At 72.1% G+C, this 56,226-nt stretch carries 52 protein-coding genes (2 of these 52 running past the window's edge); 25 read left to right on the top strand and 27 right to left on the bottom strand.

What is annotated here, in order from left to right; all coding sequences use genetic code 11:
* The 4 genes from ACWEK3_RS16660 to ACWEK3_RS16645 all read right to left on the bottom strand — a co-directional run.
* A protein-coding gene (locus tag ACWEK3_RS16660; protein WP_450545178.1) for an SIS domain-containing protein crosses the window boundary here: on the bottom strand, positions 1-327 show its start. The gene continues 801 nt to the left of window position 1, outside the view; the window shows 327 of its 1,128 coding nt (coding positions 1-327); the start codon lies at positions 325-327; the stop codon falls past the left edge of the window.
* 102 nt (positions 328-429) lie between these two features.
* Complete coding sequence (locus tag ACWEK3_RS16655; RefSeq protein WP_225074871.1) at positions 430-600, bottom strand: Trm112 family protein; 171 nt, start codon at positions 598-600, stop codon at positions 430-432.
* A 146-nt stretch (positions 601-746) separates the two neighbouring features.
* Entirely contained in the window at positions 747-2,111 is a 1,365-nt protein-coding gene (locus ACWEK3_RS16650; RefSeq protein WP_450545180.1) for a phosphomannomutase/phosphoglucomutase, read from the bottom strand.
* Positions 2,112-2,223: 112 nt separating this feature from the next.
* The gene (locus ACWEK3_RS16645) at positions 2,224-2,646 is read right to left on the bottom strand and encodes a DUF3499 domain-containing protein (RefSeq protein ID WP_141360459.1); all 423 of its coding nucleotides are present in this window, start codon (positions 2,644-2,646) and stop codon (positions 2,224-2,226) included.
* Positions 2,647-2,951: 305 nt separating this feature from the next.
* Between ACWEK3_RS16645 and ACWEK3_RS16640 the strand changes: the two genes are divergently transcribed.
* On the top strand, positions 2,952-3,401 hold the full coding sequence (locus ACWEK3_RS16640) for a metallopeptidase family protein (protein WP_361412064.1): 450 nt from the start codon (positions 2,952-2,954) through the stop codon (positions 3,399-3,401).
* A gap of 61 nt (positions 3,402-3,462) precedes the next feature.
* Here ACWEK3_RS16640 and ACWEK3_RS16635 read toward each other — a convergent pair whose 3' ends face one another.
* The 3 genes from ACWEK3_RS16635 to ACWEK3_RS16625 form a co-directional block, all read right to left on the bottom strand.
* The gene (locus ACWEK3_RS16635; protein ID WP_453249958.1) at positions 3,463-4,995 is read right to left on the bottom strand and encodes a DUF5719 family protein; all 1,533 of its coding nucleotides are present in this window, start codon (positions 4,993-4,995) and stop codon (positions 3,463-3,465) included.
* The gene (locus ACWEK3_RS16630; protein ID WP_453249957.1) at positions 4,992-8,777 is read right to left on the bottom strand and encodes a glycosyltransferase; all 3,786 of its coding nucleotides are present in this window, start codon (positions 8,775-8,777) and stop codon (positions 4,992-4,994) included. The genes ACWEK3_RS16635 and ACWEK3_RS16630 overlap by 4 nt, the downstream gene beginning before the upstream one ends.
* Before the next feature lie 193 nt (positions 8,778-8,970).
* Positions 8,971-9,234, bottom strand: coding sequence for a WhiB family transcriptional regulator (locus ACWEK3_RS16625; RefSeq protein WP_003975777.1), 264 nt, complete (start codon positions 9,232-9,234; stop codon positions 8,971-8,973).
* Between the two features lie 657 nt (positions 9,235-9,891).
* On the opposite strand from ACWEK3_RS16625, the gene ACWEK3_RS16620 reads away from it, so the two are divergent.
* The 4 genes from ACWEK3_RS16620 (at position 9,892) to ACWEK3_RS16605 (ending at position 13,886) form a co-directional block, all read left to right on the top strand.
* On the top strand, positions 9,892-10,431 hold the full coding sequence (locus ACWEK3_RS16620; RefSeq protein WP_450545186.1) for a cysteine dioxygenase: 540 nt from the start codon (positions 9,892-9,894) through the stop codon (positions 10,429-10,431).
* Positions 10,432-10,502: 71 nt separating this feature from the next.
* On the top strand, positions 10,503-11,486 hold the full coding sequence (cofD, locus tag ACWEK3_RS16615) for a 2-phospho-L-lactate transferase (RefSeq protein WP_361411699.1): 984 nt from the start codon (positions 10,503-10,505) through the stop codon (positions 11,484-11,486).
* Positions 11,483-12,838, top strand: a complete 1,356-nt coding sequence (locus tag ACWEK3_RS16610; RefSeq protein ID WP_453249956.1) for a coenzyme F420-0:L-glutamate ligase — start codon at positions 11,483-11,485, stop codon at positions 12,836-12,838. The genes cofD and ACWEK3_RS16610 overlap by 4 nt, the downstream gene beginning before the upstream one ends.
* Before the next feature lie 46 nt (positions 12,839-12,884).
* Positions 12,885-13,886 (top strand): DNA-3-methyladenine glycosylase family protein, encoded by a 1,002-nt coding sequence (locus tag ACWEK3_RS16605; protein ID WP_450545190.1) that lies wholly within the window; start codon positions 12,885-12,887, stop codon positions 13,884-13,886.
* A 114-nt stretch (positions 13,887-14,000) separates the two neighbouring features.
* On the opposite strand, the gene ACWEK3_RS16600 is transcribed toward ACWEK3_RS16605, so the two are convergent.
* Positions 14,001-15,083: a sugar phosphate nucleotidyltransferase gene (locus ACWEK3_RS16600; RefSeq protein ID WP_450545192.1), complete on the bottom strand. Its 1,083-nt coding sequence runs from the start codon at positions 15,081-15,083 to the stop codon at positions 14,001-14,003.
* 47 nt (positions 15,084-15,130) lie between these two features.
* The gene (locus ACWEK3_RS16595; protein ID WP_453249955.1) at positions 15,131-16,441 is read right to left on the bottom strand and encodes a peptidoglycan recognition protein family protein; all 1,311 of its coding nucleotides are present in this window, start codon (positions 16,439-16,441) and stop codon (positions 15,131-15,133) included.
* A gap of 132 nt (positions 16,442-16,573) precedes the next feature.
* Here ACWEK3_RS16595 and ACWEK3_RS16590 point away from each other — a divergent pair, with 132 nt between their 5' ends.
* The 6 genes from ACWEK3_RS16590 (at position 16,574) to ACWEK3_RS16565 (ending at position 22,867) form a co-directional block, all read left to right on the top strand.
* Positions 16,574-17,329, top strand: a complete 756-nt coding sequence (locus ACWEK3_RS16590) for a TIGR03089 family protein (RefSeq protein WP_390728406.1) — start codon at positions 16,574-16,576, stop codon at positions 17,327-17,329.
* A 497-nt stretch (positions 17,330-17,826) separates the two neighbouring features.
* Complete coding sequence (locus ACWEK3_RS16585) at positions 17,827-19,578, top strand: LCP family glycopolymer transferase (protein WP_450545196.1); 1,752 nt, start codon at positions 17,827-17,829, stop codon at positions 19,576-19,578.
* Positions 19,579-19,671: 93 nt separating this feature from the next.
* Positions 19,672-21,318, top strand: a complete 1,647-nt coding sequence (locus ACWEK3_RS16580) for an LCP family protein (protein ID WP_453249954.1) — start codon at positions 19,672-19,674, stop codon at positions 21,316-21,318.
* 124 nt (positions 21,319-21,442) lie between these two features.
* Positions 21,443-21,910 (top strand): serine/threonine protein kinase, encoded by a 468-nt coding sequence (locus tag ACWEK3_RS16575; RefSeq protein ID WP_453249953.1) that lies wholly within the window; start codon positions 21,443-21,445, stop codon positions 21,908-21,910.
* Between the two features lie 27 nt (positions 21,911-21,937).
* Entirely contained in the window at positions 21,938-22,351 is a 414-nt protein-coding gene (locus ACWEK3_RS16570) for a spore-associated protein A (protein ID WP_450545202.1), read from the top strand.
* A gap of 111 nt (positions 22,352-22,462) precedes the next feature.
* Positions 22,463-22,867 (top strand): spore-associated protein A, encoded by a 405-nt coding sequence (locus ACWEK3_RS16565; protein WP_450545204.1) that lies wholly within the window; start codon positions 22,463-22,465, stop codon positions 22,865-22,867.
* Between the two features lie 129 nt (positions 22,868-22,996).
* On the opposite strand, the gene ACWEK3_RS16560 is transcribed toward ACWEK3_RS16565, so the two are convergent.
* Positions 22,997-24,025: a glycosyltransferase family 2 protein gene (locus ACWEK3_RS16560; RefSeq protein ID WP_453249952.1), complete on the bottom strand. Its 1,029-nt coding sequence runs from the start codon at positions 24,023-24,025 to the stop codon at positions 22,997-22,999.
* Between the two features lie 125 nt (positions 24,026-24,150).
* Between ACWEK3_RS16560 and ACWEK3_RS16555 the strand changes: the two genes are divergently transcribed.
* Positions 24,151-25,635: an LCP family protein gene (locus tag ACWEK3_RS16555; RefSeq protein ID WP_453249951.1), complete on the top strand. Its 1,485-nt coding sequence runs from the start codon at positions 24,151-24,153 to the stop codon at positions 25,633-25,635.
* Between the two features lie 21 nt (positions 25,636-25,656).
* Here ACWEK3_RS16555 and ACWEK3_RS16550 read toward each other — a convergent pair whose 3' ends face one another.
* Positions 25,657-26,214 (bottom strand): acyl-CoA thioesterase, encoded by a 558-nt coding sequence (locus ACWEK3_RS16550; RefSeq protein ID WP_361411719.1) that lies wholly within the window; start codon positions 26,212-26,214, stop codon positions 25,657-25,659.
* Positions 26,215-26,333: 119 nt separating this feature from the next.
* On the opposite strand from ACWEK3_RS16550, the gene ACWEK3_RS16545 reads away from it, so the two are divergent.
* Entirely contained in the window at positions 26,334-27,635 is a 1,302-nt protein-coding gene (locus ACWEK3_RS16545; protein WP_450545209.1) for an LCP family protein, read from the top strand.
* A gap of 74 nt (positions 27,636-27,709) precedes the next feature.
* Here the strand turns inward: ACWEK3_RS16545 and ACWEK3_RS16540 are convergent, their stop codons facing one another.
* Together ACWEK3_RS16540 and ACWEK3_RS16535 are read right to left on the bottom strand one after the other, a co-directional pair.
* Positions 27,710-28,072: a four-helix bundle copper-binding protein gene (locus ACWEK3_RS16540; RefSeq protein ID WP_361411723.1), complete on the bottom strand. Its 363-nt coding sequence runs from the start codon at positions 28,070-28,072 to the stop codon at positions 27,710-27,712.
* A 207-nt stretch (positions 28,073-28,279) separates the two neighbouring features.
* Positions 28,280-29,452 (bottom strand): acyl-CoA dehydrogenase, encoded by a 1,173-nt coding sequence (locus tag ACWEK3_RS16535; protein ID WP_450546260.1) that lies wholly within the window; start codon positions 29,450-29,452, stop codon positions 28,280-28,282.
* Between the two features lie 171 nt (positions 29,453-29,623).
* On the opposite strand from ACWEK3_RS16535, the gene ACWEK3_RS16530 reads away from it, so the two are divergent.
* On the top strand, positions 29,624-30,967 hold the full coding sequence (locus tag ACWEK3_RS16530) for a UDP-glucose dehydrogenase family protein (RefSeq protein ID WP_450546262.1): 1,344 nt from the start codon (positions 29,624-29,626) through the stop codon (positions 30,965-30,967).
* 144 nt (positions 30,968-31,111) lie between these two features.
* On the opposite strand, the gene ACWEK3_RS16525 is transcribed toward ACWEK3_RS16530, so the two are convergent.
* Positions 31,112-31,618 carry a CGNR zinc finger domain-containing protein gene (locus ACWEK3_RS16525; protein WP_384083114.1) on the bottom strand — a complete coding sequence of 169 codons (507 nt, stop codon included), beginning with the start codon at positions 31,616-31,618 and terminating at the stop codon, positions 31,112-31,114.
* A 118-nt stretch (positions 31,619-31,736) separates the two neighbouring features.
* Between ACWEK3_RS16525 and ACWEK3_RS16520 the strand changes: the two genes are divergently transcribed.
* A complete protein-coding gene (locus ACWEK3_RS16520) occupies positions 31,737-32,096 on the top strand; it encodes a VOC family protein (RefSeq protein WP_390728397.1) in 360 nt (119 codons plus the stop codon).
* A 72-nt stretch (positions 32,097-32,168) separates the two neighbouring features.
* Here the strand turns inward: ACWEK3_RS16520 and ACWEK3_RS16515 are convergent, their stop codons facing one another.
* From ACWEK3_RS16515 to ACWEK3_RS16505, 3 genes are read right to left on the bottom strand one after another with little or no spacing between them, the layout of a single operon-like run.
* Entirely contained in the window at positions 32,169-33,347 is a 1,179-nt protein-coding gene (locus tag ACWEK3_RS16515) for a dipeptidase (RefSeq protein ID WP_453249950.1), read from the bottom strand.
* Between the two features lie 5 nt (positions 33,348-33,352).
* Complete coding sequence (gene purE / locus ACWEK3_RS16510; RefSeq protein WP_361411735.1) at positions 33,353-33,880, bottom strand: 5-(carboxyamino)imidazole ribonucleotide mutase; 528 nt, start codon at positions 33,878-33,880, stop codon at positions 33,353-33,355.
* A complete protein-coding gene (locus tag ACWEK3_RS16505; protein ID WP_453249949.1) occupies positions 33,877-35,028 on the bottom strand; it encodes a 5-(carboxyamino)imidazole ribonucleotide synthase in 1,152 nt (383 codons plus the stop codon). Before ACWEK3_RS16505 ends, purE begins: the two co-directional genes overlap by 4 nt.
* 283 nt (positions 35,029-35,311) lie before the next feature.
* On the opposite strand from ACWEK3_RS16505, the gene ACWEK3_RS16500 reads away from it, so the two are divergent.
* A complete protein-coding gene (locus ACWEK3_RS16500; protein WP_390877519.1) occupies positions 35,312-35,857 on the top strand; it encodes a GtrA family protein in 546 nt (181 codons plus the stop codon).
* A gap of 50 nt (positions 35,858-35,907) precedes the next feature.
* On the opposite strand, the gene ACWEK3_RS16495 is transcribed toward ACWEK3_RS16500, so the two are convergent.
* Positions 35,908-37,179, bottom strand: coding sequence for an ATP-binding protein (locus ACWEK3_RS16495; RefSeq protein ID WP_390728394.1), 1,272 nt, complete (start codon positions 37,177-37,179; stop codon positions 35,908-35,910).
* A 35-nt stretch (positions 37,180-37,214) separates the two neighbouring features.
* Positions 37,215-37,892, bottom strand: coding sequence for a response regulator transcription factor (locus ACWEK3_RS16490; RefSeq protein ID WP_100571005.1), 678 nt, complete (start codon positions 37,890-37,892; stop codon positions 37,215-37,217).
* 537 nt (positions 37,893-38,429) lie between these two features.
* Between ACWEK3_RS16490 and ACWEK3_RS16485 the strand changes: the two genes are divergently transcribed.
* Complete coding sequence (locus ACWEK3_RS16485) at positions 38,430-39,968, top strand: peptide MFS transporter (protein WP_453249948.1); 1,539 nt, start codon at positions 38,430-38,432, stop codon at positions 39,966-39,968.
* A 136-nt stretch (positions 39,969-40,104) separates the two neighbouring features.
* On the opposite strand, the gene ACWEK3_RS16480 is transcribed toward ACWEK3_RS16485, so the two are convergent.
* The gene (locus ACWEK3_RS16480) at positions 40,105-40,653 is read right to left on the bottom strand and encodes an ATP-binding protein (RefSeq protein WP_390728393.1); all 549 of its coding nucleotides are present in this window, start codon (positions 40,651-40,653) and stop codon (positions 40,105-40,107) included.
* Between the two features lie 253 nt (positions 40,654-40,906).
* On the bottom strand, positions 40,907-41,284 hold the full coding sequence (locus ACWEK3_RS16475; protein WP_450546274.1) for an STAS domain-containing protein: 378 nt from the start codon (positions 41,282-41,284) through the stop codon (positions 40,907-40,909).
* 239 nt (positions 41,285-41,523) lie between these two features.
* Between ACWEK3_RS16475 and ACWEK3_RS16470 the strand changes: the two genes are divergently transcribed.
* Both ACWEK3_RS16470 and ACWEK3_RS16465 read left to right on the top strand, forming a co-directional pair.
* The gene (locus ACWEK3_RS16470) at positions 41,524-42,459 is read left to right on the top strand and encodes an RNA polymerase sigma factor SigF (RefSeq protein WP_172632949.1); all 936 of its coding nucleotides are present in this window, start codon (positions 41,524-41,526) and stop codon (positions 42,457-42,459) included.
* 315 nt (positions 42,460-42,774) lie between these two features.
* Positions 42,775-44,340, top strand: a complete 1,566-nt coding sequence (locus ACWEK3_RS16465; protein WP_453249947.1) for a ricin-type beta-trefoil lectin domain protein — start codon at positions 42,775-42,777, stop codon at positions 44,338-44,340.
* 81 nt (positions 44,341-44,421) lie between these two features.
* On the opposite strand, the gene hutI is transcribed toward ACWEK3_RS16465, so the two are convergent.
* The 4 genes from hutI to hutU form a co-directional block, all read right to left on the bottom strand.
* Positions 44,422-45,594 (bottom strand): imidazolonepropionase, encoded by a 1,173-nt coding sequence (gene hutI / locus ACWEK3_RS16460; protein ID WP_384427447.1) that lies wholly within the window; start codon positions 45,592-45,594, stop codon positions 44,422-44,424.
* 26 nt (positions 45,595-45,620) lie between these two features.
* Positions 45,621-46,970, bottom strand: a complete 1,350-nt coding sequence (locus ACWEK3_RS16455) for a formimidoylglutamate deiminase (protein ID WP_450546279.1) — start codon at positions 46,968-46,970, stop codon at positions 45,621-45,623.
* Positions 46,967-48,169, bottom strand: coding sequence for an allantoate amidohydrolase (locus ACWEK3_RS16450; RefSeq protein WP_361412068.1), 1,203 nt, complete (start codon positions 48,167-48,169; stop codon positions 46,967-46,969). The genes ACWEK3_RS16455 and ACWEK3_RS16450 overlap by 4 nt, the downstream gene beginning before the upstream one ends.
* Positions 48,170-48,252: 83 nt before the next feature.
* Positions 48,253-49,917 carry a urocanate hydratase gene (gene hutU, locus ACWEK3_RS16445; RefSeq protein ID WP_453249946.1) on the bottom strand — a complete coding sequence of 555 codons (1,665 nt, stop codon included), beginning with the start codon at positions 49,915-49,917 and terminating at the stop codon, positions 48,253-48,255.
* A 182-nt stretch (positions 49,918-50,099) separates the two neighbouring features.
* Between hutU and ACWEK3_RS16440 the strand changes: the two genes are divergently transcribed.
* The 5 genes from ACWEK3_RS16440 (at position 50,100) to ACWEK3_RS16420 (ending at position 53,831) form a co-directional block, all read left to right on the top strand.
* Complete coding sequence (locus ACWEK3_RS16440) at positions 50,100-51,497, top strand: diaminopimelate decarboxylase (protein ID WP_453249945.1); 1,398 nt, start codon at positions 50,100-50,102, stop codon at positions 51,495-51,497.
* Between the two features lie 187 nt (positions 51,498-51,684).
* Positions 51,685-52,077 carry a hypothetical protein gene (locus ACWEK3_RS16435; RefSeq protein WP_361411757.1) on the top strand — a complete coding sequence of 131 codons (393 nt, stop codon included), beginning with the start codon at positions 51,685-51,687 and terminating at the stop codon, positions 52,075-52,077.
* Entirely contained in the window at positions 52,074-52,922 is an 849-nt protein-coding gene (locus ACWEK3_RS16430) for a transcriptional regulator (protein WP_450546287.1), read from the top strand. Before ACWEK3_RS16435 ends, ACWEK3_RS16430 begins: the two co-directional genes overlap by 4 nt.
* 13 nt (positions 52,923-52,935) lie before the next feature.
* Complete coding sequence (locus ACWEK3_RS16425; protein WP_450546289.1) at positions 52,936-53,436, top strand: roadblock/LC7 domain-containing protein; 501 nt, start codon at positions 52,936-52,938, stop codon at positions 53,434-53,436.
* Positions 53,437-53,456: 20 nt separating this feature from the next.
* Positions 53,457-53,831, top strand: a complete 375-nt coding sequence (locus tag ACWEK3_RS16420; RefSeq protein ID WP_361411763.1) for a roadblock/LC7 domain-containing protein — start codon at positions 53,457-53,459, stop codon at positions 53,829-53,831.
* Positions 53,832-54,058: 227 nt separating this feature from the next.
* On the opposite strand, the gene ACWEK3_RS16415 is transcribed toward ACWEK3_RS16420, so the two are convergent.
* Together ACWEK3_RS16415 and ACWEK3_RS16410 are read right to left on the bottom strand one after the other, a co-directional pair.
* Positions 54,059-54,661 (bottom strand): hypothetical protein, encoded by a 603-nt coding sequence (locus ACWEK3_RS16415; RefSeq protein WP_450543647.1) that lies wholly within the window; start codon positions 54,659-54,661, stop codon positions 54,059-54,061.
* A 107-nt stretch (positions 54,662-54,768) separates the two neighbouring features.
* Positions 54,769-55,611, bottom strand: coding sequence for a MurR/RpiR family transcriptional regulator (locus ACWEK3_RS16410; RefSeq protein WP_450543645.1), 843 nt, complete (start codon positions 55,609-55,611; stop codon positions 54,769-54,771).
* Between the two features lie 304 nt (positions 55,612-55,915).
* Between ACWEK3_RS16410 and ACWEK3_RS16405 the strand changes: the two genes are divergently transcribed.
* Positions 55,916-56,226 carry the 5' portion of a hypothetical protein gene (locus tag ACWEK3_RS16405; protein ID WP_365775668.1) on the top strand. Its footprint extends 118 nt past the window's final position, so the window shows 311 of its 429 coding nt (coding positions 1-311); its start codon is at positions 55,916-55,918; its stop codon lies beyond the right edge, outside the window.

Genomic DNA, 56,226 nt, shown 5'->3' with positions numbered 1-56,226 from the left:
GTCGACGGAGCCGGCCCAGCCGGGCAGCTCCCAGCGCAAGGCGCCGGCGGCGGAGGCCACGCCCGTGGGTGCCAGCCGGGTCACGGGGCTGCCGGCGCCGGCGAGCGTGCCGAGCAGGTCGGCCGCGTGGGTGGCGGCGGCGCCGGGGCCGGCGATCAGGACGGCGCGAGGGCGGCCATCGGGCCTGAGACCGCCCACGCCGGCCTCAACGGCGTTCCGGGCGGCGGTCCGGACGCGGGCACCGGCCTCGGCCGCGCCGCGGAGCAGTCCGCGGCGGTCGGCCTGGGCGAGCCCCTCCGGGGCGTCGAGCAGCGATTCGTCGAGCATGGGCGGCAGCCTCCCGATCGGGCACCGAGCGCCGGGTCGTCTTCATGCGGACAGCGGAACCCGTCCGGGCGAGGCGGTGGGCCTCTTCCGGACGGGTCTGCGTCACGCTGGGCGGCGGGCCTCGTCGACGAGCAGGACAGGGATGCCGTCGCGGACGGGGTACGCCAGACCGCAGTCCTGCCCGGTACAGACCAGCTCGGCGTCCTGCTCCTTGAGAGGGGCGTGGCAGGCCGGGCAGGCGAGGATCTCCAGAAGGCCGGCTTCGAGCGGCATGGGGTTTCCCTTCGGGCGGGCGGCGTGGGTGCGTCGGTGCGGTCGTACGGACGTCCTGGTCAGGGTACCGCCGGTGGGGGCGGCGTAGCGGGGTCGGGCCGTGGCTCGCATGCCGGGGCGCCGCCCTGATGGGGGTGGACGGCCATTCAGCCCCGGATGATCGCCAGGGCCTCGTCCCGCACCTTGGCCATCGTCGCCTCGTCGCGGGCCTCGGCGTTCAGCCGCAGCAGCGGTTCGGTGTTGGACGGGCGGACGTTGAACCACCAGTCGGCGGCGGTGACGGTGAGGCCGTCGAGTTCGTCGAGGGTGACGTCCTCGCGGCCGGCGTAGGCCGACCTGATGGCGGCGAGGCGGGCGGCCTGGTCGTCGACCGTGGAGTTGATCTCGCCGGAACCGGCATAGCGGTCGTACTGGGCGACGAGGGCCGACAGGGGGCCGTCCTGGCCGCCCAGGGCCGCGAGGACGTGCAGAGCGGCCAGCATGCCGGTGTCGGCGTTCCAGAAGTCCTTGAAGTAGTAGTGCGCGGAGTGCTCGCCGCCGAAGATCGCGCCGGTCCTCGCCATCTCGGCCTTGATGAAGGAGTGGCCCACGCGGGTGCGGGCGGGCGTGCCGCCGTTCTCCTCGACGACCTCCGGGACCGACCAGGAGGTGATGAGGTTGTGGATGATCACGCCCTTGCCGCCGTTCTTCGCCAGCTCGCGGGCGGCGACCAGCGCGGTGATCGCGGACGGGGAGACCGGCTCGCCGCGCTCGTCGACCACGAAGCAGCGGTCGGCGTCGCCGTCGAAGGCGATGCCGAGGTCGGCGCCCTCCGCGCGGACCCGCTTCTGGATGTCGACGAGGTTGGCCGGGTCCAGGGGGTTGGCCTCGTGGTTGGGGAAGGTGCCGTCCAGTTCGAAGTACATCGGGACGAGGTCGACCGGCAGGCCGTCGAAGACGGTCGGGACGGTGTGGCCGCCCATGCCGTTGCCCGCGTCGACGACGACCTTCAAGGGGCGGAGGGAGTCCAGGTCGACGAGGGAGCGCAGGTACGCCGCGTAGTCGTGCAACGTGTCGCGCCGGCTGATCGTCCCCTGCCGGGCGGCCGGCTCGGGGGCGCCCGAGGCGAGCCATCGCTCGACCAGTTCGCGGATCTCCACCAGCCCGGAGTCCTGGCCGACGGGGGCCGCGCCCGCGCGGCACATCTTGATGCCGTTGTACCTGGCCGGGTTGTGCGAGGCCGTGAACATCGCGCCGGGCAGGTCCAGGGCGCCGGAGGCGTAGTACAGCTGGTCCGTCGAGCACAGGCCGATCCCGGTGACGTCGGCGCCGTACCGTGCCGCGCCGCGGGCGAAGGCCCGGGCCAGGCCGGGCGAGGAGGGCCTCATGTCGTGGCCGGTCACGAGGGCATCGGCGCCGGTGACCTGGGCGAAGGCCGCCCCGAAGAGTTCGGCCAGCGGCTCGTCCCACTGGTCCGGGACCACCCCGCGTACGTCGTACGCCTTCACGATCTGCGACAGATCAGCAGCCACGGCCAGCCCTTCTGAGGTCCTATCGGTCACCACAAACTACCGTCGGCATACGAACAGAAGGCGGCGGAGGCGAGGGCCGCGAGTGGCGGAAGGATTTCGCGGCTGCCCGGTGTCAGTTGTCGGGCGAGCGGAGCACGCGCAGATGGCCGCGGCGGGCCACCTCCATCGGGTCCGCGGTACGTGCGCCGCCACCGGCCTCGGCCGCCCGCTCCTGGGGCCTGGCCGCCTCGCGCACGGCGTTGGCAAGCGCTTCCAGATCGTCACCGCTGGGCCGCGCGGGAGCCGAGCCGTCGAGGAGCCGGACGACCTCCCAGCCGCGGGGCGCGGTGAGGCGCTCGGAATGCTCGGCGCACAGGTCGTAGCAGTGGGGTTCGGCGTAGGTGGCGAGCGGGCCGAGGACAGCGGTCGAGTCGGCGTAGACGTACGTCAGCGTCGCTACGGCGGGACGGCCGCAAGCGGTGCGCGAACAGCGACGTACAAGGCTCACGACGATGGACGGTACCGCACTCTTGAGCGGGCCGCGACGACTCTCCACCAGGCCACTCCACCGTGTCGCGGCATGAATCGTCCCAGACACACCTTCTGTCACACTTCGCTGACCTGCATGAACGCCCCCTGTCGGGATCTCGAACAAGTCGGATCCGGTCACGACCGGGTACAAAATCAGTCAATTACCTTGATATCGACGGTCCTGGAGAGATATGGAATCGAGCCCCAGCTTGGCTGAAATGCTCACCGGGCGACCGGCCGTGGCGGGGCGGGGACGGCGTCCGGCTCGAGGTCCGGGGTGATGCGCGGAGCCGGGCACGCGGGGACGCCGGGGACTACCCTTCACCAGTGATGGACAACCGTGTACCGCCCCGTGCCGCCGGCCCCGGGCCCCGCCGACGTGATCGCCACGGCCGGGGCATGCGCGGCCCGATCGCCCCGCCGCAGGTGCCGCTCGCCGCGAGCCGCGCCGAGGCGTTCGCGGATCTCGTGCAGGACTCCGTGGACCGTCTGGAGCGGCGCTGGCCGCAACTGGCCGATGTGGACTTCTTCGTGGTGGAGGTGCCGCGGCTGGACGGGCCGGGGCAGCCGTGGAGCGACGAGGCGGTGCCGCTCGGGGGCACGGTCGCGTCGCGTGAGGGGCGACGCGCCCGCGTGGTCGTCTACCGGCGGCCGGTGGAGATCCGCACCAAGGGCCGCGACGAGCGGGCCGCCCTGGTGCACGAGATCGTCGTCGAGCAGGTGGCCGAGTTGCTGGGGCTGACCCCGGAGACGGTCGACCCCCGGTACGGCGAGGACTGACCGCCCCGGCACGGCGAGGACCGCCCCGGCCCGTCGCCGGGGCGCCCCCGGGCCGGCAGGCTCACTTCTGCAGCACCGACAGGTCCTGCTCAGCGTGCGGCACCGCCACCATCCCCCGGTCGTCCGGCAGCGTCTGGATCGTGAAGCCGGGGTTGCCCTCCCGCGACGCCGTGAGGGTGCGCGCCCCGTAGACCGGGCCGCCGGAGATCCGTTCCACCGTGAGCGCGTACGTCCCCTTCAGGCCGGACGGCACCGGCGGGGCGATGTCCTGGGTCGTGCCTTCCTTGATCGTGTAGGTCTTCGAGACGGCCGTGCCGCCCCCGCTGCCCGCCGACGCGGTGACCTTGACCTGTGCGGTGGCCGTGGGGGCCGTCAGCGACAGCGTCGAGCCCTTGGCGCTGTTGTCGGGCGAGGTCGCCCGGGTCACGAACGGGCCGGCCGCCGGGATGAACGCCGTCTCCTGCCGGTCGCCCTTGCCCCTGAGGACCCGCAGCGCCGCGACCACGGGCACCGACCGCGAGGTCGGGGTCAGCACCAGCGACCCCGCCTCCTCGCGCGTGATCTCGCCGAGGTCGATGGCGGTCGTCATGCCGCCCTTGAGGTGGACCGTCTCGTGCCCCGCGGGCGTGATCAGCCCGGACGGGGAGGCGAGACGCACCTTCAGGTCGGCGTCGGAGTCGGCGGGCGTGAAGGCGACCAGCCGTACGTCCGTGGCGTCCTTGGGGATGCCCGGGAGCACCAGGCTGCCCGCCGGGTCCGCGGACGCCGCCAGCCAGTCCCCGCCCAGGCTGTTGTCGAGGGCCTGCACCGCCGCCCCGACCCGGCCGCTGCGCACGCTCACGTGCACCGTGAGGTCCTGCTGCGCGGAGTCGGTGAGCGTGGACAGCAGGATCGGCTCGCTGGAGTGCGGGGCAACGGTGACGCCCTCGCCGGCGGGCGACTTCACGGCGCCCTCCGCGCCGTAGAGCCCGATGTCGACGACGGCCGGGGAGTCGTCCGGGTTGGTCAGGTGGATGTAGTCGGACCGGGCGGCGGCCGTGCTCGCGCCGGGGAACCAGAACTGGGTGTCCGGCGCGGTGCAGGTCACGCCCAGCACCCCGCGGCCGGCGCCCGCGGCGACCTCGGTGGTCTGCTGCACCGTCCAGCCGGGCGCGAACTTGCCCTCGGCCGTGCCGATCAGCGCGGGCGCGTCCCCGCCCGAGGTGTCACCGGTGACGGGTGTGCCGGGCTCCTTGGGTTCCAGGACGGACTTGGCGGTCTTGTTCTTTCCGCCGTCCTTGGTCTTGCCCGTGGAGCCGCCCTTGGCCGCGGCCTTCCCGTCGCCCGTGTCCGACTGCTCGGTGGCGGGCAGGAGCTGGGCCTTGCCCGTGCCGCTGGTGCCCGCGGTCACGGGGGTGAAGGACGTGTACGCGGTGTCGGCTATGTCGGAGGTGCTCGGTGTCGGGCACACCAGGGTCGTGCGCTCGACGGGCAGTTGCGCGGCCGCCGTGGCGGGGCCGGCGCCCGCGGCGTCCGGCGTGTCCAGCGCGGCGAATCCGGTGACGGCGGCGAGCGCGGTCACGCCGGCGATCAGGGACAGGGTCGTGCGGTTCACTGCTGGCTCCCGTCGGGGCGCTCATTGCCGTTGCCGTGCGGGTGGTGCTGGGCCGGGTCGTACGGCTCCTCGTACCCCTGCTGGTACGTCTGGTCGTAGGGCGCCGCCGGGGTCTGGCCGCCGTAGCCGTAGGGGTCGTACTGGCCGCCCTGGTACGGGTCGGCCTGGTACGCCTGGTCGTAGCCGCCCGCCGGGTACTGCTGGGACTGGGCGTCCTGGTACTGGCCGTCACCCGGGTACTGGCCGTCGCCGTAGGCGCCGTACTCGGTCGCGGCTCCCGCGTAGGCGGTGGTGTCCCACTCGTCGTAGGACTGCTGGTGCGGGACGGCGGCGGCGGGTGCCTCGTCCGGGGCGGGAGGCGGCACGGTGCCCGGTTCCGCCGCGAACTCCTGCTGTCCGTACTCCCCCTGTCCGGACTCCTCCTGACCGAACCCCTCCTGACCGGCCTCGTCCGCCTCGGCCTCGGCCTGGGCCCGCAGCCTGCGGGCGCGGCGGCCCTCCCCGGCGACGGCCTGGGCGGGAACGAGCTCCTCCTCCGGCAGGTCGTCGTCGACGTCGCGGCGCCGGCCGGGCAGAGCGAGCACGACGAGGACGACGGCGAGGGCGCCCTGGGTCCACAGCCAGGCCGTGTGGCGGAACGGGTCCTCGAAGGTGACGTCCAGCTTGCCGCCGGAGGCGGGGAGCTGGAAGCCCTGGGCCCAGTCGTCGACGGTGGTGCGGGTGAGCGGCCTGCCGTCCAGGGTGGCCGTCCAGCCCGCGTCGGCGGAGTCGGCCAGACGCAGCACGCGGCCCTCGGCCCCGGACGGGATCGTGGTGTGGATCTCGACGGGTCCGGCGGCGACGGGCTGGGCGGTGCCGGAGCCCGCGGCGGGCACGATGGCGGCGCGCGAGACCTCCTGGTTCACCCGCCACAAGGCGCTGCCGTCCTGCTGGCTGAGCCGGGTCAGACCGGGCGTGGCGTCCAGGACGCGGCTGACGTCGCGGGGCGCGCCCTTGTGGACCAGGACGTAGCGGACGGCGAAACCGCCGAGCTGGCCGGCCTGGTCGGCGCCGGAGCCGGCGACCAGGTTGGCGACGACCTTGTCCAGCTGCTTGTTCCCGCCGTTCACCGCGGCGAGTTCGGCGTCGCCCATGCGGGCGCCGGAGCCGCGTACGAGCATGTAGCCGACGTGGGCGGGCGAGTCGCTGTCGAGGACCAGGGTGCGGGCCTGGTCGCGGGTGCCGCTCTCCTCGGCGACGAACGCGGGCACCTGCACGGGGTCGCCCCGCTCCACCGGGCCGTCGGCGCCGCGGATCATCCAGCCGGCGGCGACGAGCAGGGGTCCGGCGGCCGAGGCGAAGGCGATCAGCGCGGCGACCGGCTGGCGCCAGCCGAAGCTCTGCTCGGCCACGCGCGCGCGTGCCCCGTCGGCGCCGAGCACGGCGGCGGCGAGGAGGGCGAGGCCGTAGACGAGGGTGGCCGGGCCGGCCCAGGTGGAGCCGTTGGACAGCACGGCGAAGACGAGCGCCACCAGGGCGACCGCCCAGGCCGTCCAGATCGCGGACTGGCGCTCGGAGCGCAGCAGGGCGGCCAGCGCGGCCAGGACGATGCCGATGAGCATCAGCCCGTGCACCGTGCCGGGTCCGCCCGGGCCGGCGCCGAGCAGGTCGAGCGCGGAGGCGGCCGAGGAGCCGTACTCCAGGCCGGCCTCGTGGAAGAAGCCGAACGGCAGCAGCGACAGCGACCAGGGCGCGAGGACCAGCAGCGGGGTGCCCAACTGGGCCAGGAAGCGCAGTCCGTGGGCCACGATGTCGCCGCGGCGCACGACCAGCACGCCGAGGCCGAGCAGGAGCGCGATGGGCCACACGATCGGCGTGAACGCGGTCGCGACGGTCAGCAGCAGGGCGTACGCCCAGGTGGCGCGCCAACTGCCGCGGGTGCCGGGGGCCCTGGCCAGGCCGGCGGCCGCGACTCCCGCGCGAGCGATCAGCGGCAGCAGCACGGCCAGGACGGCGGTGCCGATGCGGCCGCCGGCCAGCGCGCCGGTGGTGGCGGGCAGGAAGGCGTAGGCGACGGCGGCCCAGGCGCGCAGCAGGCGGGAGGGGACCAGCGGGCGGGAGGCGAAGTACGCGGTGAATCCGGCCAGCGGTACCGAGCCGACCAGCAGGGCGGTGACCGCGAGCCCGGTCGAGCCGAGCAGCAGGGAGGCGAGCGTCGCGACCATCGCCAGGTACGGAGGCGCGGACGGGGTGCCGCCCGCGCCCACCGGGTGCCAGGAGTCGAGGTAGCGCGACCACAGTTCGGAGGAGTCGGCGGGCGCGGGCAGCAGGGCGCCGCCCGCGAGCGCGCCGCCGCCGAGCAGACCGCGGCAGGCGGCCAGGGAGACGAACAGCAGCACCAGGAAGAGCACCGGGCCGGGTTTGCGGGCGATGCGCTTGAGCCGGGCGAACTGCTCGATCTCCAGGAAGTCGGCGTCGTCGCCGCCGGGCCCGGACTCGATCGCGCCGCCGTGCCGGCCTGCCGAGGACGCCTCGGCGTCGGAGCCGCCCACGAGGTTGCCGGCGACCTGTTCCACGGTGGCGCGGATGGTGGCGCCCGGCGGCGGGAGCAGCGCCCGCAGCTCACCCTTGTCGATCTGCGGCTTGCCGCGCCTGCTGCGGCCCGCGATGATCCGCTCGGGCCGCAGCAGGACGCCCATCAGGCCTCGGATCTCGTCGACGGCCTGTCCCGGCACCTTGCCGACGAGGTAGGCGACGGTCCGCAGGAGGGTGCCCAGGACGAGGCGCAGCAGCACCCAGGGCAGCGCTGCCGTACGGGTGTTGACGAGCAGGGTGTAGACGGCGCCGGCCTTGTCGACCTTGTGCGGGGAGGCGGCGGTGCGGCCGACGCAGTCGACGGTGCGGCGCTCGCGGGAGGCCGCCTCGGCGTGCCGTACGACGGCTTCGGGGGCGACCAGGACACGGTGGCCGGCGGAGAGGGCACGCCAGCACAGGTCGACGTCGTCGCGCATCAGGGGGAGCCGGCGGTCGAACCCGCCCAGCTCCTCGAAGATGTCACGCCGGATCAGCATTCCGGCGGTGGACACCGACAGCACGGGCCGCACGTGGTCGTGCTGGCCCTGGTCCTGCTCGCGCCGGTCGAGGCCGGTCCAACGGCGTCCGGAGTTGGCGATGCTGACGCCCACTTCGAGGAGCTGCCTGCGGTCGTACCAGCCGCGCAGCTTGGGGCCGACCACCGCCACGTCGTCGCGGCCGAGTTCGTACTCGTTCTCCACGACGCGCAGCAGCTGGGCCAGGGCGTCGGGCTCGGGGGCGCAGTCGTCGTGCAGCAGCCACAGCCACTGCACCGGCTCCCCGTAGGGCAGTTCGGGCAGGTCGTAGGTGTCGTCGCGCCACGTGCGCGTGACGGGGTCCCAGCTGCTGGGGCGCTTGAGGTACGGCAGGTCGTCCGGGGCGAGGACCGGGGCGCTGTGGACGGCCTCCTCGACGGCCTGTCCGAAGCCGGTGCGCCGGGCGAGGTGCAGAACGCGGTCGGCGCCGAGGGCGTCGGTGACCACCTGGGCGGACTCGTCCGCACTGCCGGTGTCGGCGGCCACGGCGTACTGCACGGGCCGCTCCTGGCCGAGCAGGCCGGCGAGCGCGTCGGGCAGCCAGCGCGCGCCGTCATGGGAGACGAGCACGGCGGTGACGACGTGGCGCGGGTACTCCGGTGTGCCGGTCTGGTCGGACGCCGTCGCGCGCGCGGGGTCGGGCACTGGGGCAGCGCCGTCGTAGTGGGCTGCCGTATGGCTGTGCACGGACATCGATGTACGGGCCCCGGTTCGGTGGACTTCGGTGGACGCCTGTGCCCGGCGGGGGCAGGGGGGCGTGTTGGACGAGCGACCACACTATCGGCTGACCAACAGGGCGGCCCGCCGCCTGTGGATAACCCACCTGCGACGGGCCGTTCGTGACGTTTTCCGGGGGATGTGAGCGGAGCCTGCGGTGGTACGGCGGTCAGACGGCCGCCTTCTTCAACCGGCGGCGCTCCCGCTCGGACAGGCCGCCCCAGATGCCGAAGCGCTCGTCGTTGGCGAGGGCGTACTCGAGGCACTCGGAGCGGACCTCGCACGCGAGGCAGACCTTCTTGGCCTCGCGGGTGGAGCCGCCCTTCTCGGGGAAGAAGGACTCGGGGTCGGTCTGGGCGCACAGCGCGCGCTCCTGCCAGCCGAGTTCCTCGTCCGCGTCGTCGACCAGCAGTTGCTGCACCAGCTCGGTCATGTGCGCCCCTCGTCTGTCTTTCGCGTCCCCGTGATGCAGCCGTTATCTGTCCGGCTGAACGACACGAGTGAAATTACAAGTGTGCTGCTCCGGGCGAGTCAAGCCGAGATCTGCTATTGAGCCCCTTATTCACTCTGCGGAACCAAGGCCATGCGGAAAGTGTGCAAATCGGCATAAACCTTGACACACGGCCGAGGCTCCGACGACCTCGCGCCCCGTACGGAGCCCGCACAGGGAAGGACGCCTCGGACTTCGATCTCGTTCCGACGCGCACACCGAAGCGACCTGGATCACGGTCCGATCACGGGATCGCAACGGGGCTTGCGCGCCCGGCATGAGCGCCATGTGTCCCGGTAGCCCCGCGAGCAAACCTTTCATCTGGGAGATGAACCGGATGAGGTGAAACATGTCCCACATTCCGGTCGTCAAGTTGACAGTGGGGGTGTGAGCCGCTTGCCTAGAGGGCATGCTCGCGAACTCGGCACCCACCACGGCCCGCACCGCCGGGTCCCTCGGTGCTGCCCACGCTCGCTGTAGCTGTCGCTGTTGCGGCTGTTGAGCCCCCGCGCGTCACGCGTGCTCCAGCCGTCGTCCGGACCTTTTCGGCCGGGCCCCCGTTCCCTCTGACCTTCTTTCACGAGGAACCACCCCACCCTCATGAACAGCGACAGCGACCTCCAGATCGCCGGCGACATCCTCGAAGTCCCGCACCTGCTTCAGGCCCCCCGCGAACACCCCTCCACCGTGGCCGAGTTCGTCGGCCTGGCCCGCTCCCTCGCGGCCGACCGCGCCCAGTGGGCGCACCTCGTCCGCTACGACGCGACGACCCGCTGGTACCACCGGCTGCGCACCGGCCCGGGCTACGAGGTGTGGCTGCTGTCCTGGGTGCCCGGACAGGGCAGCGGACCGCACGACCACGGCCCCTCCTCCGGCGTGCTCACGGTCCTGGACGGCGAGCTGACCGAGCGCACCGCGCGGGGCACGCGCGCGCTGGGCGCGGGCGCGCAGCGCGTGTTCGCACCCGGGTACGCGCACGAGGTCGTCAACGACACGCTGGAGCCGGCGGTCAGCCTGCACGTGTACTTCCCCGGTCTGACCGAGATGCCCATGCACGCCCGGTCCACGAACGGGGCGGCCCGCACCGCCGCCCAGTGCGCGGGGATCCTCCCCGACCCGGCGGGCGCGGCCGGCGCCTGAGCCGCCGCTGGGCACGTGTCCCTTGTCCACAGGCCGCAACGAGTCGGCCCGGCGGCTGACACACTGCTTCCATGCGGATTGTGGTTCTGGCAGGCGGCATCGGTGGTGCCCGGTTTTTGCGCGGTCTCAAGCGGGCCGTGCCGGACGCGGACGTCACGGTCATCGGCAACACCGGCGACGACATCCACCTCTTCGGGCTGAAGATCTGCCCGGACCTGGACACGGTGATGTACACGCTCGGCGGCGGCATCGAGGAGGAGCAGGGCTGGGGCCGGGCCGACGAGACCTTCCATCTCAAGGAGGAACTCGCGGCGTACGGCGTGGGACCGGACTGGTTCGGCCTGGGCGACCGCGACTTCGCCACGCACATCGTGCGCACTCAGATGATCGGCGCCGGGTATCCGCTCAGCGCGGTGACCGAGGCGCTGTGCGACCGGTGGAAGCCGGGGGTGCGGCTGATCCCGATGACCGACGACCGGGTGGAGACGCATGTCGCGGTCACCCTGCCCGACAGCGGCGCCACCCCGGGCCCCGGTGAGCGCAAGGCCGTCCACTTCCAGGAGTACTGGGTGCGGCTGCGGGCCTCGGTACCGGCGGAAGCCGTGGTGCCGGTCGGCGCGGAGCAGGCCAAGCCGGCGCCGGGCGTGCTGGAGGCGATCGCCCAGGCCGACGTGATCCTCTTCCCGCCGTCCAACCCCGTCGTCTCCATCGGCACCATCCTCGCGGTGCCCGGCATCCGGGAGGCCATCGCCGACGCGGGAGTGCCGGTGATCGGCCTGTCCCCCATCGTCGGGGACGCGCCCGTGCGCGGCATGGCCGACAAGGTCCTCGCCGCGGTCGGCGTGGAGTCCACGGCCGCGGCGGTGGCCGAGCACTACGGCTCGGGGCTGCTGGACGGCTGGCTCGTCGACACGGTCGACGAGGCCTCGGTCGAGCGGGTCGAGACCGCGGGTATCCGGTGCAGGGCGGTGCCGCTGATGATGACCGACGTCGACGCCGCCGCCCGGATGGCCGGCGAGGCGCTCGCGCTGGCCGAGGAGGTGCGCGGGGCATGAGCGGCACGACGGAGGAGTCACCGGCCGCCGCCCCGGAGTTCCGGGTCTGGGCGGTGCCCGGGATCCCCGAGGTCGCGCAGGGGGACGATCTGGCCAAGCTGATCGCCGGCGCGGAGCCCGGACTGGCCGACGGGGACGTGCTGCTCGTCACCTCGAAGATCGTCTCCAAGGCCGAGGGGCGGCTGGTCCGGGCGGCCGACCGGGAGGCCGCGATCGACGCCGAGACCGTGCGGGTCGTGGCCCGGCGCGGCGCGCTGCGGATCGTGCAGAACCGGCAGGGGCACGTCATGGCAGCCGCCGGCGTCGACGCGTCCAACACCCCTGCCGGCACGGTGCTGTTGCTGCCGGAGGACCCGGACGCGTCCGCGCGCGCGATCCGGGACGGGCTGCGCGACGCCCTCGGCGTCACCGTCGGAGTGCTCGTCACCGACACCTTCGGGCGGCCCTGGCGCGCGGGGCTCACCGACGTCGCCATCGGCGCCGCGGGCGTACGCGTGCTGGACGATCTGCGCGGCGGCACGGACGCGCACGGCAACCCGCTGAGCGCCACCGTCGTCGCCACCGCCGACGAACTCGCCGCCGCGGGCGACCTGGTCAAGGGCAAGGCCGCCGGGCTGCCGGTCGCCGTGGTGCGCGGGCTGCGGCACGTGGTGGCCGAGGAGAACGGTGAGGACGGAGAGGACGCAGAGGACGGGGAAGGAGCGCGGGCCATGGTGCGTGACGCGCGCGACGACATGTTCCGGCTGGGGACCTCCGAGGCCGTGCGGGAGGCGGTGACCCAGCGGCGTACCGTGCGGTCCTTCACCGACGAGCCCGTCGACCCCGGCGCGGTGCGGCGGGCGGTGGCCGCGGCGGTGACCGCGCCCGCGCCGCACCACACCACGCCGTGGCGGTTCGTGCTCCTCGAGTCCGCGCAGTCGCGCACCCGGCTGCTCGACGCGATGCGGGAGGCCTGGATCGCGGACCTGCGGCGGGACGGAAAGAGCGAGGAGTCGATCGCCCGGCGGATCCGGCGCGGGGACGTGCTGCGCAACGCGCCGTACCTCGTGGTGCCGTGCCTCGTCATGGACGGCTCGCACGAGTACGGCGACGAGCGGCGGGACGGCGCCGAGCGGGAGATGTTCGTGGTCGCCGCCGGGGCCGGGGTGCAGAACTTCCTGGTCGCGCTGGCCGGGGAGCGGCTCGGCTCGGCGTGGGTGTCCTCGACGATGTTCTGCCGGGACGTGGTGCGCGAGGTGCTCGCGCTGCCCGCGGACTGGGATCCGATGGGGGCGGTCGCCGTCGGGCATCCGGCGGAGCTGCCGAAGCCGCGACCGGAGCGGGACGCGGGGGCGTTCGTCGTCTCCCTGTGACCGCATAGGCTCGTACGGCATCTCAAGGCAACCCTGGATCTCATTCGTGGCAGGACGTTTCGCTCCGCGGCCCCCGCGTCCGACCGTGCGCGGTGGGCAGGCCGGCGTGCCCGCGGCCGTGCCCCGGCAGGCCGCCGCGCCGGGGCGGGTCCGCACCTGGGCGCCGGACGGGCCGCTGGACCTGGGGCTCGTGCTCGGACCGCTGCGGCGGGGGCAGGGCGATCCCACGTTCCGGGCGACGCCCGACGGTTCGGTGTGGCGCACCGGCCGCACACCGCTCGGGCCCGGGACGCTGCGGGTGTCCGCTCATGGTGAGAAGGTGCGCGGCGAGGCGTGGGGGCCGGGCGCCGAATGGCTGCTGGAGCAGCTGCCCGAGCTGCTCGGGGCCGCCGACGACCCGTCCGCGTTCGTACCGCGGCACCGGCTGCTCGCGCTGACCCGGCACCGGCGGCCGGGGTTGCGGCTGACCCGGACCGGGCTGGTGCTGGAGTCGCTGATCCCGTCGGTCCTGGAACAGAAGGTGACGACGGTCGAGGCGTACGCGGCCTGGCGGATGCTGGTGCGCACGCATGGCGAGCCGGCGCCCGGACCCGCCCCCGGACGCATGTACGTCATGCCGGCGCCGCGGACGTGGGCGCTGATCCCGTCGTGGGAGTGGCACCGGGCCGGGGTCGACGACAAGCGGGCGTCGACCGTGCTGCGGGCGGTGCGGGTCGCCGCGCGGCTGGAGGAGGCGGCGCGGATGCCTCCGGAGCGGGCGCGGGAGCGGCTGGAGCTGGTGCCCGGCATCGGGCCGTGGACGTCGGCGGAGACCGTGCAGCGCAGTCATGGCGCGGCGGACGCCGTGACGGTCGGCGATCTGCATCTGCCGGGCATCGTGGGATGGGCGCTGGCCGGGGACCGGAACGCGGACGACGCGGAGATGCTGCGCCTGCTGGAGCCGTACGCCGGGCAGCGGCATCGGGCGGCCCGGTTGATCCTGCTGAGCGGGCGGGTGCCGCCCCGGCGGGCGCCGCGGATGCCGAAGGGCGACATCGGGCGCCTCTGAGCCGGGCCGGGTCACCCGCGTCGACAGGTTCCCGCGGTGCGCTCGACACGAGGCGGGCCGGCTCACCGCGCTCGCGGGTGCCGCCGCGGCCAGTCGTGCCGCCCATCCGGCCGGCTACTGGTCCGAGGAGAACCTCACGGACCCGGCCGGGATTCTCGCGTCGCACCACACTCTCGCGCCGTTTCTCAGCTCGTTGTCGGCGCCGACCACCGCGCCGTCGCCGATGACCGTGCCGTTGAGGACGGAGCGGGTGCCGACGCGGGCGCGGCTGCCGATGAGGGAGTCGGTGATGACGGCGCCGGGCTCGATGACGGCACCGGGCAGGATCGCGCTGCCGAACACCCGCGCGCCCTCGGCGACGAACGCGCCCTCGCCCACCACCGTGCCGCCGGTCAGCTTGGCGCCGGGGGCGACGACGGCCGTGGGCAGGATCAGGCGGTCGCCGCACCGACCGGGTACGGCCGGGGAGGGAGCGCGGCCGAGGACCAGGTCCGCGGAGCCGCGTACGAAGGCGGCCGGGGTACCCAGGTCCAGCCAGTAGGTGGAGTCGACCATGCCCTGCAAGTGGGCGCCCGCCGCGAGCAGTTCGGGGAACGTCTCCCGCTCCACCGAGACCGGGCGGCCCTGCGGGATCGCGTCGATGACCGAGCGCCTGAAGACGTAGGCCCCCGCGTTGATCTGGTCGGTGACGATCTCCTCGGGGGTCTGCGGCTTCTCCAGGAAGGCCAGGACACGGCCGGTCCCGTCGGTGGGGACCAGGCCGTAGGCGCGGGGGTCCGGCACCTTCGTCAGGTGCAGGGACACGTCCGCGCCCGTGGCCTCGTGGGTACGCACCAGCGCCCGGATGTCCAGCCCGGTCAGGATGTCGCCGTTGAAGACGAGGACCGGCTCGTCGGGGCCGGAGCGCAGGCGCGAGGCGACGTTGCGGATGGCGCCGCCCGTGCCCAGGGGCTCCTCCTCCGTCACGTACTCCAGGTGGAGCCCGAGCGAGGAGCCGTCGCCGAAGTACGGCTCGAAGACCTCGGCCAGATAGGAGGTGGCGAGCACGACGTGCTCGACGCCCGCCGCTCTCGCCCGCGCCAGCTGGTGGGTGAGGAACGGCACTCCCGCCGCCCGCACCATCGGCTTCGGCGTGTGCACCGTGAGGGGGCGCAGCCGGGTGCCCTTGCCGCCGACCAGGAGGATCGCTTCTGTCACCTGTCGTCTCCGCTTCCTGTTCGTTCTCGGTCCGTCCTCGTCCGTCCTCAGCGGCCCTGGTAGCGCGCCGCGGCCGAGCGGGCCGTGCCGAGCTTGCCGTAGAGCTGCTGTCCGGGGCAGTCGGTGGCGAAGCCGTCCCGGTGGCCGGAGATCACGTTCAGGCGTACGCTCTTTCCTTTTTGGTAGAGGTTGCCACCGCCGGAGGTCAGATATGTCTTTCCGCGCGGATTCATCCCGTAGAGCCCGAGCTTCCACGCGGTCAGCCGTGCGATGGCCGTCACCGCGGCCGAGGAGGGCTTGGACGTGTTGTAGGTGCCGATGACGGCGATCCCCGCGCTGTTGCTGTTGAACCCCATGGTGTGGGCGCCCAGCACGGGCTTCGCCACACCGCCGGCCCGGCCCTCGTAGATGGTCCCGCACTTGTCGATCAGGAAGTTGTAGCCGACGTCGCGCCAGCCCATGCTCTTGACGTGGTAGCGGTAGATGGCGCGGATCACCGCCGGAGCCTGCGCGCAGCTGTAGTTGTTGCCGGAGTCGGTGTGGTGCACGAACGCCACCTTGACCTTCTCTGTGTAGACGAAGCCCTGCTCGCGCAGGGACTCGTCCGCGCCCCAGCTGCGGCGCGTGACGATACCCGGGCGCGGTCCGACGTAGGACTGCGCGCGCCGCTGATCGGTCGGGTCCCCACCGGGCGCGGCCGGAGCCGCGTCGGCGGCGGACGCCTCCTCGTTCGGACCGCCTGCGCGTGCGGTGCCCCTCCCGGTGCCCCGCGCCGGGAGCTGCGTGCCGGGGTCGACGAGTTCCAGGCGCAGGCCCGAGGGCAGCGGGACCGGCCGGGCGGCCGGGTCGCGGCTCCCGGCGTCGGCGCGGACGCGCACCTCGACACCGTCGCAGTCGCCCACCCACAGCGGCGCGGTGGCGCCGCGCACGTGTCCCGAGGTGCGCTCGGCCGTGCCGGGGTCGGCGCCGTGGTCGGCGCTGTGGGTATTGATGTCCTGCCAGCCGGACCAGACGCCGGTGACGGCGGAGCGGGTGCGGATCCGGACGCTGCCGTGCAACTCGACGTCCGGGTCGTCCCAGACGACGCCGACCAGGGAGAAGTGGCGGACGTCCGCGCGGCGCAGGCCCTGTTCGATGACGGACCCGCGGCCGGGGCCGGGGTCGCGGGTGAGCGGGACGAGGGGCAGGGACCGGGTGCTGCCGGGCACGGCCGCCGCCCCGGTCGCCGATGCCGACGCCGGCACCGCGCCCGCCTGACCGCCCGTCATGCCGGGGGTGAGGACGAGGGCGGCCGCGCAGGTGGCACCGATCGAGCACGCAAGGAATCCGTATCGACGCATGCCCCTGATCTTGGACATAGTCAGGCAAACCTGTCCATCGGGGACTTGACGGGCCGTCGGCTGCCGTTGCGCCGAACCGGTGGCCCGCGGCTCACCCGCACGTGGCCGACCACGCGGTGGACGGGGCCGTCGCCGCGTACGCTTGCGCGGGTGAACGCCACCGAACGCACCCTTGCCGACCTGCTGCGTTCCGCGCTCGCCGCGGATCCCGGACGCCCACTGGTGACCTTCTACGACGACGCCACCGGCGAACGCGTCGAATTGTCCGTGGCCACCTTCTCCAATTGGGTGGCCAAGACCGCGAACCTCCTCCAGGGGGACCTCGGCGCCGGGCCCGGCGACCGGGTCGCGCTCATGCTGCCGGCGCACTGGCAGACGGCCGTGTGGCTGCTGGCGTGCGCGTCGGTGGGCGTAGTGGCGGACGTCGACGGCAACGCGGGCGTCGCCGATGTCGTGGTCAGCGGACCGGACACACTGGACGCGGCACGCGCGTGCTCCGGGGAACGGGTGGCGCTGGCGCTGCGGCCGCTGGGCGGGCGGTTCCCGCAACCGCCGGAGGGCTTCCTGGACTACGCCGTCGAGGTGCCGGGGCAGGGCGACGTGTTCGCGCCCTTCGCGCCGGTGGACCCGGAGGAGCCGGCGCTGATCGTGGCCGGGGCCGAGTACACGGCGGCGGAGGTCGTGGAGCGGGCCCGCGGCGACGCCCCGGAGCTGAACCTGACCGGGCCGGCCTCCCGCCTTCTGTCGGCGCTGCCGTACGACACCTGGGAGGGCCTCAGCGCGGGCCTGTACGCACCACTCACCGCCGGCGCCTCGGTCGTCCTGTGCCGCAACCTCGACCGCCTGCCCGAGGACGCCCTGGCCAAGCGCATCGAGTCCGAGCGGGTCACGGCCACGGCCAGATGACGCGCCCGGGCTCCGGGCCCGGATCTCCGCGCAACACGCCCGCCCCCAATCCCGTGGAATGCGGGATTCGGGGCGAACGGCGCGAATTCGGCCGCCGCGGATTCGGATTCCGGGCCGGAAAGGGATTCGCCTGCGCAGTCGCACGACTACGGTGGGTATTTCCCGGGGGGTGCACGACGCGGGCCGAGCACCCTGGCGATCCACGGCTCGCACTCTGGCCCGCGACGCCGTTCCGCGACGACACGGCCAACTTGGGCGCCTGTGCGGGTAAAGCCACGGCCAAAGGCGAACTTTTGTCCAAGGAAATGGGCGGATTGCCCCCTTGTAGGGAAGTGGAATTTGTCACCAGCGTCGCTCGGTGTTGAATCTGCCGGATAGTGTGAGCGATCCGGTGCGACTGGCCGCGAGGTCTTCCTGGGGTCGCGCACTATGCGAAGCAGACCTGGCGCCAAGAGGGGCAAGGCGCCGCGTGGCCCCAACGGAGGATTCGGACAACCGTGGACGCGCAAGGCCGTGGGCGGGCGGACAATGTCGACCCCGCAGACCAGTGGGTGCTCAATCCGGACACCGGCGAATACGAACTGCAACTGACCCCTTCCGCTCCGCAGTCGGCGGTACCGGGTCCCCGTCGGGCCTCCTCCCGCAGAGCCGGAGGCACGGCGTCCAGGCAGCGCCCGGCGGCGCCCGGACGGCAGCAGACCCGCGAGGCCGCCCCCTCCGAAACCGTGCCCGTCCCGCGCCGCCGCCGGGCGGCGCCGCCGGAGGAGCCGCCCGGACGGCGGGGACGCCGGCCGGAGAAGAAGTCGAAGACCAAGAAGGTCCTGATGTGGACCGGCGGCACCATGGCGCTCGTCCTGGTCGGCGTCGGCACGGCCGGCTACCTGGTCCTCAAGCAGCTCGAGGGAAACGTCACCACCACCGACGTGGGCGGCGCTGCCAAGAACGGCTTCAGCAAGGACGAAGCCTTCAACATACTGATCATCGGCACGGACAAACGCACCGGCAAAGGCAACGAGGGCTACGGCGACAAGGGCAGCGTGGGCCACGCCGACACCAACGTCCTGCTGCACGTCTCCAAGGACCGTACGAACGCGACCGCGCTGAGCATCCCACGCGACCTGATCGTGAACATCCCGGACTGCCCGACCAAGCAGCCCGACGACAGCACGAAGGTCGTCCCGGGGACGGCCGGCGTCCGCTTCAACACGAGCCTCGGCCAGGACGGCCGCGACGCGGGCTGCACCATGCGCACGGTCAAAGAGATCACCGGTGTTCAACCCGACCACTTCATGATGGCCGACTTCAACGCGGTCAAGACGCTGACGACGGCGGTCGGCGGAGTCGACGTGTGCCTCAAGCACGCGGTGAAGGACAAGGACTCGCACCTGGACCTGCCCGCCGGCGAGTCCACTGTCGAGGGTGAGCGGGCCCTGGCCTTCGTGCGCACCCGGCACGCCTGGGGCAACGCGGGCGACCTGGACCGCATCAAGGTGCAGCAGCAGTTCCTCAGCTCGCTGATGCGCAAGATGGCCTCCGGTGACACGCTCACCGACCCGACCAAGCTGTACAAGCTGGCGAACGCGGCCACCAGGGCCCTGACCGTCGACAAGGGCATCGGCAAGGGCACCACCCTCATGGAGGTGGCGCAGGAGTTGCAGAAGGTGCCACCGAAGAACATCACCTTCCTGACGGTGCCGGTGCGCGACAATCCGGCGGACGGGGTGGTGCACAAGACCGTCATCGTCGACCCGGTCACAGCCCCCCCGGTCTTCGACGCCATCGCCAACGACGTCTCCTTCACCGCCGTGAAGAAAAAGAAGAAGGCCGAGAAGAGCGCTGAGGCCGCCCGTCTCAAGGGCACCCAGTCCGAGGCCTCCGAGGTGCGGGTCCGGGTCTTCAACGGTGGGGCCGCCGGCGGTGCCGCCCAGGAGACCGTCAGCTGGCTGCAGACCTCCGTGGGCGTGCTCAAGTCGGAGAACGCGGCCAACGCACCTGAGAGCATCGCCAAGACCACGCTCGAGTACGCGCCCGACCAGGCTCCGCAGGCCCGTAAGCTCGCCGCGCTCATGGGACTGTCCGGGGCCGCGCTGAAACCGGGCGAGAGCTTCACCAACTCCCAGGGGATGCCCACGATGACGCTGACCCTGGGCAAGGACTTCAAGGGTGCCGGTGTGCCGCTCACGCCGCCGACGAAGGCCCCGGAGGTCGACGGGAAGTCCACGGCGGACAAGGTCGAGTGCGCAAGTTGAGCGCACAGCACCACCTTATGGGCCTGTCATGCGTCTAACCCGGCGCACGGCAGGCCTGTTTCATGGCATGGCACCAGGGTGGGAGGACGGGGAGTGACGCAGAGCAGTCTGCGCGGGGAGGGGTCGGCGGTCGAGGAAGCGATACCTCCCGCGCCGCGCAAGGGCAGCACTTCGGACGGCCGCGGCCGGCACGGCGGAGGAGGACGCGGCGGGAAGAAGCACGATGCCGCGGGCAGAGGCCCCGCGCGGCGCGTACTGCGCTGGTCGGCCATGGTGCTCGCGCTGGTCGTACTCGGCACGGCCGGCGCCGGATACCTCTACTACCAGCACCTGAACGGCAATATCCGCAAGGGCCAGCGCAGCAGCGGTGACTCCAAGGCGCAGAGGTCGAGGCCCAACTCGGCCGGACAGACGCCCGTGAACATCCTGCTGATCGGCTCCGACAGCCGTAACTCCGACGCCAACGTCGCGCTGGGCGGCAGCCGGGACAACCGCGGCACCCCGCCGCGGGGCGACGTGCAGATGCTCATCCACCTGGCCGCGGACCGCAAGAGCGCCGCCGTGGTGAGCATCCCGCGGGACACCCGGGTCGACATCCCCAAGTGCACCGACCCCGATACCGGCAAGGTCTATCCGCCCGTCAACGAGATCATCAACGAGTCGCTGGTCCGTGGCGGCGCCGGCTGCACGCTCGCGACCTGGGAGAGCCTCACCGGTGTGTACATCGACCACTGGATGACGATCGACTTCGCGGGCGTGGTGAAGATGGCGGACGCCATCGGCGGCGTCGAGGTCTGTGTGAAGCAGAACGTGTGGGACCGCCCCACGCCCCTGGCGCCCGGGGGTTCCGGCCTGAAGCTGACGGCGGGCAAGCACAAGGTCAAGGGCAAAGAGGCCCTCCAGTGGCTGCGCACCCGGCACGCCTTCTACAGCGATCTGGGCCGGGCCAAGGCCCAGCACATGTACATGAACTCGATGATCCGCACCCTGCGCAGCCAGAACGCCTTCACCGACTCCGGCCGGCTGATGGGCCTGGCGGAGGCGGCCACGAAGTCGCTCCAGGTCTCCGAGGAGATCGGCACCGTCGAGAAGCTGTACCACCTGGCCATGCAGCTCAAGACGGTTCCCACCGACCGCATCACCATGACGACGATGCCCAATGTCCCCGACCCGCAGAACGCCAACCACATCGTCCCGGACGGCGCCGACGCCACGAAGGTGTGGAAGATGCTCCGCGACGACGTGCCCTTCGACGACAACGGCCCGGCGCCGGACGCGGAGAAGCGGACCGGCAGGGGCGCGGCGGTCAGGACCCCCTCGGTCCCGGCCGACCGGCTGGGCGTCCTGGTGCAGAACGGCACCCGCACCGCCACCCAGGCCCCGGTCGGCGGCCGGGCGCGGGAGATCGGCCAGGAACTGGCGGGCAAGGGCTTCACCCGGGCCACCGCGGACACCTCGGCGGCGCTGGCGGAGGAGGAGACGCTCGTGCGCTACCCGAGCGCGGATCTGGAGGGCGACGCGCAGAGCGTCGCCAAGGCCCTCGGGATTCCGCTGAGTTCGGTGCGGAAGTCGACGGACGTCTCCGGTGTCACCGTCGTCGTCGGCGCCGACTGGCGCACGGGCACGGCGTTCCCGAAGCAGTCGACTCCGAAGGCGGGGGACGTCCCGAAGAACGCCGACGCCCTCAACGGCGCGGACGCCAGCCAGTGCATGGACGTGTACAAGCCCTACCAGTGGTAGCAACCGGCCGACGCGTCACCTCTCTCCATCGGTTGATGTCAGGAACCAGCCATTCCGGAGTCAGAAGAAGTCATGTACACCACAAGCAAGTGACTCGCACGCACGTTCGGTGATCAGATGCCTCTTGATCAACTTCGCTCTGTCAGGAGGCACCGTGCGCAAGAAGCTCGCCGCCGTCGCTCTGTCGGCATTCGCCCTCGTTCTCGCCCCACTGGCGACGACCGCCAGCGCGTCGTCCACGAGCGACGTCGTCAGCCTGGCGAAATCCGCTTGCGGCTCCGGCTACACGGTGACCGTGCACACGTTCAAAATGGGCGTTCTGAAGCAGTATTACTGGGATGTCCTGCTCTACAACTCGTCCAATGGCTACAACTGCGCGATGACGGTGAAGGACAGCGGCAACACCGACTACGGCACGTCCAGCTACATCGGCATGGGCATCAGGGTGGCCGGTGGTAGCTGGCACGAGGACAAGGGCAACTACACCAAGTACGCCGGGCCGGTGTACGTCCACGCCCCCAACACCTGCGTCTACCTTCGCCTCACCTCGCCGGAGCTGGTGTGGAACAGCAATGCCCTGGGTTGTAACTGACAAGCGGCCGGGGAAAGGGAGAGTCAGATGAAGAGGTGGACCACTCTGGTCACCGCGGCTTCCGCAGCGCTGACCTCGGTGCTGGTGTTCTCGGGCAGCGCGTCGGCCGCCGGCCCGAACGTTTCGTACAACGGGGCTTGCGGGTCCGGCTACTCCGTCGTCAACTGGGCCGACATGCAGTACGGACTGGGGACCGTCTACCTGACGTACAGCAGCTCGACAGGGAAGAACTGCGTCGTCACGATTCAGACGGAGCAGAAGTACGCGAGCGCGATGACCGCGAAGGTCAGGCGCTCGGGCTCGTCCACCTGGATCACGGACGCGGGCGAGTACCGGTACTACGCCGGACCGGTCTATGTGTCGGCCGCGGGCTCCTGCGTCGACTGGTACGGCAGCTACCTGGGTGGATACGTCTTGAAGACCGCTACGAATTGCGGCTGACCGAGCGACGTCCAGGGCTTCTTGCTCCCCAGGATGCCCTGGGAATGACCCCGCCCGATTCCACAGCACACACCTAACGGGAGTCCAGCTATGCGCATGGCAAGAGGAATTGTGTCCGCAGCTGCCGTCCTCGGCCTCACCACCGCCGGGCTGGTCGCCACCGCCGGCACTGCCTCGGCCGCCGCCTCCTACAACGGCGGCTGCGGGACCGGTTACGGCGTGATCGGCTCCAAGCGCGTCGGCGACGGCACCACCTTCATCACGTACAACGGCTCCACCGGCTACAACTGCGTCGTCACTGTCAGCGACACTCCGGGCAAGGCGATGTACATGGATGCCCGCCTGCGGGTCCACAGGACCGACACCGTGTGGAAGTCCAACGAGATGGACGCGGGCACCTTCAGTTACTACGCGGGCCCGGTCTATGTGTACGCCAAGGGATCCTGCGTCGACTACGGCGGTACCGCGAACAACTGGAGCTACATCCAGGTCGATTACGGCGTCCACTGCGGCTGACGAGCACCACGGTCCGCCTCGCTCGGGGAACACAACCGGTGGGACGGCACATGACGGCAGGGTTTTCTGAGCAGCTCGCCGGGGGATGCGGAGCACCCCGAGCGCCCAGGAGGCCCTGCCGTTCAGGTTTCACTGACGGCCGCCGGCCGCCGGCCGCCGCGATGCGATCACCTTCCGCGCCAGGGACTTGGGGCTGGTCAGGAAACCCCAGCCCCAGGACATGTGCATGGTGGCCAGGGCGACCGGGATGCGCAGCCGTGCCGCCAGGGGGAGGCCCTTGCCGGCGGGGACCGATCCGGCGGCGATCGCCGCCAGGTAGCCGCCGGGGACCACCAGAGCCCACGGGGTCAGGGCCGCGCCCACCACGATCCCGGCCGCGATGGCGCACACCGCGGCCGGCGGGGCGAGATAGCGCAGGTTGATGGATCCCTGGTGGTAGCGGGCGACGACGCGCCGCCAGCGGCCGTAGTCCTTGTACTGCCTGGCGAGGGCCTTGACGTTCGGGCGGGGCCGGTAGGACACCCGCAGCTCGGGCGAGAACCAGACCAGGCCGCCCGCCTCGCGGATGCGGAAGTTGAGCTCCCAGTCCTGGGCACGGATGAACTCCTCGTTGTAGCCGCCCTGTTGCTCCAGGGCCGCGCGGCGGAAGACGCCCAGGTACACCGTTTCGGCCGGGCCGGCCTGGCCGCCGGTGTGGAAGGCGGCGTTGCCCACCCCGACCTTCGAGGTCATCGCGGCGGCGACGGCGTGCTCCCAGGCGTTCTCGCCCTCGGCGTGCATGATGCCGCCGACGTTCTGCGCGCCGGTCTCCTCCAGGAGCCGTACCGCGGTGGCTATGTAGTCCGGCGAGAGCATCCCGTGGCCGTCGACACGGACCACGATCGGATGGCGGGAGGCCTTGATCGCGGCGTTGAGCGCGGCGGGGGTGCGGCCGGTGGGGTTCGGGACCGTGTGCACGCGCGGGTCCTCGGCCACGAGTTCGGCGGCAATGTCGTCCGTGCGGTCCGCGGACGGACCCAGGGCGATCACGACCTCCATCTCGCCGCCGTACTCCTGCGCGAGGATCGCTTCGACGGCCCCGCGCAGGTGCCGTTCCTCGTTGAGGACGGGCATGATCACAGAAACGGCGGGGAGTCGCACGTCGGGCTTGGCGTTCATCGGTGCTCACGTTACCGCGAACGGGGGACACCGGTGCGCGCCGTGGGGGTCACTGCGCCGGTCAGCAGATCGTATGGCCCTACGGTGCTCACGGTGCCCACCCACGCCTATGCGGAGGTGTCCCCATGCCCCCCACGCCGTCCCGGCCCCGCCCGCGGCCTCCGCGCGCCCCGCAGCGCCGCGCCGCACCGCCGCGGCCGGCCCGGGCACCATACGCGTCCGCACCGCGCCGGAGACCGCGCTGGGCCATGCGGGCGGCGACCACACTGTCGGTGGTGGTGCTCGCCTCCGCCGGGATCGGGCACGCAGTGGTCTCCGGCCTGGACGCGGACATCGCCCGGGTCGACCCCTTCAAGGACATGAAGAACCGCCCGCGGGCGGGCCACGGCATGAACGTCCTGCTGGTCGGCACCGACGGCCGGGACCGTATCAGCGCGCAGGAGCGGCGCCAGTACCGGCTGGGCGGGCAGGCCTGCCACTGCACCGACACGATGATGATCGTGCATGTGTCGCAGGACCGGCAGCGGGCCAGCGTGGTGAGCCTGCCCCGGGACTCCTACGCCGAGCTGCCCGGTCACGTCGACCAGAACACGGGCCGACGGCACGGGCCGCACCCCGTCAAGCTCAACGCGGCGTACGCGGAGGGCGGCCCGCCTCTGACCGTGCGCATGGTCGAGGACCTGACCCGGCTGAAGATCGACCACTACCTGGAGGTGGACTTCACCACTTTCATGCGGACCGTTGACGTCCTCGGCGGGGTGCAGATCTGCACCGCCGAACCGATGAAGGACAGCTACTCCGGCCTGGACCTGGCGGCCGGCACGCACACGCTCTCCGGCGGCCAGGCCCTCCAGTACGTCCGCTCCCGGCACGTCGACGCGGCGAGCGACCTCGGCCGGATGAAGCGCCAGCAGCGGTTCCTGGCCGCCCTGATCGAGCGGGCGACCTCCTCCCAGGTGCTGCTGAATCCCATGAAGTTCCGGAACGTGGCGTTGACCGTGCTGAGCTCGGTGCGGGCGGACCAGGGTTTCCACACCGACGAGCTGCTCGACCTCGGGCGGGCGATGCGCAACTTCTCCCCATCCTCCTCGGAGTTCACCACCGTCCCGATCGCGCAGCCGTCCTACCCCGTCAACGGCGTCGGCTCGACGGTGAAGTGGGACCGGGCCAAGGCCGACCGGCTCTTCGAGTCGCTGCGGGAGGACCGGCCGCTGACCGTGCGGCGGCCGCGGCAGGCGAACCCCGCGGTGACCGTGCGGGTCGCCCCGCAGCAGATCCGCGTCCAGGTGCAGAACGGCACCGGCGCGGCCGGGCTCGGCAAACGGGTGGACCAGGCGCTGGCGGCGGCCGGGTTCCGTACGACGGGGGCGCCCGCGGACACCAAGGAGCCCACCGTGCGGCGGACCGTCGTGCTCTACGACCCCCGGTGGGACCGGTCGGCGAAGTCGCTCGCCGCGGCGCTGCCGGGCAGTGAGCTGCGGGCCGCGCCGGGGCAGGGCGCCACGCTCAAGGTGATCGCGGGAAGCGACTACCGCCAGGTGCGCCAGGTGCGGGTGGAGGACCAGGTGCAGGGTGCCGCCGTGACGGGCGACGAGGTGCTGTGCGGCTGACGGAGTGACGACCTGGCGGCGTCAGTCCTCGTAGCCCTCGGCCGCGCGCTTCTCGCGCAGTTCCATGATGGCGCGGCGGCGGGCCAGGCGGTGCGTGCGGCGGATCTGGGCCTCCTGGTAGCGCCGCCGGTCCCGGTCGGTCTCGGGCAGGACGGGCGGCAGGGGGCGCGGCTTGCCGTCGGCGTCCACGGCGGTGAAGACCAGGTACGCCGAGCCGACCTGGGTGGTCGGGGTGGACTCGTTCCAGCGTTCGGCGAGGACCCGCACGCCGACCTCCATGGAGGTCCGGCCGGTCCAGTTGACCTGGGCCTTCACATGGACGAGATCACCGACCCTGACCGGTTCGAGGAACGCCATCTCGTCCATGGACGCCGTGACGGCGGGCCCGCCGCTGTGCCGGCCGGCCACCGCGCCCGCCGCGTCGTCGACCAGCTTCATGATCACACCGCCGTGCACCGTCCCCAGCAGGTTGGTGTCGTTGTGGGTCATGATGTGGCTCAGGGTGGTCCGGGACGCCGAAGTCGGCTTGCCGGGGATGTCCGGAATCTCAGATTCCGCGGTGGAGGCCTGCTCTGTCATGACCCCTACCTTATGCCGAGGCGGCATCCGGGGAATTTGTGTCAGCTTCGCAACAGCGGTGCCCTTATTTCCTGACGCCCCTTGTAAGGGACACAGCGGTGCCCTGCACACTGGGGCGCATGAATGATTGGCCCGAGGGGTGGTCCGGCGGCAACCGCGGACCCGGATACGGACGCGGCAGCGCCGGCGCGACGCCGGAAGGGGCGCGAGCGATGCGCCAGGTACGGCGCGGCGGCCCGGGGGCACCCGGCGGGCAGGGCGGATACCCGCCGCCCGGCGGCCCGGGCCCCTCGGCGCCGCCGTACGGCATTCCGCAGCAACCGTCGTACGTCGACGGCCGCGGATACGACGACCCCGGCGACTACGACGGGTACGACAGCGGCTACAACGGCGGCCACGTCTACGGCGGACCGGGCGGGGACGACCCGCGCGGCTACCGTCGCGCGCCGAACTGGGGGCGCCGCTTCAAGTGGTCCGTGATCACCCTGGTCACGCTGCTCGTGGTGACCTCGGTCGCGACCTACTTCTGGGCCGACTCCAAGCTCCGCCGCGAGGTCGACCTGTCCAAGGTCATCGACCGGCCGGAGACCGGCAAGGGCACGAACTACCTGATCGTCGGCTCCGACAGCCGTGAGGGCATGTCCTCGGAGCAGAAGAAGCAGCTGCACACCGGGTCCGCCGAGGGCAAGCGCACGGACTCGATGATGATCCTGCACGTCGGCGACAACGGCGACACGCTGATATCCCTGCCGCGCGACTCCAACGTCACGATCCCGCAGTTCCGCGGCTCGGAGTCCGGCAAGATCAAGGGCCCCCTCGGACCGAACAAGCTGAACGCGGCCTACGCCTTCGACGGTCCGGAGCTGCTGGTCCGCACCATCGAGTACAACACCGGCCTGCACATCGACCACTACGTGGAGATCGGCTTCGCCGGCTTCGCGAACATCGTGGACGCGGTCGGCGGCGTGGAACTCGACATCGACAAGGGCTTCAAGGACAAGTACTCGGGCGCCGACTTCCAGGCGGGCAAGCAGAAGCTGGACGGCCAGCAGGCCCTGGCCTTCGTGCGCACCCGGCACGCGTTCGCCACCTCCGACCTGCAGCGCACGAAGAACCAGCAGAAGTTCCTCGCCGCGCTGTCCCACCAGGTGGCGTCCCCCTCGACGGTCCTGAACCCGTTCAAGCTCTACCCGACGATGGGCGCGGGCCTGGACTCCCTGATCGTCGACAAGGACATGAGCCTGTGGAACCTGGCCTCCATGTTCTGGGCGATGAAGAACGTCAACGGCGGCGACGGCATCTCCATGAACATGCCGATATCCGGCTCGACCGGCGGCAACCTCGTCTGGGACATGCCGAAGGTCAAGACGCTGGTCAATGAGCTGAAGAACGACGAGAAGGTCACGGTCACGGGCAACTGACCCGGACCCCTGCCAGGAGAGCCCCGCGGTGCCGGCCGGCACCGCGGGGCTCTCGCCGTCCGGTCGGGCTCAGGTCACATCCTGACGCTCGCCATCGCACGGCACATCTCGGCGCAGCGGCGACACGCCTCAGCGCAGCGCTTCATCATCTTGTCGTCGGGCATCGACATACACGCCTCGGCGCACATGTCGCAGGCCTTGGCGCATATCGCGCACATCTCGGCCGCCATGGGCGAGCGGCGCATCATCATGTCCGCGCACATGCGGGTCATCTCGGAGCAGTCCATGAGCGCGCGCATGATCTGCATCTGCGCCTGGCCGCCCATCTGCATGCAGGAGCTCATGGCCTCCTCGCAGACGGTGTGGCACGACATGCAGGCCTGGACGCAGTCCTGCATCTCCTTGCTCATGGGGGTCATGGTTCCGGGCTGGGTCATGGCTCCTCCTGGGGGGCGAAGGGCACCGGGGGCGGGCCCTGTACCCCTCCGTCGTACGCCCGCCCGGGTCCCCGCGCCATCCGGCGCGGACAGCGGACCGGGTACCGCCGTTCGGCTTACGGCCCGCGTCCGGCGGCCCTCCCCCGGCGCATCGCGAACGGCCCCCGGCTCAATGCCGGAGGCCGTCGGACGCGTGCAAAGAGACGGCTAGGGAAGGTTCCTGGCCATGACGATCCGCTGGACCTGGTTCGTGCCCTCGTAGATCTGCGTGATCTTGGCGTCGCGCATCATGCGCTCGACCGGGTAGTCGCGGGTGTAGCCGTAGCCGCCGAGGAGCTGGACGGCGTCCGTGGTGACCTCCATGGCGACGTCCGAGGCGAAGCACTTGGCGGCGGCGCCCTGGAAGGTGAGGTCCTTTTCTCCGCCTCCGGCGGCGACGCGCTCGGACTTGGCGGCGGCCGCGTAGGTGAGGTTGCGGGCGGCCTCGATCTTCATGGCCATGTCGGCGAGCATGAACTGGATGCCCTGGAAGTCGGCGATCGGCTTGCCGAACTGCTTGCGCTCCTTGACGTAGCCCTTGGCGTAGTCGAGGGCGCCCTGGGCGATGCCGAGGGCCTGGGCCGCGATGGTGACGCGGGTGTGGTCCAGGGTCTTCATCGCCGTGGCGAAGCCGGTGCCCTCGGCGCCGATCATGCGGTCGGCGGGGATCCGGACGTTGTCCAGGTAGACCTCCCGGGTCGGGGAGCCCTTGATGCCGAGCTTCTTCTCCGGGGCGCCGAAGGAGACCCCGGGGTCCGACTTCTCGACGACGAACGCCGAGATGCCCTTGCTGCGCTTGTCCGGGTCGGTGACGGCCATCACCGTGTAGAAGTCGGACACGCCCGCGTTGGTGATCCAGCGCTTGACGCCGTTGAGGACGTACGTGTCGCCCTCGCGGACCGCCTTGGTCTTCATGCCGGCCGCGTCGGAGCCCGCGTCCGGCTCGGACAGGCAGTACGAGAACATCGCGTTGCCCTTGGCGAGCGGGGCCAGGTACCTCTTCTTCAGCTCCTCGGAGCCGGAGAGCATCACCGGCAGCGAGCCCAGCTTGTTCACGGCCGGGATGAGGGAGGAGGACGCGCAGACGCGGGCCACCTCCTCGATCACGACGACCGTCGCGAGGGCGTCCGCGCCCGCGCCGCCGTACTCCTCGGGCACGTGCACGGCGTGCAGGTCGTTGGCGACCAGCGCCTCCAGCGCCTCCTGCGGGAAGCGGGCCTCCTCGTCCACCGCGGCGGCGTACGGCGCGATCTTCGCCTCGGCCAGCGAGCGGACGGCGTCACGGAGCATGTCGTGCTCCTCGGACGGGCGGTACAGGTCGAAGTCAGCCGATCCGGCCAAGGTCTCTCACGCTCCAACGCTAATTACCGTTAAGTAACCCAAATTTTAGGCGCCCGCCCACGCCAGTGATACGTGAGCTTGGCGACAGCGGGGACATTGCCCGGCGTAGGCCCCGCTCATGCCCCCGATATGCTCGGGCACCGCATCACCATCGTCTCCCCTGGAGGACCCATGAGCCTCAAGATCACCGTGATCGGCACCGGCTATCTCGGCGCGACACACGCCGCGGCCATGGCCGACCTCGGGTTCGAGGTGCTGGGTCTGGACGTCGTCCCCGAGAAGATCGAGATGCTCCGGCGGGGCGAGGTCCCGATGTACGAGCCCGGCCTGGAGGAGCTGCTGCGCCGGCACGTGGCCGGGATCGACGGCTCGACCGGGCGGCTGCGCTTCACGACGGACTACGCGGAGGCGGCCGCGTTCGGCGACATCCACTTCGTCTGCGTGAACACCCCGCAGAAGCACGGCGAGTACGCCTGCGACATGAGTTACGTCGACTCCGCCGTCACCTCGCTCGCCGCGCACCTGAACGGTCCCGCGCTCGTCGTCGGCAAGTCGACCGTCCCCGTGGGGTCCGCCGACCGTCTGGCCCGCATGATCACCGAGCTGGCGCCCGCGGGGGCGGACGTGGAGCTGGCCTGGAACCCGGAGTTCCTGCGCGAGGGCTTCGCCGTGCAGGACACCCTGCACCCGGACCGGATCGTGGTCGGCGTGCGCAGCGAGCGGGCGGAGAAGCTGCTGCGCGAGGTGTACGCCACACCGATCGGCGAGGGCTCCCCGTTCGTGGTCACCGACTTCCCGACCGCGGAACTGGTGAAGACCTCCGCGAACTCCTTCCTGGCCACGAAGATCTCCTTCATCAACGCGATGGCCGAGGTCTGCGAGGCCGCCGGCGGCGATGTGGCCAAGCTGGCCGAGGCCATCGGGCACGACGACCGGATCGGCAGGAAGTTCCTGCGGGCCGGGATCGGCTTCGGCGGCGGCTGCCTGCCCAAGGACATCCGGGCCTTCATGGCACGCGCCGGTGAGCTGGGCGCGGACCAGGCCCTGACCTTCCTGCGCGAGATCGACTCGATCAACATGCGCCAGCGCGGGCAGATGGTGGAGATGGCCCGGCAGGCGCTGGGCGGCGGGCCGTTCCTCGGCAAGCGGGTCGCGGTGCTCGGCGCCACCTTCAAGCCGGACTCGGACGACGTACGGGACTCCCCCGCGCTCAACGTCGCCGGTCAGATACACCTCCAGGGCGGCCAGGTGACGGTCTACGACCCCAAGGGCATGGACAACGCCCGGCGGGTGTTCCCCACGCTCGGGTACGCCGGTTCCGCACTGGAGGCCGTGCGCGGCGCGGACGTCGTCCTGCACCTGACCGAATGGCGGGAGTTCCGCGAGCTGGACCCGGCCGGGCTGGGCGAGGTCGTGGCCGCCCGGGTGATCCTCGACGGGCGCAACGCGCTGGACCCGGAGCTGTGGCGGCAGGCCGGGTGGACGTACCGGGCGATGGGACGCCCGACCGCATAGCCCCGCACCGGCGAACATCCCCAGACATACATAGACGTACGCCGACATGTGACGCCGGTTCGGCCGAGGCTCAGTCGGCCGAACCGGCGTCTGCACGCATTGTGCACCACCGGAGCGCGGCGTGAGCAGTGAACTCCCCGTGGATCACGTCTGCTTCGCCCGATAGCGGCGCATCTTCGCGCGCGCCCCGCACACCTGCATCGAGCACCAGCGGCCGCGGCCGGCCGGGCTGCGGTCGTAGTACGCCCAGTGGCACGTGACCGCCTCGCAGGCCTTCAGCCGGGCCCAGGTGCCCGCGACGAGGGCCTCGGCGACGGCGGCCGCGACCCGGGAGAGCAGGGGGCCGTCGTCGGCGGGGGCGAGCGTGGCGGAGCCGTCCCGGGCGTCGACGGCCACCAGCAGGGGCGCCCCCGCCAGCAGCTCGCCCAGCGGTGTCACCGTCCGGTGGGGCGGGTGCCCGGCGTGGGCCAGCAGCGTGGCGCGCAGCGACTCGCGCAGCTCGCGCGCCTGCGGCAGTTCCGCCTCGGGGATCCCCAGGCGCGCCCGGCCCTCCGCCGTGTCGAGCGAGTCGGCGCCCGTCTCGATGTCCAGCGTGTTCACCAGGGACTCGACCAGCGCCAGGCCTCCGGGCGCGGACGATCTCTCACTCATGTCAGCGACGGTACCTCGCGAAACCGGTTGCGTCGTTACCCGCTATGCGCCAGCATGCAGTAACGGTTACTGGTTACCCACCTCAACGGGTAACGCCGTCCCCGACTGGGAGGAAGTCATGGCTCTCGCCAAGCTGGGTGTCGTCGTCCTGGACTGTCCCGACCCGCGTGCCCTCGCCGGCTTCTACGCCGAGGTGCTCGGCGGGACCGTGGAGGGCGAGGACGACTGGGTGGACCTGAAGGTGCCGGGCGGGTCGGCTCTGGCGTTCCAGAAGGCGCCGGGGTTCGTCCCGCCGAAGTGGCCGGCCGCGGACGCCTCACAGCAGTCCCACCTGGACCTGGTGGTGGACGACCTGGACACGGCGGAGAAGGGGGTGCTGGCACTCGGCGCGCGGCCGCTGGACGCGACGGACCGGGCGCGTGGCTTCCGGGTCTACGCCGACCCCGCCGGGCACCCGTTCTGCCTGTGCGCCTGCTGAGAGGCGTCCGTCAGCCGTCGTGTGCGCCGGACGGCAGGAGGTACACGGCCTCCCGCCGTCCGGTACCGGGACTCACCCGTCCAGTTCGGCGATCGTCGCGTTGGACGGCGTACGGGTGGCCCGCAGATCGCGGGCGACGTCCTCCGCGGTGCCCAGGACGCGGACCGCGTTCTGCCAGGTGAGCTTGGCCAGGTCCGTCCTGGACCAGCCGCGGTCGAGCAGTTCCGCGATCAGGTTCGGGTAGCCGGAGACGTCGTTCAGGCCTTCGGGGGTGAAGGCCGTGCCGTCGTAGTCGCCGCCGATGCCCAGGTGATCGATGCCGGCGACCTCGCGCATGTGGTCGAGGTGGTCGGCCACCGTCGCGACCGTGGCGACCGGGCGCGGGTTCGCCTCCTCGAAGGCGCGGTGGACCTTCATCGCCTCGGCGGTGGTGTCGAGGTGGTGGAAGCCGTGCGCACGCATGTTCTCGTCGGCGGCGGACGTCCAGTCCACGGCCGCCTGGAGCACGAACTTCGGCACGAACGTGACCATCGCGATCCCGCCGTTGGCGGGCAGCCGCTCCAGTACGTCGTCCGGGATGTTGCGGGGGTGGTCGCACACGGCCCGCGCGGAGGAGTGCGAGAAGATCACCGGCGCGCTCGTGGTGTCGAGCGCGTCCCGCATGGTCGTCGCGGCCACGTGGGAGAGGTCGACCAGCATGCCGAGCCGGTTCATCTCCCGGACCACCTCGCGGCCGAAGGCCGACAGGCCGCCCACGCCCGGCTCGTCCGTCGCCGAGTCCGCCCAGGCCACGTTGTCGTTGTGGGTGAGCGTCATGTAGCGCACGCCGAGCGCGTACAGCCCGCGCAGCGTGCCGAGGGAGTCGGCGATGGAGTGGCCGCCCTCGGCGCCCATGAGGGAGGCGATCCGGCCGTCCGCGCGGGCCGCCTCCATGTCGGCGGCGGTCAGGGCGGGGGCCAGGTCGGCCGGGTGGCGGGCGAGCAGCTGCCGTACGCAGTCGATCTGCTCCAGCGTCGCCGGCACCGGGTCGGGCAGGTCCGCGCGGACGTAGACCGACCAGAACTGGGCGCCGACGCCGCCCTCGCGCAGGCGCGGCAGGTCGGTGTGCAGATGGACGTTCTGGGGGGTGGCGATGTCGCGGGCGTCGAGGTCGTAGCGGACCTGCTCGCGCAGCGCCCAGGGCAGGTCGTTGTGGCCGTCGACGACCGGGAACTCGCGCAGCAGGTCCCGGGCTTCGTTCAGCGAGGACACCGGCGTCACTTCCCCGTGCCGAAGCCGAAGGCGCCGGAGTTCTCGACCTTGGCGCGCAGCCGCTTGCCCTTCTCGGTGGCCTGGTCGTTCAGCTCCTGCTGGAACTCCCGCATCCGGGCGAGCAGCTCCTCGTCGTGCGCGGCGAGGATCCGGGCGGCGAGCAGACCCGCGTTGCGGGCGCCGCCGACCGACACGGTCGCCACCGGGACCCCGGCGGGCATCTGCACGATCGACAGCAGCGAGTCCATGCCGTCCAGGTACTTGAGCGGGACGGGCACGCCGATCACCGGCAGCGGCGTGACGGAGGCGAGCATGCCGGGCAGGTGGGCTGCCCCGCCCGCACCCGCGATGATCGCCTTCAGTCCGCGCTCCGCCGCACGCTCGCCGTACGCGATCATCTCGCGCGGCATGCGGTGCGCGGAGACGACGTCGACCTCGTAGGAGATCTCGAACTCGTCGAGCGCCTCGGCGGCGGCCTCCATGACGGGCCAGTCGGAGTCCGACCCCATGACGATGCCAACAACTGGGCTCATTCGGTGATGGTGCCTCTCAGGTAGCCGGCTGCGTGACGGGCGCGTTCCAGCACGTCGTCCAGGTCGTCGCCGTAGGTGTTGACGTGGCCGACCTTGCGGTCGGGCTTCACGTCCTTGCCGTACATGTGGATCTTGAGCTGGGGGTCGCGGGCCATGCAGTGCAGGTACGCGGAGTACATGTCGGGGTAGTCGCCGCCGAGGACGTTCGCCATGACGGTCCACCTGGCGCGCGGGCGGGGGTCGCCGAGCGGCAGGTCGAGGACCGCGCGGACGTGGTTGGCGAACTGGGAGGTGATGGCGCCGTCCATCGACCAGTGGCCGGAGTTGTGCGGGCGCATCGCCAGCTCGTTGACGAGGACACTGGAGGACCCGTCATCATTGCGGGTCTGGAACAGCTCGACGGCGAGGTGGCCGACGACACCGAGTTCCTTGGCGATGGTCAGCGCGAGCTGCTCGGCCTGGAGGGCGAGGTTCTCGTCGAGGTCGGGGGCCGGGGCTATCACGGTGTCGCAGACGCCGTTCACCTGCTGCGACTCCACGACCGGGTAGGCCACGGCCTGGCCGTGCGGGGAGCGTACGACGTTGGCGGCCAGCTCCCGGACGAAGTCGACCTTCTCCTCGGCGAGGACGGGCACGCCGGCGCGGAAGGGCTCGGCGGCCTCCTCGACGGAGTCGACCACCCACACGCCCTTGCCGTCGTAACCGCCGCGGACGGTCTTGAGGACCACGGGGAAACCGTCGCCCTCGGCCGCGAACGCGGCCACGTCCCGCGGGTCGCTCACGATGCGGTGCCGCGGGCAGGGCACACCGATCGCGTCGAGCTTCGCGCGCATCACACCCTTGTCCTGGGCGTGCACGAGCGCGTCGGGGCCGGGGCGTACGGGAATGCCGTCCGCCTCCAGGGCCCGCAGGTGCTCGGTGGGGACGTGCTCGTGATCGAAGGTGATCACGTCGCAGCCCCGCGCGAACGCGCGCAGCGTGTCCAGGTCGCGGTAGTCGCCGATGACGACATCGCTCACCACCTGCGCCGCGGAGTCCTGGGGAGTGTCACTGAGGAGCTTGAACCTGATGCCCAACGGGATGCCCGCCTCGTGTGTCATACGAGCGAGCTGGCCACCGCCGACCATGCCGACTACCGGGAACGTCACGCTCCTAGGGTATCGGCCGCCGCGGTGCGGCCCGCTTCCGCGCCCGCCGGGGCCGTGCCGGCGCCTCGCGGGGACGTCACCCGCCGCACTGACGTACGCACCTCGACCGCGCCGGCGTGCCCGTCGGCGCTCTTACCAGTCGCTTCGACGGTTCTTTCCCGCCTTTTCCCGGACTCTTTCCGACCTGTTCCCGAGCTGATGCCTTGTCCACAGGCGCGGGTGTGGAGCGCTGGTTAGCATGGCCGGGTTGACCGAACCGACCGAGACGGGGGCCTGCACGACCATGGAACATGGTTCCTCGGGGCTTCGACCGGCGCCCCAGGCGCCCCGCGGCGCGCTTCGCAGGCGCGTGGACCAGCTGTGGCGCGAGGTCGTGAAGTTCGGCGCGGTGGGCGGAGCGGGGCTGCTGGTCAACCTGCTCGTGTTCAACCTGGTGCGGCACGTCACCGGACTTCAGGTGGTGCGGGCCAGTGTCATCGCGACCGTCGTCGCGATCGCCTTCAACTACGTCGGCTTCCGCTACTTCACGTACCGGGACCGCGAAAAGAGCGGGCGCACCCGGGAACTGACGCTGTTCCTCCTGTTCAGCGTGGTCGGTCTGGTGATCGAGAACGGTGTGCTGTACCTGGCGACCTACGGCTTCGGCTGGGACAGTCCGCTGCAGAGCAACGTCTTCAAGTTCCTCGGCATCGGCGTCGCGACCCTGTTCCGCTTCTGGTCGTACCGCACCTGGGTCTTCCGCACCCTGCCGGCCCGGGAGACCGTCGCGGGCGCGGAGTCCTTCCTCGAGACCGAGTCGAAGAAGCCCCGGCCCGAGGTCTTCCGCTAGGACCTGCCGGTCCTGGCTCTTCCGCTGGGTCCCGCCGGTGCCGGCCGCGGTCAGCGCACCGTCGGGTGGTCCTCCGACTGCTTCTTCGACGGCGGGGTGCGGGACAGGAACAGGCCGAAGACGGGCGGCTGGGCCTGGAGCAGTTCCAGGCGGCCGCCGTCGGCCTCGGCGAGGTCGCGGGCGACGGCTAGCCCGATGCCCGTGGAGTTGCGGCCGCTGATGGTGCGCTCGAAGATACGGGCGCCCAGGTCGGCGGGGACGCCGGAGCCCTCGTCGGTGACCTCCACCACGGCCTGGTTGCCGGTCACGCGGGTGCGCAGCGCCACCGTGCCGCCGCCGTGCATCAGGGAGTTCTCGATCAGCGCGGCCAGCACCTGTGCGACGGCGCCCGGCGTGCCCACGGCCTGGAGGTGCCGCTTGCCGGAGCTGACGATCGCCCGGCCGGCGCTGCGGTAGGCGGGGCGCCACTCGGCGATCTGCTGCTGGATGACCTCGTCGAGGTCGAAGGAGACGGCGGAGCCGGTACGGGGGTCGCGGGAGTTGGTCAACAGGCGGTCCACCACGTCGGTCAGCCGCTCGACCTGGGCGAGCGCGACGTTCGCCTCCTCCTTCACCGTGTCCGGGTCGTCGGTGAGGGTGATCTCCTCCAGGCGCATGGACAGCGCGGTCAGCGGCGTACGCAGCTGGTGGGAGGCGTCGGCGGCGAGCCGCCGCTCGGCGGTCAGCATGCGGGCGATGCGCTCGGCCGATCCGTCGAGCACGTCCGCGACCCGGTCCAGCTCCGGGACGCCGTAGCGCTTGTGGCGGGGGCGCGGGTCGCCGGATCCGAGGCGCTCGGCGGTCTCGGCGAGGTCGGTCAGCGGGGAGGCGAGCCGGTTGGCCTGGCGGACGGCGAGCAGCACCGCGGCGACCACCGCGAGCAGCGCCACCAGGCCGATGATCAGCAGGGTGCGGCCGACCTCGCGGGTCACCGAGGAGCGGGGCTCCTCCACCCGGACGGTCTCGCCCTGCTCTCCCTTGGCCGTGGAGTGGATCACGTCGCCGGACGGTTTGGCGCCGACCTTGATGGGCTGCTGCCCGGGGATGCCGATCACGGCGTACTGGCCATCGGCCATCTGGTTGCGCAGGACGTCGGCGTTGACCGTGGCCGCGCCGAGCAGCCTGCTGTCGACGATGCTGGCCAGCCGCAGTGCCTCGGAGTCGACCCGCTCCTGGGCACTGCTGCTGATGGTGCGGGTCTCGACGATCACCAGGGACAAGCCGAAGACGGCGATCACGACCAGGACCACGGCAAGCGTGGACTGGATCAGTCGGCGGCGCATGTCCTCCTACCTGACGAAAGCGCGGGGCGGCCGGCTCAGCTCTTCTCGAATCGGAAACCCACGCCGCGCACGGTCGCGATGTACCGGGGGTTCGCGGCGTCGTCGCCGAGCTTCTTGCGCAGCCAGGAGATGTGCATGTCGAGGGTCTTGGTGGACGACCACCAGGTGGTGTCCCAGACCTCGCGCATCAGCTGGTCGCGGGTGACGACCCGGCCCGCGTCCCGCACGAGCACCCGGAGCAGGTCGAACTCCTTGGCGGTGAGCTGGAGCTCCTCGTCGCCCATCCACGCGCGGTGGGACTCGACGTCGATGCGCACGCCGTGCGTGGCGGGCGGCTGCTGCGGCTCGGCGGCGCCGCGCCGCAGCAGGGCCCGGACACGGGCGAGCAGTTCGGCGAGCCGGAAGGGCTTGGTGACGTAGTCGTCGGCGCCCGCGTCGAGGCCGACGACGGTGTCCACCTCGTCGGCGCGCGCGGTCAGGATCAGAATGGGCACCGTGTGGCCGTCGGAGCGCAGCCGGCGGGCGACCTCCAGGCCGTCCATGCCGGGCAGCCCGAGGTCCAGCACGACCAGGTCGACACCGCCCTGCATTCCGGCGTCGAGCGCGGCGGGTCCGTCCTCACGCACCTCGACCTCGTAACCTTCCCTGCGCAGTGCGCGGGCCAGCGGCTCCGAGATGGACGCGTCGTCCTCGGCGAGCAGTACACGGGTCATGAGCCGATGGTAGTCCGCCCGCGCCGCCCGCTGGGGTGGTCCCGCGGTCTGATCGGCACGCACGGTTCTTACCTTGCGGCCGGTCGGGTGCCGCCAGTGCGGCCCCGTGGCACGGACCGGTCGGCGCGGAATGCGATCCTTTGAGGCCTTGGTAATAGACCTTCGAAAGCCGGGCAGGGTTCCCCAGCGACCTGTGATCCGTGTCTCAAGTCCTTCCATATCCGGCAGTGTCCTGCCGTATGGTGGCTTGAACGTCTGATGCACACAGGGGACCTTTGGCGATCGTCTTGACGCTGAAGGTCTCTTTTGTTGAGCGGGTCGGCCCCAACCGGCCCGGGAAGAATGACCTAGGGCCGGGCCTCGTACGCGCGTCGACGCGGGCAGAGGTGTGGATCCCGGTGGCCGTCGTCCGCCGCTTCGCGATCCGGAGCGGGATCCCCCTGGGCGTGGGGTGGACCTCGGGCCTGCCGGTGCCGGCCACCCCCACCGGGCGCGTACCCGCCGAGGGCGGCGCGTCCCGACCAGCAAGGAACGACCATGGCGTCCAGCCTGACGAAGGACTCGGTCCATCCGGGCACCCCCGGTTCCGAAAAGACCTTCTTCGGCCACCCCCGCGGCCTGGCCACCCTCTTCATGACCGAGATGTGGGAGCGCTTCAGCTTCTACGGCATGCGAGCCCTTCTCGTCGTGTACCTGCTCTCCGGCGGCCCCGACGCCAAGAAGGGGAGCATGACCGGTGGCCTCGGCATGGATCTGGCCACCACCACCGCCATCTACTCCGTCTACCTGTCGATGGTGTACCTGCTCGCCATGCCCGGCGGGTGGCTGGGCGACCGCGTCTGGGGTCCCCGCAAGACGGTGGCGATCGCCGCGATCACGATCATGGCGGGCCACACGGTGCTGGCGCTGCCCGGCGGCCAGGCGCCCTTCTTCGCCGGTCTCGCGCTGGTCGCGCTCGGCTCCGGCCTGCTGAAGGCCAACATCTCCACCATGGTCGGCCACCTCTACAAGGGCCCGGACGACCCGCGCCGCGACGGTGGCTTCACGATCTTCTACATGGGCATCAACATGGGTGCCTTCTTCGCGCCGCTGATCATCGGCACCGTCGGCCAGCAGGTCAGCTGGCACCTGGGCTTCGGCCTCGCCGCCGTGGGCATGGCGATCGGTCTCGCGGCCTTCCTCATCGGCACCCGGAACCTGAGCCCGCAGAGCAACGTCGTGCCCAAGCCGCTGGACACCGCCGAGCGTGCCTCCTGGCTGCGCAAGGGCCTGACCTGGCTCGCCGTCGCCGCCGTCTTCTACGGCATCGTCGGTTTCACCGGCCACTTCACCCTGAACTGGGCGATGATCCCGCTCACCGTCATCGGTCTGGTCATCCCGGCCGGCGTCCTGCTGCGCATCAAGCGCGACAAGGAGCTGTCGACCGTCGAGCAGTCCAAGATGACCGGCTACATCTGGTTCTTCGTCGCGGCCGCCGCCTTCTGGATGATCTACGACCAGGGCGGTTCCACGGTCCAGGCGTTCGGTGAGACCAAGACCTCATCCTCGCTGCTGGGCTTCGGCTTCCCGTCCTCCTGGTACCAGTCGCTGAACCCGGTGTTCATCATGGCCCTGGCCCCGGTCTTCGCCTGGTTCTGGCTGTGGCTGAGCCGCAAGGGCAAGGAGCCGAGCACCGTCGCGAAGTTCGCGGCCGCCCTGTTCTTCATTGGCGTCTCGTTCTTCTTCTTCCTGCTGCCGCTGGGCATGGCCAACGGTGACACCCTGGTCAGCCCGATGTGGCTGGTCGGCATCTACTTGATCCAGACCGTCGGCGAGCTGTGCCTCTCCCCGGTCGGCCTGTCGGTGACGACGAAGATGGCGCCGGCCAAGTACGCCAGCCAGATGATGGGCGTGTGGTTCCTCGCGGTCACCGCGGGCGACTCCATCACCAGCCTGCTGTCCAACCCCGCCGTGGCCGGGGTCGACCTCAGCGGCACGGGGGCGGTCACCCTGGAGGCGGTCCTCGCCGCCCTCGCCGGTGTCGCGGTCTACATGTACCGCCGGAAGGTGAAGTCCCTGATGGGCGACGTCCACTGACGTCACCCCTCCGATCGCCGAAAGGGCCGCCCCTCGTGGGCGGCCCTTTCGTGTCGCGGTCTTCTCCGTGTCGCGCTCCTGGTGTCGCGCTCCTCGTGTTGCGGTCGCCGTCGGGCCTCGCCGAGCGGCTCCGCGTTCAGGCGGGTGCCCCCAGCTCGGCCCACACTCTCTTGCCGGTGACGCCGGGAGCGCGGACGACGCCCCAGTCCAGGCACAGCCGCTGGACGATGAACATGCCGTGGCCGCCGGGGCGGCCGGCGCGGTGCGGGGTGCGCGGGGCGGGCTGGCCGGTGCCGCGGTCGGAGACCTCGATGCGGATCACCTTGTTGTCGCAGGTGATCTCCAGCTGGTCGGGGCCCTCGGCGTGCAGGCAGGCGTTGGTGACCAGTTCGGAGACGACGAGGAGCACGTCCTCGGCGGCGGCCCGCTGGTCGGCGGTCGCGGCGGGCAGCCAGCCCCACGCGTACAGCGCCTGGCGGGTGAAGTCGCGGGCGAGCGGCACGACGCCGCTCTCGCCGTCGAAGCTCAGCCTGCGGATCTGGCGACTCCCGGACGGGGCCGCCGGCACGGCCGTCGCACCCCCTGCGGGTACCGCGCCCGTCGGCGCGTCCCCCTCGGACGCCCCGGAAGCGCCGCTGGGCTCCGGGCCGCGGTCGCCCGGCGAGTAAGGCCGGGTGGTGCTCATCAGCGCTTCACCTCACCGATTCACCAGTTCACGATTCAAAAGTCACCAGTCACTTCACACGTACACACTTGGTACGTCCGTACACACGCCGAAACCCCGGTCGCCGACTCCCGCGAGGGCGACCGATCCACTCAGGATGTCTCCTGCCCGACCGATCGGGGGGAACACCCCCGTTTTCGGCCCGCCGTACGTGCGCCCGGCATACGCCGGGCGCGAAACACGGAAGGGGCACGTCAACGAACTCGAGGCCGGCTCAGTCGGCCTCGTCGGCCAGGGCATCCTCCAGGGAGTCGTGCACGGTGAAAACCGCGTCCGCCCCTGTGATCTCGAACACGCGGGCCACCACCGGCAGCATCCCGGCCAGATGCACACCCCCTCCGGCCGCCTCTGCCTTCAGCCGCGCGCCCAGCAGCACGTTCAGCCCCGTGGAGTCGCAGAACTCCAGGCGTGAACAGTCCACCACCAGGCGCGAGCGCCCCTTGTCGAGGCACTCCTCGAGCGGTTCGCGCAGCAGGTCGGCCGTGTGGTGATCGAGCTCACCCACCGGCGTCACGACGGCACTGGAACCCTCTTGCCGCACCTCCACCAGAAGCCGGCCCGACTGTGCGCTGCCGACCGTCCCGCGGTCCATGCCGTCTCTCTCTCCCGGGGTCTTGCCTGCTGTCTGACGCCCTCGAACACTACGCCTTCCCTCACTGCTCCGACAGCCGAACATCCGCACACAAACGGACATACCCCCACATAAGGAACTTGCGGCGGTGTTGGGAAAGCGGGTAGGGCTAGTAGGGACCCGCAACCGACACGGCCGGCTTTGGAGGCGCCGCACACCGCAGTGCACGAATTGGCTTCGGCAGCCATATGCCGAGAACGATGGAGGACATCATGTCACCCCGGCTCGACGCATCGCATACCCAGATGGCGACGTCGGCATCCCCAGCGGAGCACCTGGATCCCATCGAGTTCCACGACGTACGCGCCGAGCGGGCCGATCAGGCCGACGCACTGGCCGGACTTCCGGACATCCCCCCGTACGACGAGGTGGCCCCCGACGACGCCCGGGCCTTGTCCAAGGCCCTCTTCGAGCGGCTGGAATCCCTCGAGGAAGGCACCCACGCCTACTCGTACGTCCGCAACACGCTCGTCGAGCTCAACCTCGCGCTCGTCAAGTTCGCCGCCTCCCGCTTCCGCTCCCGCAGCGAGCCGATGGAGGACATCATCCAGGTCGGCACCATCGGCCTGATCAAGGCGATCGACCGGTTCGAACTGTCCCGGGGCGTGGAGTTCCCGACGTTCGCGATGCCCACCATCATCGGCGAGATCAAGCGGTTCTTCCGCGACACCTCGTGGTCCGTGCGCGTCCCGCGCCGGCTCCAGGAACTGCGCCTCGACCTCGCCAAGGCCGGTGACGAACTGGCCCAGCGGCTCGACCGCGCCCCCACGGTCGCAGAACTCGCCGAGCACCTCGGCCTGTCCAACGACGAGGTGGTGGAAGGCATGGCCGCCTCGAACGCCTACACCGCGTCGTCGCTGGACGCCCAGCCCGAGGAGGACGACTCCGAGGGCGCCCTCGCGGACCGCATCGGCTACGAGGACCACGGGCTCGAAGGCATCGAGTACGTCGAGGCGTTGAAGCCGCTGATCGCCCAGCTGCCCTCCCGGGACCGGAAGATCCTGTCCCTGCGGTTCGTCGCCAATATGACCCAGTCGGAGATCGGCGAGGAACTCGGCATCTCGCAGATGCACGTCTCCCGGCTGCTCTCCCGGACGCTCGGACAACTGCGCAAGGGTCTGACACTCGAGGAGTGACGGCGTGACGGCGTGAGGGGGTGACGGCGTGAGGGGGTGAGGCCGTGACGGGGTGAAGGGGACGTTTCCGTCCGGTGCCGTCGGTGGCGCCGGGCGGACCGCGGCCCCAGCGCCTCGGCCCGCCCGGGGCGTGCGCCCCGTGCGGCCCGTGCGGGGCGTGCGCCGAGAAGCCCGCCGCCCCGGCGCCGTTACCCTGGGAAACCCTGGGCAACCCCTTTCCCCCGGGGCCCGCTTCCCCCACTATGGGTCACCCCCATACCGGCCGGTACGTCCGGAGTCCGGCCGTGCCACCAGGGGTGCGAGGAGGGCGGGGCAATGGCTCGGGCCGACGGGACCGACGACGGCGTCGAGACCGGGGACACGGGCGGCGGACCGCACGCGGGCGCCTCGGACACACGACTCATCGAACTGCTCCGCGCCGACACCCCGGCCGTCTATCCGGCACTGCGCGAACTGCGCGCCCGCCACCTGCCCCGGGTCCTCGCCCACGCCCGGCACTGCACCGCCGGCGAGTCGGCCGCCCGTCAACTCGCGGCGCAGGCGTTCACCCTCGCCGCCCGCGAGACGGCGCGCGGTGCGGACCCGGGCGTCCCGGTCCGGCTGCGCCTGCTGCTGCTCACCGCCCGGCTGACCGCCGCCTGGGCGCGGGACGAGCGGTCCGGCGGCGTCGACCCCGGGCTGCTGCTGGTCCTGAACACGGCCGGCCCCGAGGGCCCCGTACCGCCCATGCTCAGCGCCTTCCGGTCGCTGCCGACCCGCGTCCAGGGCCTGGTCTGGTACGGGATCGCGGAACAGGAACCCGAGGAGCGGACGGCCAGGTTCCTCGGCCTCACCCGCCAGGACGTGGTGCACGGCACCCCGCAGGCGCTCAAGGCGTTGGCCCAGGCCTGCCTGAGGGCACGTCTGGCCGCCTCGGACGACCCGCGCTGCGGTGACTTCCGCCGGCTCATCGAGGAGGCGGTACGGCCGGACCACCCTCGCGCGAGCCTGGACCTGCACGCCCACATGGCGCGCTGCGGCCACTGCTCGGCCGCGTTCGCGGAGCAGTCCGCCCTGCGCGACCACCCGCGCACCGCGGTGGCCGAGGGCTTGCTGCCCTGGGGCGGCGCCGCCTACGTCGCACGGCGTCCGGCCGATCCGCCTCCGGGAGCCCGGGCGCGGGCCGCCGCCTGGCCGCCCTCCCGCCGCTACGTGCTGGCCTCGGCGGCGCTCGGCGTGGCCCTCGCGCCGCTGCTGCTGTTCGTGCTCACCTCGAACGACGGCACACCGCACCAGCGGGCGGCGGGCGCGGTGACCGTGCCCACGCCGCCGGTACGGGTCACGGTGACGGCCACGGTGTCGGCGACCCCGCCCTCACCCTCTCCGTCCGCGACCTCCCGGCCTCCCTCCCGGCATCCATCCCCCGAACCGACGCCGGGCCGCTCCCGGACGGCGCACCCGAAGCCGCCGCCCAGCCCGTCGCCCTCGCCGGTGCATCCGCCCGGCGCGTCCTACGCGCAGGTGGTGAACGCCGCCTCGGGCCTCTGCCTGGACGTGGCCGGCGACTTCGACAACGGCACGGACGTCGTCACCGCCCCGTGCGGGTCCGCGTCCAGCCAGCGCTGGCGGTTCGACGCCCCGCGCCAGGTGCTCCAGTCGGCGGCGGACCCCGATTTCTGCCTGGACAGCCGCGGTTCCGTGGACAACGGCGTCGGCATCTGGAGGTGCTCGTCGGTCGACGGCAGGAACGGCCTCAATCTGCGCTTCACCGTCGACCCGGACGGCGTGATCCGCCCGGCCATTGCCACCGGGACCGCTCTCACCCCGCACCCGGACGGCTACCTCTCCCTCGACCCGCGCGGCGGAGGTACGGCGCAGAAGTGGCGGGCGGGCAGCGCCTGACCGGTCCCGGGCGGGACCCGGGCGGCCGGTGGGGCGCCTTCCCTCGGTCTCCTGCGGCTCGATCCGCCGGACGGGCCCTGCTCAGACCTCGCGTACGCCGCGCCGCCAGACCTGGGTGACCAGCGGAACGCCCGGCCGGTAGGCCAGGTGGACGTGGCTGGGCGCGTCCAGGACGGCGAGGTCGGCGCGGGCGCCCGGGGACAGACGGCCGACGTCGTCGCGGCGCAGGGCCCTCGCGCCGCCCGCCGTCGCCGCCCAGACCGCCTCGTCCGGGGTCATGCCCATGTCCCGTACGGCGAGCGCGACGCAGAAGGGCACCGAGGAGGTGAACGACGAGCCCGGGTTGCAGTCGGTGGACAGGGCCACCGTGACACCCGCGTCGAGGAGGCGGCGGGCGTCGGGCCACTGGGCGCGGGTGGAGAACTCGGCGCCGGGCAGGAGGGTGGCGACCGTGTTCCCGTTCGCCAGCGCGTCCACGTCCGCGTCGGTCAGGTGGGTGCAGTGGTCGGCGCTGGCCGCGTCCAGCTCGACGGCGAGCTGGACGCCCGGGCCGTAGGTGAGCTGGTTGGCGTGGATGCGCGGGAGCAGGCCCTTGGCCTTGCCCGCGGTGAGGATCGCCCGGGCCTGGTCGCCGTCGAAGGCGCCCTTCTCGCAGAAGACGTCGACCCAGCGGGCGTGCGGGGCGCAGGCGTCCAGCATCTCCCCGGTGACCAGGGCGACGTACGCCGCCGGGTCCTCGGCGTAGTCCGGGGAGACGATGTGGGCGCCGAGGTAGGTGACCTCGTCGGTGTGCGCGGCGGCGATGCGCAGGGCGCGGGCCTCGTCGGCGACGGTGAGGCCGTAGCCGGACTTGGTCTCGAAGGTGGTCGTGCCTTGGCGCAGAGCCTCGGCGAGGTAGTGGGTGAGGTTGGCCTCCAGCTCCGCGTCGGTGGCGGCGCGGGTGGCGGCGACCGTGGTGCGGATGCCGCCCGCGCTGTAGGCCCGGCCGGACATGCGGGCGTTGAACTCCTCGGTGCGGTCACCCGCGAAGACCAGGTGGGAGTGGGAGTCGACGAAGCCGGGGATCACCGCCCGGCCGCCGGCGTCGACCCGGTTGTCAGTGGCGGGTGCTTTGCTGGATTCACCGGTCCACGCGATGCGGTCGCCCTCGATGACGACGGCCGCGTCCCGGACCAGTCCGAGGGGGGATCCGTCACCGAGGGAGGGGTCGTTGGTGACCAGCGTGGCGATGTTGGTGATGACGGTGCTGCTCATGGTGTCCTCAGGGGTGACGGGGGGATTCATCCGCGCAGTGCCTCGACGGCGCCTGCAAGCGCCGACGGCACGTCGGGTACGAGGGTGTGGGCGCCGTCCCGCACGATGTGCCGGCCGGCCACGACCGTATGGCGTACGTCCGCGGCGGTCGCCGCGAATACGGCCGTCTCGGCGCCGAGCCTGGGCAGCGTCCCCGCTGTCCTGACCGAGTCCAGCGCGATCGTCGTGAAGTCGGCGAGGGCGCCGGGGGTGAGGCTGCCGGCGTCGGACCAGCCGAGGGCGGCGTGCCCGTCGGCGGTGGCGGCGCGCAGCAGGGCCGCGGCCGTCCAGTGGCCGCGGGTGCGAGTGCGCAGCCGCTCGTTCAGCTCCATCGCGCGGGCCTCTTCGAGCAGGTCGACGACGGCGTGGCTGTCGGAGCCGAGGGAGAGCGGGGAGCCGGCGCGCTGGAGGGCGGCGGCGGGTCCGATGCCGTCGGCCAGGTCCCGCTCGGTGGTCGGGCACATGCAGGTGCCGGTGCCGGATCCGCCGAGCAGGGCGATGTCCTCGTCGGTCAGGTGGGTGTTGTGCACGCCGGTCGTGCGCGGGCCGAGCACGCCGTGGTCGGCCAGCAGCCGGGCCGGGGTGCAGCCGTGGGCGGCCTGGCAGGCGTCGTTCTCGGCGGTCTGCTCCGACAGGTGCACATGGAGCGGGGCCCGCCGCTCCTCGGCCCACCGCGCCACCGTCGCCAGTTCCCGCGCGGGCACGGCCCGTACGGAGTGCACGGCGGCACCGATCCGCGCGTGATCCCGTTCCTTGAGAACTGAACAGCGTTCGGCCCAGGCCTCGGCCGTCCCGTCGGAGAAGCGGAGCTGGTGGGTGTCGGGCGGCTGACCGAACCCGGAGGACAGGTAGCAGGTGTCGAGGAGGGTGATGCGGATTCCGGCTTCGGCGGCGGCCTCGATCAGCGCCTCGCCCATCGCGTTCGGGTCGGCGTACCTGGCGCCTCCCGGAGCGTGGTGGACGTAGTGGAACTCGCCGACGGCGGTGGTGCCGGCCAGCGCCATCTCGGCGTACACCGCGCGGGCCAGCGCGTGGTACGTCTCAGGGGTGAGCCGGCCGGCGGTGGCGTACATGACCTCGCGCCAGGTCCAGAACGTCCCGGAGCCGACCTGGACGGTGCCGCGCAGAGCCCGGTGGAAGGCGTGGCTGTGCGCGTTGGCGAGTCCCGGGACCGTGAGTCCCCGCAGCACCTCGGCTCCCGGCGGCGGGACGGGCACGCCGGTGCGGACGGCCGCGATGCGGCCGCCGCGCACGTCGAGGGCCACGCCCGGCTCGACATGGGTGCCGAGCCAGGCCTGCTCCAGCCAGTACGTCCGCGTCTGCTCGGTGGGGGTCACGTGCAGGCCAGCCCTTCCAGTACGTCGGCGAGCGCGCGCACCCCGGCCACGCAGTCGTCCTCGGCCGCGAACTCGGCCGGGGAGTGCGAGACACCAGTGGGGTTGCGCACGAACAGCATGGCGGTCGGGACGCTCCCGGACAGGATTCCGGCGTCGTGTCCGGCGCCCGTGCCGAGCACCGGCACCTTCAGGTCGGTGTCCGTGCCCAGGAGGCGGGCGAGCTCGTCGCGCAGGGCGTGGTCGAACTCGACGACGGGTGTGAAGGACTCGCGGACCACGTCCAGGTCGACGCCGTGCGCGGCGGCGTACTCGCGGGCCGCCTTCTCGACGCCGGTGACCACGGTGTCCAGGGTCGCCTGGTCGGCGGCGCGGGAGTCGAGCCAGCCACGCACCAGGGACGGGATCGCGTTGACGCCGTTCGGCTCGACGGCGATCTTGCCGAAGGTGGCGACGGCACCGGCGAGCGTTGCCTCGCGCCGGGCGGCGAGCACGGTCTCGGCGTACGACAGCATCGGGTCGCGCCGGTCGACGAGCCGGGTGGTGCCCGCGTGGTTGGCCTCGCCCCGGAAGTCGAACCGCCACCGCCCGTGCGGCCAGATGGCGCTGGCCACACCGACGCGGTCGCCGGTCAGGTCGAGGGCGCGTCCCTGCTCGACGTGCAGTTCGACGAAGGCGCCGATGCGCGCGAGCCGCTCCGGGTCGGGGCCGATGGCGTCGGGGTCGTACCCGGCGGCCTCCATGGCCCTGGGCAGCGTGACCCCGTCGGCGTCGGTGAGCCGGTGCGCCTGCTCGACGGTGAGCTGCCCTGCGGTCAGCCGCGACCCCGTGCAGGCCAGCCCGAACCGTGCGCCCTCCTCGTCGCCGAAGTTGACGAGGGCCAGCGGCTTGGTGAACCGCGCGTTCCTGCCGCGCAGTTCGTCGAGGGCGGCGAAGGAGGACACGACGCCCAGGGGCCCGTCGAAGGCCCCGCCGTCGGGCACGGAGTCGAGGTGCGACCCGGTGACCACGGCGTCCCCGGCCGCGGGGTCCCCGAGCCAGGCCCACTGGTTGCCGTTGCGGTCGACCTCGTAGGCCAGCCCGCGGTCCTCGGCCTGCTGCCGGAACCAGGCCCGGCACTCGGCGTCGGCCGCGGTCCAGGCGAATCGCCGGTAGCCGCCGGACTCGGGGTGGCGCCCGACGGGGAGCAGTTCCCGCCACATCGTGTGGAAGGAGTCGCCCACGGCAGGCGACGGGGTCCGCGTCGCGGCCGGGCGGACCTCGTTCGGGTCGGCCGGATGCCGCGTCACGCCTCCTCACCCTCGCGCATGGGCACGCGCACTCCGCGTTCGCCGGCCACCGACTCCGCGATGTCGTACCCGGCGTCCACGTGCCGGATCACGCCCATGCCGGGGTCGTTGGTGAGCACCCGCCGGATCTTCTCCCCGGCGAGCGCGGTGCCGTCGGCGACCGTCACCTGGCCGGCGTGGATGGACCGTCCCATGCCGACGCCGCCACCGTGGTGGATCGACACCCACGACGCGCCCGACGCCACGTTCACCATCGCGTTCAGCAGCGGCCAGTCGGCGATCGCGTCGGAGCCGTCGAGCATGGCCTCGGTCTCCCGGTACGGGGAGGCGACGGAACCGCAGTCGAGGTGGTCGCGGCCGATCACGATCGGCGCCTGGAGCTCACCGCCCGCGACCATGTCGTTGAACCGCTCGCCCGCCTTGTCGCGCTCGCCGTAGCCGAGCCAGCAGATGCGCGCGGGCAGGCCCTGGAAGTGGACGCGCTCGCCGGCCATCTTCATCCAGCGCGCCAGGGACTCGTTCTCGGGGAACAGTTCCAGGATCGCCTTGTCGGTCTTGGCGATGTCGGACGCCTCACCCGACAGCGCGGCCCAGCGGAACGGGCCCTTGCCCTCGCAGAACAGCGGCCGGATGTAGGCGGGGACGAACCCGGGGAAGGCGAACGCCCGCTCGTACCCGGCGAGTTGGGCCTCGCCGCGGATCGAGTTGCCGTAGTCGAAGACCTCGGCGCCGGCGTCCATGAAGCCGACCATGGCCTCGACGTGCCGGGCCATGGACTCGCGGGCCCGGGTGGTGAAGCCGGCCGGGTCCTTGGCGGCGGCGTCGGCCATGTCCTCGAAGTCGACGCCCACCGGGAGGTAGGACAGCGGGTCGTGGGCGGAGGTCTGGTCGGTGACGATGTCGATGGGCGCGCTCATGGCGAGCAGCTGCGGGACGAGTTCGGCCGCGTTGCCGAGGACGCCGATGGAGAGGGCCTTGCGCTGGTCGCGCGCCTCAACGGCCAGCTGGAGGGCCTGCTCCAGGGAGTCGGCCTTCACGTCGAGGTAGCGGTGCTCGATACGCCGGTCGATGGCGCGCGGGTCGCAGTCGATGCAGATGGCCACGCCGTCGTTCATGGTGACGGCGAGCGGCTGGGCTCCGCCCATGCCGCCGAGGCCGGCGGTCAGGGTGATCGTCCCGGCGAGCGTGCCGCCGAACTTCTTCGCGGCGACGGCGGCGAAGGTCTCGTAGGTGCCCTGGAGGATGCCCTGGGTGCCGATGTAGATCCAGGAGCCGGCGGTCATCTGGCCGTACATGGTCAGGCCGAGGGCCTCCAGACGGCGGAACTCCTCCCAGTTGGCCCAGTCGCCGACGAGGTTGGAGTTGGCCAGCAGCACACGCGGGGCCCACTCGTGGGTCTGCATGACGCCGACCGGGCGTCCGGACTGGACGAGCATGGTCTCGTCGGCCTTGAGGGTCCTCAGCGTGCGGACCATGGCGTCGAAGGAGCGCCAGTCGCGGGCCGCCTTGCCGGTGCCGCCGTAGACGACGAGCTTGTCGGGGTGCTCGGCGACCTCGGGGTCGAGGTTGTTCTGGAGCATCCGCAGGGCGGCTTCCTGCTGCCATCCCAGGGCGCTCAGTTCCGTACCGCGCGGCGCTCGTACGGGGCGGGGTCCTGACATGGTCTGCCTCCTGGTGGGTGCTCCCGGCGGATTGTTACTGCGACTATTCACATCCTGGCGTCATGAATAGAGCTAGTCAATACATGTGCACGGGCCGGCCCGCACGGCCGGCGGATGTTTGGCCCGCTCCAGGTCAGGAAGGCAGGACCTGAAGGCACACCGACGGGACCGGGGAACGCGGCATGGACGACGGCATCGACCAGAACCACGGCGACGGGATCGGCGAGGCGGACCGCGAGCGGGCGGTGCGGCGGGACGAGGCGGTGCGGGCCGCGGTAGCGCAGGGGCTGCTCGGCCCCGGCTCCCCCATCGTGGGCCTGCTCGACGTCACCGGCATCCGGGAGTCCGCGGCGGCGCTCCGGGCGGCGTTCGAGGCGGTGCTGACGCCGGGGACTCCGGTGCTGCACGCCTTCGCGGTCAAGGCGACCCCGCTCGTGCCCGTCCTGCGGCTGCTGCACGACGAGGGCATCGGCGCCGAGGTGGCGAGCCCCGGGGAACTGGCGCTGGCGCGGGCGGCCGGGGTGCCGCCCGCCCGTACCGTCCTGGACTCACCCGCCAAGACGCCGGCCGAACTGCGCGAGGCGCTGGAACTCGGTATCGCCGTCAACGCCGACAACCCGCAGGAGCTGGCCCGCATCGACGCCCTCGTGGGCTCCGCCACCCCTCGCTCGCCGCTCGGGATACGGGTGAATCCGCAGGTCGGCGGGGGTGCCATCGAGGCGCTGTCGACGGCCACGGCGACCTCGAAGTTCGGGGTGGCGCTCCGTGACGAAGGCGCCCGCGAGTGGGTCGTGCGGGCGTATCTGGACCGGCCGTGGCTGACCCGGCTGCACGCCCACACCGGGTCCCAGGGCATCCCGCTCGCCCTGATGGCACAGGGCGTGGCGCGGACGTACGAGCTCGCCGAGGAGATCAACGCGCGCGCGGGGCGGCGGCAGATCGACACCCTCGACATCGGCGGCGGGCTGCCGGTGAACTTCGGCTCCGAGGCGACCGCTCCGACGTACGCGCGGTACGCGCGGCTGCTGCGCGAGGTGGTGCCGGGGCTGTGCGAGGGGCGGTACGGGCTGGTGACCGAGTTCGGGCGGTCGCTGCTGGCCAAGCAGGGCACGATGGTGGCCCGCGTGGAGTACACCAAGAGCGCCGGGGGGCGGCCGGTGGCCGTGACCCACGCGGGCGTGCAGGTCGCGACGCGCACGGTCTACGTGCCGGAGGCCTGGCCGCTGCGCCTGGCCGCGTACGACGCGAAGGGGCGGCCCAAGCCGGGACCCGAGGTGGTGCAGGACGTGGCCGGGCCCGCCTGCTTCGCGGGCGACCTGCTCGCCGAGGCCCGCGCGCTCGCCCCGCTCGAACCGGGCGACCACGTGGCGGCGCTGGACACCGGGGCCTACTACTTCGCCCACCACTACGCCTACAACTCCCTGCCCCGGCCAGGGGTTTACGGCTACGTCCCGGACGGCTCCGGGGGTGTCGCCTTCGCGGTCGTGCGCGAGCCGCAGCCGGTCGAGGAGATCGTGACCGAGTCAGGAGGGGCGCACGCGTCGGCGCTCACCACCCTGCGCGCACCCGAGCGCGCCTGAGGCACGCCGAAGAGCTTTTAGGTGCGCCGAAGACATGGCGAACCCCGCCTGAAACCCGGTTCAGTCGACCCACGTTAGCCCCTCGGTCGCATGTTCCACCGGAAAATGCCGTAACCCTCACGACCGGCGTACACCCTGCGTAGCGTCGGCATCACTCAGCCGAACCCCCGGTGGGAGAGGAACAACGGTGCCCGGAATCGACGAGTGCCTACTGGAAGCCATGCGGCTGCCCGGTGCCAGAGGCGCCGCGCTGGTCGACTGGACGAGCGGACTTGCCCTGGGCACCGTCGGAGAGTCCCCGGGAGGCGACCACGAGACCACCGCGACGGAGGCCGCCGAACTGGCCCGGCTGGCCGCCGAGCACGGCGCCTTCGCCGCCGCCGAGGACCCCGATGGGGAGCGTCCGCCGGTGGAGGACCTGATCGTCAGCAACCGCGACAGCTACCACCTGTTGCGGTTCGTGGACACGTCCTTCGACAGCAGCGTGTTCCTGCATCTGTGGCTGACCCGCGCCGAGGGCAACCTCGCCCTGGCCCGCATACGCCTGGGCGAGATGGCCGAGCGGCTGGTGCTGGGATGACCGTGGTCGACACCCCGCCCCCGCCCCAGCTGCCGGTGCGCAGCAAGCCGGCCGCCGACGACGCGGCCTGGGGCGGCCTCTCACCGATGCTGACCCGGCTCGCCGCCGAGCACGCCACCGGCGTCCTGGTCCGCGAACACGGCACGCTCTACCTCGCCGAGGGCCGTGTGGTGCACGCCGAGAGCCCCCTGAGCCCCGGCCTGGACCTGCTGCTCACCGCCCACGGCACAGTGACGGCCGAGGCGTGGCGGGACGCGGTCACCCGCGCCGACGACCGGCACGGCGCCGCACGCCTGCTGCTGGACGGCGGCCATCTGGGCGAGGGCGCCCTGGAGCTGTGCCACCTGGGCGCGCTCCACGACGCCGCCTACTTCGCGCTCGCCCCGAGCAGCACCCCGGGCCGGTTCCGCTACGGCATCGCCCACCCGCTCGGCCCCGTCCTGCGGGTCCCGGTGGCGGCCCTGGAGCGCGAGATCCTGCGCCGCCGCGAGCTGCTGCACCGCGTCTGGCCCGACACCGCGCCGGACAGCGCCCCGCTGGTGCGGACGCACGCCGCCTCGGCACCGAAGTCGACGCCCCGCCAGCAGAGGCTCCTGGAGCGGGTCGACGGCACCCGCACGGCCACCGACCTGGCCCGGGAGCTGGGCCGGCAGGCGTTCCACATCCTGGTGGACGTACGGCGTCTGGCGGCCGCGGGGCTCGTCGCGCCGGTCGTCGCGCCACGGCACGCGCCCGTGCCGGACGGCACCGGGCAGACCCCCGCGCTCGCCGACCGGCCGGCGTACACCACCGACCCCCACATCACGCTGCTGAAGAGGCTCAGGGATGCGCTGGAGGCCCTTTGAGAGGAGACACCGGATGGCAGCCGAGCCCGAGATCCTGGACGAGCTACGCCGGCTCAGAGCCCGGGTACCCCAGCTCACCGGCGCCCTCGCCGCCAGTGTCGACGGCCTCGTACTGGCCCACGACACCCCCGGCGTGGAGCCGGAGAGCGTGGCGGCACTCACCGCGACCGCGCTCGGCGTCGCCGTGCGCATGTCGGACGTGACCGGCCAGGGCGATCTGCGCGAACTGCTCGTGCGGGGCGTCCACGGCTATGTCGCGACCTACGCGGCGGGCCGCACCGCGGTGCTGACCCTGCTCGCCCAGGACCGCGTCAACGTCGGCCGCCTCCATCTGGAGGGCCGCCGTGCGGGCGCCCGCATCGGGGAGCTGGTCGACGCCGAGGCGGCCGACGTTTCCGGCACGACGCCCGCGAAAGCGGTGAAACCGGCCACCAGGACCGGCACCGCACGGACCAGAACCACCCGCGCGCCACGCACCACCGCCACCAACGCGCGCACCACTACTGATGGTTGACAGAACAAGGAGACCCGGCCATGGCCAACACCGAGACCTGCCTGAAGGAAGCGCTCGCCTCCATCGAGGGAGCGACAGGCGTCGCGCTCGTCGACTACACCAGCGGCATGGCGCTGGGCACGATGGGCGGCAGCAAGAGTTTCGACCTGAACGTCGCCGCCGCGGGCAACACCGATGTCGTACGGGCCAAGATGCGCACCATGGAGCACCTCGGCCTCAAGGCGCAGATCGAGGACATCCTGATCACCCTGACCGACCAGTACCACCTGATCCGCCTGATCAGCGGGCGCGGCGGGAACGGACTGTTCCTCTACCTCGTCCTCGACGCCAAGCGGGCCAACCTGGCGATGGCCCGCCACCAGCTGAGGAGGATCGAGGAGGACCTGGAGGTCTGACCCCGGGCCCGCAGGGAGGGCCCCTGGACCTGTCCTAGTGCCCCGACAGACAACGTTCGCCCCGTCGCGACGCCCGGCACGCCCTCTCGCCGCACCGGCCGAAAGCCCAAGTACGTCCAGTACGAGGACTTCCGGCCGGCACTCCCCCAAGCTCTTCGAGCAGGGGGGACCCCCAGAGCACGCACCGGACACCGCTCCTTCACGGGCAAACGTTGCCTGCCGCGGCACTAGCCGAGCGCCGCGGTGCGGCGGCGTGCTCCGCCCGGGGCCGCGTCGCCCGCCGCGAGGCCGGTGCCGCGGTAGCCCCGCACCGCCTTGCCCGCGGGACGCCCGCCCCGCCTGCCCAGCCAGTCCACGCGCACCCACAGCAGCGTGCCTTCGGCCCGCTCCAGCCGCCCGAGCCAGCCGGCCTTGAGCCACAGCCCCACCCCGGCGCCGGCCAGCAGCAGGCCGCCGGCCGCGGGCAGGACGAAGGAGCTGCCCAGCGCGGCCAGGAAGGCTGGGGCGAGCCACCAGCGGTGCCCCCGGCGCCACACGCGGACGCTCACCGCCCGGTCCTGGAGCACGTCGTGGCGTCCGGCCCGGGCGGCGCCCCGGGCCAGGGCCCGGTAACGCCGGCGCCGGACGCAGGCCACGACGGCCGCCGTCACCAGGAACAGCGCGGCCCCCGCCAGGACCCCGATCCGGCGCCCGGTCAGCCCCGGCACCAGCACGCCGATCCCCGCCGCGAACACCCCGAGCCACCACAGCGGCGCGGCTCCGGCCCGCACCACGACGGCCACCCGGGCCAGGCCCTGACCTCCCCGACCTGTGCGACCAGCGCGCGCCATGCCCTGCCTCCTCGTCGTCCCGGCACCCTCGTTCGGGCGGGCAGGCTAACGAGCGTTGGTGAGACGCGTCTGAGAGCACCCGGCCCCGGGCATCAGGCCACGAGATGTCACTCCACGAACAGCCCCCGCGCCGCCGCCCCCTGGTCGAACTCCTCCAGGCGGGCCTGCGCGTCGGGCAGGTCGTCGCACATCGCCTCCAGGAGCACCCGGCCGAGCAGCATCGGCGCACACGCGGTGTCGAAGGCGAGCCCGGTGCCGACGGCGGCGGGCAGCAGCAGGTCGGAGTGCTTGGCGACGGGCGCGAAGGCCGAGTCCGCGACCGTGACGACGGTCAGCCCCGCGTCCTTGGCGTAGGCGAGGGTGTCCACGACCTCGCGCGGATGGCGCGGCAGCGCGAAGCACAGCAGCGCCGAGGCACCCGCCCGTACGGCGCCGTCGATGCGGTCCTGGATCATCGTGCCGCCCTCGTCGAGCAGCCGTACGTCCGGGTGGACCTTGCCGGCGAAGTAGGCGAAGCCGTAGGCCTGGGCCGCCGCGGCCCGCAGGCCGAGCACCGGCAGCGGACGTGAGGCGGCGAGCACCTGTCCCGCCCTGCGCACTGGCCGCGGATCGGCCAGCGCCTCAGCCAGGTGCCTCAGGTTCTCGATCTCGGCCTCGACCGCCTGCTGGTACTCGTTGTACGAGGCCGGCTGGGCCGCCGGTTCGGCGGGCGCGACCTCACGCAGGTGCCGGCGCAGCGCCGGGTAGCCGTCGAAGCCCAGGGCGACCGCGAAGCGGGTCACCGACGGCTGGCTGACCCCGGCCAGTTCGGCCAGCTCGACGCTGGACAGGAAGGGCACGTCGGCGGCCCGCCGCACCATGCTGTGCGCGATACGCCGCTGGGTCGGTGTGAGCCGGTGCCCCTCGAAGAGCGCCTGCAGCCGCGCGGCAGGGCTGTCGGTCACGGTCATGACGTGCTCCCCCTCCAGATGTCGTCGACGCCCCGGGAGGGTATCTCCCCGACCAGTTTCTATTCAGACATCAAGAACTCTGCATGAAGTCATACAGCCAGGGCAAGGGATCGGCCAAATGTCATTAAACCCGCCCAGACAGGCACAGAACGCGACAATCAATGTGCTTAGTGTGAGCAGGCCCCGTCGGTGTCGCCGGCCGCAGCCCCGGCGACACCGGCGGCGGCCCGCCCCCGCACCGACAGGGGGGCTAGCCCCAGTGCGGCGGGCACCCCCGCTCCCTAGCCTGGTCCGTATGACCGGAATGGACGCGCGGGACACGGACCTGAAGAAGGACCTCAACGCCTCCCTGCAGGCCCGCAGGGAGCTGGGCGAGGAGTACGAGTCCGCGCTGGTCGACTCGTTTCTGGAGAAGGTCGACCAGCGCATCGACGGGGCCGTCGAACGACGGATGCGCCGGCAGTTCGCCGAGCAGCAGATGACGGTGGCGCGGGGCTCCCGCTCGCCGAAGGCCACCGACTCCTGGGGCGAGCGCTTCGGCTTCGGCATCGTCTCGCTGGTACTGGCCGTGCCGCTGTCCGCGATCGGCGGCGGCCTCGCGCACCTGCCCGGCCT

The organism is Streptomyces sp. NPDC004721 (assembly GCF_053601495.1).
The sequence above is the reverse complement of the archived record's forward strand: the minus strand, read 5'-3'. Positions and strand labels throughout refer to the sequence as shown.

What these genes read in the sequence shown, in the direction of transcription:
- ACWEK3_RS16655 (WP_225074871.1), bottom strand. Translation starts at nt 600, where the DNA reads ATGCCGCTCGAAGCCGGCCTTCTGGAGATCCTCGCCTGCCCGGCCTGC.
- ACWEK3_RS16640 (WP_361412064.1), top strand. Translation starts at nt 2,952, where the DNA reads ATGGACAACCGTGTACCGCCCCGTGCCGCCGGCCCCGGGCCCCGCCGA.
- ACWEK3_RS16630 (WP_453249957.1), bottom strand. Translation starts at nt 8,777, where the DNA reads ATGTCCGTGCACAGCCATACGGCAGCCCACTACGACGGCGCTGCCCCA.
- ACWEK3_RS16625 (WP_003975777.1), bottom strand. Translation starts at nt 9,234, where the DNA reads ATGACCGAGCTGGTGCAGCAACTGCTGGTCGACGACGCGGACGAGGAA.
- ACWEK3_RS16620 (WP_450545186.1), top strand. Translation starts at nt 9,892, where the DNA reads ATGAACAGCGACAGCGACCTCCAGATCGCCGGCGACATCCTCGAAGTC.
- cofD (WP_361411699.1), top strand. Translation starts at nt 10,503, where the DNA reads ATGCGGATTGTGGTTCTGGCAGGCGGCATCGGTGGTGCCCGGTTTTTG.
- ACWEK3_RS16610 (WP_453249956.1), top strand. Translation starts at nt 11,483, where the DNA reads ATGAGCGGCACGACGGAGGAGTCACCGGCCGCCGCCCCGGAGTTCCGG.
- ACWEK3_RS16595 (WP_453249955.1), bottom strand. Translation starts at nt 16,441, where the DNA reads ATGTCCAAGATCAGGGGCATGCGTCGATACGGATTCCTTGCGTGCTCG.
- ACWEK3_RS16570 (WP_450545202.1), top strand. Translation starts at nt 21,938, where the DNA reads ATGAAGAGGTGGACCACTCTGGTCACCGCGGCTTCCGCAGCGCTGACC.
- ACWEK3_RS16560 (WP_453249952.1), bottom strand. Translation starts at nt 24,025, where the DNA reads ATGAACGCCAAGCCCGACGTGCGACTCCCCGCCGTTTCTGTGATCATG.
- ACWEK3_RS16555 (WP_453249951.1), top strand. Translation starts at nt 24,151, where the DNA reads ATGCCCCCCACGCCGTCCCGGCCCCGCCCGCGGCCTCCGCGCGCCCCG.
- ACWEK3_RS16550 (WP_361411719.1), bottom strand. Translation starts at nt 26,214, where the DNA reads ATGACAGAGCAGGCCTCCACCGCGGAATCTGAGATTCCGGACATCCCC.
- ACWEK3_RS16545 (WP_450545209.1), top strand. Translation starts at nt 26,334, where the DNA reads ATGAATGATTGGCCCGAGGGGTGGTCCGGCGGCAACCGCGGACCCGGA.
- ACWEK3_RS16540 (WP_361411723.1), bottom strand. Translation starts at nt 28,072, where the DNA reads ATGACCCAGCCCGGAACCATGACCCCCATGAGCAAGGAGATGCAGGAC.
- ACWEK3_RS16530 (WP_450546262.1), top strand. Translation starts at nt 29,624, where the DNA reads ATGAGCCTCAAGATCACCGTGATCGGCACCGGCTATCTCGGCGCGACA.
- ACWEK3_RS16525 (WP_384083114.1), bottom strand. Translation starts at nt 31,618, where the DNA reads ATGAGTGAGAGATCGTCCGCGCCCGGAGGCCTGGCGCTGGTCGAGTCC.
- ACWEK3_RS16520 (WP_390728397.1), top strand. Translation starts at nt 31,737, where the DNA reads ATGGCTCTCGCCAAGCTGGGTGTCGTCGTCCTGGACTGTCCCGACCCG.
- purE (WP_361411735.1), bottom strand. Translation starts at nt 33,880, where the DNA reads ATGAGCCCAGTTGTTGGCATCGTCATGGGGTCGGACTCCGACTGGCCC.
- ACWEK3_RS16500 (WP_390877519.1), top strand. Translation starts at nt 35,312, where the DNA reads ATGGAACATGGTTCCTCGGGGCTTCGACCGGCGCCCCAGGCGCCCCGC.
- ACWEK3_RS16495 (WP_390728394.1), bottom strand. Translation starts at nt 37,179, where the DNA reads ATGCGCCGCCGACTGATCCAGTCCACGCTTGCCGTGGTCCTGGTCGTG.
- ACWEK3_RS16490 (WP_100571005.1), bottom strand. Translation starts at nt 37,892, where the DNA reads ATGACCCGTGTACTGCTCGCCGAGGACGACGCGTCCATCTCGGAGCCG.
- ACWEK3_RS16485 (WP_453249948.1), top strand. Translation starts at nt 38,430, where the DNA reads ATGGCGTCCAGCCTGACGAAGGACTCGGTCCATCCGGGCACCCCCGGT.
- ACWEK3_RS16480 (WP_390728393.1), bottom strand. Translation starts at nt 40,653, where the DNA reads ATGAGCACCACCCGGCCTTACTCGCCGGGCGACCGCGGCCCGGAGCCC.
- ACWEK3_RS16475 (WP_450546274.1), bottom strand. Translation starts at nt 41,284, where the DNA reads ATGGACCGCGGGACGGTCGGCAGCGCACAGTCGGGCCGGCTTCTGGTG.
- ACWEK3_RS16470 (WP_172632949.1), top strand. Translation starts at nt 41,524, where the DNA reads ATGGAGGACATCATGTCACCCCGGCTCGACGCATCGCATACCCAGATG.
- ACWEK3_RS16465 (WP_453249947.1), top strand. Translation starts at nt 42,775, where the DNA reads ATGGCTCGGGCCGACGGGACCGACGACGGCGTCGAGACCGGGGACACG.
- hutI (WP_384427447.1), bottom strand. Translation starts at nt 45,594, where the DNA reads ATGAGCAGCACCGTCATCACCAACATCGCCACGCTGGTCACCAACGAC.
- ACWEK3_RS16450 (WP_361412068.1), bottom strand. Translation starts at nt 48,169, where the DNA reads ATGTGGCGGGAACTGCTCCCCGTCGGGCGCCACCCCGAGTCCGGCGGC.
- hutU (WP_453249946.1), bottom strand. Translation starts at nt 49,917, where the DNA reads ATGTCAGGACCCCGCCCCGTACGAGCGCCGCGCGGTACGGAACTGAGC.
- ACWEK3_RS16440 (WP_453249945.1), top strand. Translation starts at nt 50,100, where the DNA reads ATGGACGACGGCATCGACCAGAACCACGGCGACGGGATCGGCGAGGCG.
- ACWEK3_RS16430 (WP_450546287.1), top strand. Translation starts at nt 52,074, where the DNA reads ATGACCGTGGTCGACACCCCGCCCCCGCCCCAGCTGCCGGTGCGCAGC.
- ACWEK3_RS16425 (WP_450546289.1), top strand. Translation starts at nt 52,936, where the DNA reads ATGGCAGCCGAGCCCGAGATCCTGGACGAGCTACGCCGGCTCAGAGCC.
- ACWEK3_RS16420 (WP_361411763.1), top strand. Translation starts at nt 53,457, where the DNA reads ATGGCCAACACCGAGACCTGCCTGAAGGAAGCGCTCGCCTCCATCGAG.
- ACWEK3_RS16415 (WP_450543647.1), bottom strand. Translation starts at nt 54,661, where the DNA reads ATGGCGCGCGCTGGTCGCACAGGTCGGGGAGGTCAGGGCCTGGCCCGG.
- ACWEK3_RS16410 (WP_450543645.1), bottom strand. Translation starts at nt 55,611, where the DNA reads ATGACCGTGACCGACAGCCCTGCCGCGCGGCTGCAGGCGCTCTTCGAG.